This is a genomic window from Corynebacterium cystitidis, assembly GCF_900187295.1.
In the GTDB taxonomy this organism is placed as follows: Bacteria; Actinomycetota; Actinomycetes; order Mycobacteriales; family Mycobacteriaceae; genus Corynebacterium; species Corynebacterium cystitidis.
This window is the reverse complement of record NZ_LT906473.1, coordinates 173014-230684: the sequence shown is the minus strand read 5'-3', so window position 1 is coordinate 230684 and position 57671 is coordinate 173014. Positions and strand designations below refer to the sequence as shown.

Here is a 57671-nt window from a genome sequence, read left to right as displayed (position 1 = left end):
AAGTCAAGGGAACGCGGATACACCTGGCCCACCGAATCAAAGATATGGGAAAATCCTAGGTAGTCTGCAATCGTGGTCTCAAGTGAAGTCAGCCGACCTTTGTCCCCCTCAAACAGGTCCAACATGTCCTGGGCCGTCCCCATCGGCCCCTTGATACCACGCATCGGGTAGCGCGACAGCAGGTCTTCCACGCGGCGTACCGCAACCAGGGTTTCTTCCGCCGCCGAGGCAAAACGCTTCCCCAACGTGGTGGCCTGCGCGGCCACGTTATGAGAGCGGCCCGCCATCACCAGTGTTTTGTACTCGGCGGCACGGTTACCCATTGCCTTTAGCACGGCCACGGCTTTGTCGCGGACCAATTCTAGTGACTTGTACGCCTGCAGCTGTTCCACGTTCTCGGTCAGATCCCGGCTGGTCATGCCCTTGTGAATGTGCTCGTGGCCGGCCAGCGCGTTGAACTCCTCAATACGCGCCTTCACATCGTGGCGGGTAACGCGCTCTCGAGAAGCGATGGAATCAAGATCAACACGGTCGATGACCGCCTCGTAGGCCTGGATCGCGGACTCGGGAATATCAAGGCCCAAATCTTTTTGGGCACGCATGACAGCGATCCACAGCTGGCGTTCCAGGATGATTTTGTACTCGGCGCTCCACAGCTTCGCCATGGTAGGCGATGCGTAACGGTTCGACAGAACATTACCATTAAAAGGTTTCTCGGCCACAGTATTTTCCTTCGTCAGAGAGGGGAGAACAGGATGGGGACAACAGTTAGTTGAGGTAGTCGTCGAGACGCGCGCAGGCTTCCCGCGCCAACTCAGGGGTAGAACACAGGCTCAATCGTACCCACGTGTTTCCACTGGTCGGATCGAAATCAATTCCGGGGGCAAAAGCAACACCGATCTTGTCGACGAGTTCATGGCACCACGCCTCCGAATCGGCGGTGTACTTCGACACATCCACCCACAGGTACAGCCCGCCGTCAGGGTCTGCGAACGTGTCTAGGCCGATCTTCGGCAGTTCCTCAAGCAGGACTTCGCGCACTTTGCGGTAATCCTCCACATAACCGTCGAGGGTGGCCCGCGCCGCATCCGTAAACGCCCCCTTCGCCGCCACCTGTGACACAGCAGGCGCACACAGGGCCAGGGAGGCCTGCAGGTTTTCCACCGGTTCCAGCAGCGCATCCGGCAAAATCAGCCAGCCTACACGCCAGCCGGTCATGGAGTAATACTTCGAGAGCGTGCCGACGACCACAGCATTCTTACTGAACTGTCGCGCCGTGGCCTCCGGCCGGCCAAAACTCATGCCGTGGTAGTCTTCGTCGCTGATCAGCCACGCACCGTTTGCATCGCACCAGGTGGCGATGCGCTCCAGCTCCTCTGGGTCAATGATGGTGCCGGTGGGGTTGCCCGGGCTGGTCACCATCACGGCGTTCACCCTTTTTTCTTCGGCGCGCAAGCGCTGCTGCAAACCCTCAAGGATCTCCGCGGTGGGCTGGAACCGAGTCGAGGCGTCCGTCTCCATATTCACAATGTTTGCGCCCAACGATTCCAAAATGTTGCGGTACGCCGGGTACCCCGGGTTCGGCAGCGCCACCGTATCGCCCGCATCCAGGCAGGCCAGAAACGCGTTAACAAAACCACCCGACGACCCGGTAGTGATGATCACATGACGAGCATTCGTTTCCACGCCATAAGTCGTCGAGTGCCACTGAGCAATGATCTCGCGCAGCTGCGCATCACCAACCACCTCGGTATACCCCAGGGCGTCGTCGTTAAGCGCCTGCGCTACCGCATCACGCGCAGGCTGTGGCGCGCCAGTCGACGGCTGGCCAGCGCACAGCATAATTGTGTCTTTGCCCTCGCGCGCACGACGCTGAACTAAATCCAGCATCTGCATCACACGAAACGGTTGAACTTGACCGCGCTGTGAAATATTCATGCCCTCTAGCTTAAACGGTGATCTCACCATTCAAGGCACGCTGTCCGATATCGCGGCGATAAAAGGACCCCTCCAGGCCGATTTGCTCGATCTGCTCATACGCAGCAGCACGCGCAGCAGCCAGGTCAGCGCCCACACCCACCACGTTCAGCACACGCCCACCCGAAGAGATGAGGCGGCCTGCGCTGTCACGCGCGGTACCCGCATGCAAAATAATGCTGTCTGGCGCTTCTTCCCGCTGCGCGTCAAGCGCAGCCCCCGTTATCTCCCCGCCGAGAACGGGACTGGCCGGGTAGTCCTGTGCGGCCAACACCACCGTAATCGCCGCACCGTCGCGCCACTGCAGCGGCGCAAGCTGATCGAGTGTGCCATTCGCGGTAGCCAGCAGTGCCTCGGCCAGGTCAGACTCCAACAAGGCGAGTACGGCCTGCGTTTCCGGGTCGCCGAAACGCGCATTGAACTCCACCACGGCCGGGCCATCGGCACCCCACGCCAAACCTGCGTACAGCAGGCCCGAATATGGAATTCCACGAGCTACCATCTCACGGGCGACAGGTGCGACCACCTCGTCGACAATGCGCTGCACACCATCTTCCGGCAGCCACGGCAACGGACAATACGCGCCCATACCCCCGGTGTTCGGGCCCTCATCATTGTCGTAAGCGCGCTTATGATCCTGCGCCGGGACCAGCGGCACCACAGTCTCCCCATCAACCAGGCAAAATAGGCTCACCTCGGGCCCGTCCAGGAAACTCTCCACCAACACCGGGTTACCAGCAGCAACAACCGCCCGGGCATGCTCGGCTGCAGCGTCACGGTCGCGCGTGACGACGACCCCCTTGCCACCTGCCAAACCATCATCCTTCACCACAAAAATCGGGCCAAAATTATCCAGCACCGCGTCAATCTCACCCGCGTCGAGAATGCGCTGCGCATATGCCGTCTTCACACCCGCAGCAGCCATCACATCCTTCGCAAACGCCTTAGAACCCTCCAACTGGGCGGCTGCCTGGGTAGGGCCGAACGTCGAAAAGCCTGCCTCACGCAACGCATCGCCCACCCCGGCCACCAGTGGAATCTCCGGGCCAACCACCACAAGGTCAGCCTGTACCCGCCGAGCAACCTTGACCACCTCAAGTGGGTTTTGGATATCGCAGTCAACGTTCGTCGCGATCTCGTCGGTGCCCGCGTTACCCGGGGCGACAAAAAGTTCATGAGAGTCCATAGCCTTCGCGAGAGCATGCTCGCGGCCACCGGAACCAATAATTAGGATGCGCATGGCGCTCATAATAACCCGATCACCGGTAGACTTTGAAACACTATGAGTAGCGTATTTACAAAAATCATCAACGGCGAGCTGCCCGGGCGCTTCATCTACCGCGACGAGCGGGTAGCGGCCTTCCTGACCATCGAACCTGTCGCCTACGGCCACACCCTCATCGTCCCTGTTGAAGAAGTAGACAAATGGACTGACCTCGACCAAGAAGTCTGGCGCGACATGAACGACATCGCCCAGCAGATCGGCGACGGCATGATCGATTGCTTCGGTTCACAGCGCGCCGGTTACCTCATCGCAGGTTTCGAAGTTCCCCACGCCCACATCCACGTCTTCCCCGCCAACGACATGAGCGGATACAGCTTGTCGACGACCATGGCCGCCGACGAAACCGACGACGCGAAGATGGATGACGCAGCAGCGAAGCTACGTGCCTACCTCGGTACCCAAGCAGACGGTCGCATGCCCTAGCTCGGTTTTCGCCGCTCACCTTGCAGCCCGGGAAAAACAGGTCTGATCTTCGGCCTTCTACTCGGCCTGTTCTCTACCTTCAAGCCGACGTCAGCCGCATCAGATTCGGCCGAGTCGGCCGAGTCGGCCTGGTCGACCGGGTCGGCCGGTTCTGCGCGCGGAATCGCCACCGTGAATGTGGACCCCACGCCTTCTTCCGATTCCACGGTGATGGTGCCACCGTGCTGCTCCACCAGCGACTTCGTAATCGCCAGGCCCAGACCAGAACCACCACCACTATCGGCGCGGGTCCGCGACGAATCAGCCCGGTAAAAACGCTCAAAGATGTGAGCGGCCACATCCACACTCATTCCCACACCATTATCGCTGACGTCGAGATAAAAATTAGTCCTATCTTCACGCAGCACAAGCTTCACTGAAGCGTCCCTACCACCATGCTTCAGCCCGTTAGCCACAAGATTAAGCAAGATCTGATGCATGCGATCTGGGTCACCCATCACAACCGGGACACTATTGGCGTTGTTATCCACCGTCACCGTACGCTCTGGGAAAGCGGCACGCGCCGACCCCATCACTGCCAACGACAGCTCAAACAAGTCAATCTGCTTCTTATTTAGTCGGCTACCCTCCGCACGGGTTAAAGCCAATAAGTCTTCAACCAACAACTTCATCCGCTTGGACTCATCATCGATCTTGCCCAACACAAAATCCACATCATCGGTAGCTCCCTGGCGGTACAGTTCGGTGTACCCACGCAAACTCGTCAGCGGGGTGCGCAGCTCATGCGACGCATCCCCGACGAACCGGCGCATTTGCGACTCCTTCAGTTGCGCATCTTCAACCGAATCCTGCAGCTGGCCCAGCATCGTATTCAACGAGTAAGACAACTGACCCACCTCAGTATTGCGTGGCCATTCCGGAACCCGCAGGTCCAGTTCACCATCAGCAATCTCAAGAGCGGTGCTCTCCACCTCCCGCAGGGGCCGCAACGCACGGCGCACCAAATAGTAGGCGGCAACACCCATCAACGCCAACGTGAGTAACGAAATCACAAACTGAATCGCCATCAAATTTCGCAACAAATTCTGTTCCTGATCCAGTGATTTCGCCACCACAATGATGCTGCCGTTATCTCCTATCGTGGCCATCGCCCGCCAATCGCGCTCCTCTAGGGACCCCTCCACCGACGGAAGCGTAATCGGTTGATGCAGCTGCTCAATCTTCGAAATATCCGGCGGACTGCCCTTCCCATTGATCACACGCTGTGGGCCACCAACCGGCAACCGCACCTGCGCATAATCCGACGGCAAACGCTGCGTCGACATACCAGGAGGAAGGTCGAGAGACTTCGCCCACCCATCAATGCCCATGTACAAATCGTCGTCAATGCGCTGATACAACACCCCACGCAAAACCATGTAGACAGCCGTAGAACTACCAATCAGGCCCAGCCCTGAAATAATCACCATCAGCATGACAAGCCAGTTACGCAGCGGAAATGCAGGAGCTTTCGGATCGCGAGGACGCTTTCTGCGCTTCTTCCCGTTCTGCTTCTCGCCCTGCTGCTCACCCAGTACCGCAGTATCGACGACCATACAACAACGGCCTTACTGGCGTGGAGTACGCAAAACGTAGCCGACACCACGCACAGTATGAATCAGTGGCACGTCTCCAGTATCAACCTTGCGGCGCAGGTAAGAAATGTAGGACTCCACAACATTACCGTCGCCACCGAAATCATAATGCCACACGTTGTCCAGAATTTTCGCCTTCGACAGCACCACCTCAGCGTTAAGCATGAGATAGCGCAGCAAGTTGAACTCAGTAGGCGACAAGTCAATGATCTCGCCGGCCTTAGTCACCTCGTGAGTGTCGTCGTTAAGCGTCAAATCAGCGTAACGGATCGTGGCATCTTCCTTCTCACCGTCGGACACATTGCCGCGACGCAGAATCACACGCAAACGCGTGATCACCTCTTCCAAGCTGAACGGCTTAGTCACATAGTCATCAGCGCCGATAGTCAAGCCATGGATGCGGTCCTCCACACCGTCTTTCGCGGTGAGAAAAAGCACCGGCCCATCAAGACCTTCAGAGCGCAGCTTAGTCAGCAGCTCAAACCCATCCATGCCAGGCATCATGACATCCAAAATGTAGGCATCCGGCCGGTACTCGCGGGCAATCCGCAGCGCTTCCTGCCCAGACGCCGCCGACTCCACCTCGAAGCCCTGGAATTTCAGGGACACCGTGAGCAACTCGACGATATTCGGCTCGTCATCAACAACGAGCACCTTAATGCCCTGCGGGTTGTGAGTTTCAGTCATGTTTTCATGCCACCTTCTAATTCGAATCAGCCCCAGTCAACCCTGTGAACCTGAACGTTGACTGCATACTTACTGTATGTCGCGTCCGAGCTGAAATTCGCTACACACCTTGATCCTTGCGACGAATTGGTTACCGCGGCACCCGTGACCAGGGAGCTACCGCCCAATCCGCGCAGCACCCCCTCCCACCCCCGTAAAACGTTACCGACTAGATAGAGCCCACCAAGCGGAAAAATTACTCCTCGCCGAGAAATTCCCAGAGGCGGCACCTACAGTCAGGGGTATGAGTCAGCCTGCCAGCTCTCCAACTCCCAGCGACACCAACTCCGCGTCCGCCAACTCCGCGTCCGGCGCGCAACCAAGCGCGTCGCCTGCAATCCCAGGCCAGCGCACAGACCGACTCTCTGTCGCAGCGTGGGCATCGTGGGATGCCGGAAGTGCCGCTTTCCACGCGGTCTTAGTCACCTTCATTTTCTCGGTGGACCTGGTAGACGATGTGGGCACCACCGTTGATAGCGCCCTGAAACCATCGCAGTGGTACTCACTATCCATGGCTGCTGCCGGTATTGTGATCGCACTAGTCACGCCGGTAATGGGGCAGCGTGCCGACCAAAAAGGCACCCGCAAACAAGCCGTCATTGTGTGGACGCTATGGACAATCGCGGCGATGGCCGGGCTCTACTTTGTGAAAAACACGGCGCCGGAATACTTCTGGCTCGGGCTAGTCCTGATCGCATGTAGCTCAGTGACCATCCAATTTGCAGAAGTGTCGTATTTCGCCATGCTCAATCAGGTCTCCACGGAGCACACTGTGGGCCGAGTATCAGGCATCGGGTGGGCGGCCGGCTATGTGGGCGGCATCGCAGTGTTGTTGCTGTCCTATATTCTCTTCCAATCCGGAAGCGGCGACACTCGCGGCATCCTAAGAATTACTACCGACGAAGGACTCAACACTCGCACCGTCGCCATCTTCGCCGCTGCCTGGTTCTTAGTGTGCGCGCTGCCCCTCTTCATCCGCGTGCCTGAAGTCCCCACCCAAAACGACACATTTAACGACTCGTTTTTAGCTTCTTATCGGCGTCTTTTCCGCGACCTGAAAACACTCTGGCGCACGAACAAAAATGGTGTCTTCTTCCTGGCCGCGTCCGCCATTTTCCGCGACGGGCTGTCGGGAGTATTCGCTTTCGGCGCCATCCTTGCTGTCACAGTCTACGGCCTGTCCACCTCCGAGGTCTTGCTATTCGGGGTGGCTGCCAACGTAGTCGCCGCGCTCGGAGCCACAGTAGGTGGCTTCCTCGACGACAAGGTGGGCCCCAAAGCCGTCATCCTCACCTCGCTGGTGATCATGATCCTGGCCGGGTTTACACTGCTCTTCGCTTCCGGGGCCCTCGCGTTTTGGGTGCTCGGCCTAATCCTGTGTTTGTTCGTCGGCCCGGCACAGTCGTCGTCACGCTCGTTTGTCGCACGGGTTACCCCACCGGGACACGAAGGCCAAATGTTCGGCCTGTACACCACCGCAGGCCGTGCCGTCAGCTGGCTCACCCCACTGCTCTTTGCCACCTTCGTAGGCATTTCGGGCAGCGATGACCGCGCCGGCATCATTGGGATTGTCATGGTGTTGCTGATCGGCGTGATCTTGATCATCCGAGTCCGCGACCCGCACCGCAATCCGGGCCCAAAAAGTAAGCCAGGCCAAAGGAAATAAACCCTCTGGCCTGGCCTTTCAGAGCTGGAGACGAGACTTGAACTCGCAACCTACGCATTACAAGTGCGTTGCGCTACCGATTGCGCCACTCCAGCACTCGAAGAAATACTACACGTCGCGTGCGATAAGTTCATCAAGCGGGGTAGCCGAAATCAAATACGGGGGTACCTCCAACACCGAATACGCACCATAAGCCTCGTTTTGCGCAATGCGCGCCGCGGCCCGTGCATACGCAATCGCCACCGCACCCGTGAAATCAGGGTTACGGTCAAGCTTCAACGTGTACTCAATGAGGTGCTGCTGACCACCCGTATCACCAGTGGTGATCACATGCCCACCATGAGGCATCCCGGTGTGCTCAGCATCAAAGGTCGCATCATCGACGAAATGCACCTCCACCTCATATCCCACGAAATAGTCCGGCATGGTGCGAATGTCATCCTCGATGCGCTGCTTCAGCTCGTCGTCGTTAAGCTCCTCCGGCACTATGTAACACACGCGCTTATGCGCACTCTTGCCATCCAAGCCCTCCGTCTCCCCGGCGCGGGCACGCTCCAGCGCATCCTCTGCTGGGATAGTGTACTGCACACCCTTCTTCACTCCCGCGACGCGACGCACCGCATCCGAATGGCCCTGCGACAGGCCCGGACCCCAAAACGTGTTCTGCTTCGCGTTCGACAACAACGCCTCCGCCATCGTGCGGTTCAATGAAAACATGCCCGGATCCCAGCCGGTAGACACGATAGCAACAGTGTTGTGGGCCTCAGCAACCTCATGCATCGCCTGGCGGTGGCGTGGCACATCGCGATGGTTGTCATAAGTGTCCACGGTGTTGACATACTTCGCGAACTCTGGGGCCTGCTCCGGAATATCAGTCGCCGAACCCAAACACAAGATGGCCACGTCGATCTCGTCTTGATAGTCGGCGAAGTCCGCGACCGGCAGCACACGCGCCTGTGTGTCAAGTGCTTCACGACGAGAAAACACCGCCGCAACCTCCATATCGGGCTGCAAGGCGATGAGCTTTTCCACACTCTTGCCCAGATTTCCGTAACCAACAATGCCAACGCGCAAGGTCATAATCCGTGTGCTCCTTTTGTCTGAGTCTTCTTCTAGTCGTGAACAATTTTTACTGCGACTGTAAGCGTACCCCTAGGGCGGTGCTCGTCGTAAAGCCCACAATGCGATGGGCGGAAACTGGTGCGCTAGGGTGCTGTGTGTGCCCAATGCTTTCACAAAACTGTGGGACAAGATTCGTGGCGACCAAGTAGCCACCATCGACCAGGCGATCACCTCACCACCGCCGTCCCCACTTGCACCGGTTGACCTGACCGACCCTGCCCAGGTGACTGCCGTGATGAATATCGCGACACGGATCGGGGACTTGTTGTTGTCGTCGGGAACGTCTAATGCGGATACGCGTGCCCAGATGCACACAGTGGCATCGTCGTACGGCTTGCACTACTTGCATATCGACATCACGTTTAGCTCGATCAGGTTGCACACGACGATCGGTACCACGGAGAAAACCCCGCTGAGTGTGATGCGTGTGGTTGACGGCATGGACCCCAATTTTTCGAAACTGGCCAAGGTAGACAAACTAATCCGCTCCATCCGCGCCGGCGGTACCCGCCCGGAAATGGCGGAGAAAATCTTGGACGAGATCTACCTCTCCCCACCACCGTATGGGCCGGTGATGACTCTGGCGGGTTGGATCGTGTTCGGCGGCGCGGTGGCCATCCTGTTTGGCGGCGGCTTTGGGATGGCAACGCTCGGCGGAATCACCGGTGGAGTCATCATGGTCATCAACACGTGGCTGGGCAAGCACTCGCTGCCATATTTCTTCCAGTGCGTTGCCGGCGGCCTGCTTGCAACAATCCCGGCCGCCATCGCGTATGAAATCACGGCTTATGCAGGAATAGCGTTTCGCCCGAGCCTGGTCATCGCGTCCGGCATCGTGGTTCTTCTCGCAGGCCTGTCATTGGTGCAGTCGCTGCAAGACGGGATGACTGGGGCGCCGGTGACAGCCAGCGCCCGGTTTTTTCAAACCATGTTGAACACCGGGGGCATTGTGGCCGGTGTGGCTGCGGGCATTCAGTTCAGTGAGATTTTTGGGCGCGGTCTCCCACCCATGGAATCGATGGGGGCCACCGCAACCTTTGGCTCGGCTGGCGCGATCATTGTTGCCGGTACTGTCACGGCTGCTGCGTTTGCTGTGGCGTCCTACGGCGATTGGTCGGCGATCTGGGTGTCTGGGTTGGCCTCCTCGTTCGGGTCTGTCGCCTACTATCTCGTTTTGCTGCCCGCCGAAACCAGTCCGGTGTTGGCCGCGGCGATCTGTGCCGTGATGGTGGGCCTGGCCGGTGGTTTGCTGGCCCGCCGATTCGGGGTGCCACCACTGATCACCCAGATTGCCGGTGTGACTCCGTTTCTGCCCGGGTTGACCACCTACCGGGCGATGTACGGCATTCTCAACGACCAGCTGCTGATCGGCCTGGCTAACCTGGGCACCGCGATCGGCACGGCGCTTGCGTTGGCGGCAGGGGTGACGTTGGGTGAGTGGTTTGCTCGGCGGATCCGACGCCCGCAAGTGCTCCACCCCTACCGCGCGTTTCGCGCTGCAGGCCGCATCACGTTCCAGCAGATACGCCGCGCTGAGCGAATCGCCCGCTCGCAGAAGATTGTGCGTCCGGCGGTGCGGGTGCCTCGTCGTCACGCGCAGGCGAACACCGCACCGCAACCTCCCGCACACCCTTCCATAAATCCTGACCAACACGAGTCTGGCTCAACTAAGTAGCGTAGAATAGGTCCATCTAGCTTTTCTTTCGTTACCCAGGAGGATGTTCGTGCCGCCAAAGATCACCGATTCCCGCCCGTCTCCCGAGGAGATCCACGAGCTTGAGCAGGAAACTGCGCTCGGGGCTCGGCGCATCGTGGCGACCTACGCCGAGGATCTTCTCGACGGTGTCATGTTGATGAGCATGCTCGGCGTGGAGCCGCAAGGTCTGGTGTATAAGAAGTTCGAGGAAGAACTCGCACCGGAAGAAACCGCCGCGTCCGCTGGCGCGAAGAAGACCACCAAGAAGGCAACCAAAAAGAAAGCCACGAAGAAGACCACCAAGAAGGCGACCAAGAAGAAAGCCACGAAGAAGACCACCAAGAAGGCGACCAAGAAGAAGGCCACGAAAAAGGCTGCGAAGAAGTCCTCGGGTGCTGCCGATTAATTCGGGCTGACCTGTAAGTTGAACATGTACGGCGACAACGCCTTCGTGGTGGTGGCCAACAGGCTTCCTGTGGATCTGGTCGGCGGGCGTTGGGTGCCGTCGCCGGGCGGGCTCGTTGCTGCGCTTGAGCCTGTCTTGCAGTCCCACCAGGGGTGTTGGGTGGGTTGGCCGGGTATTCCTGACGCAGTGATGGAGCCATTCGAACACGCTGGTGTCCGGCTGCACCCGGTGCACTTAACGACGAGCGACTACGCCGAATTCTACGAAGGTTTCTCCAACGCAACCCTGTGGCCCCTATTTCACGACCTGATTGTTCACCCGGTATTTGAACAGTCGTGGTGGCAGCGCTACCAGCAGGTCAATGAGAAATTCGCGGCTGAGGTGGCGGCCGTGGCTGCACGCGGTGCAACGGTGTGGGTGCAGGATTACCAGCTCATGTTAGTGCCCGGCTTGCTCCACCAGTTACGGCCCGATGTGACCATCGGGTTTTTTATGCACATTCCGTTTCCGGCGCCGGATTTGTTCCGCCAGTTGCCGTGGCGTGACGAGCTGCTGGCGGGGCTCCGCGGTGCTAATTTGGTTGGTTTCCAACGCGACCGGGATGAGCAGAATTTTCAGGCGTTGGGGGATGCGTCGATAAGCACTGGCACTTTCCCGATCTCGATCGACCCGTCCGGCTTCGGCCCGGTAGACGCGTCGCGCGTGACGACGATCCGCCAGTCGCTGGGCGAACCGGACACCATGATTCTGGGCGTGGACCGCCTGGACTACACCAAGGGGATCTTGAAGCGGCTGGTTGCTGTGGAGGAACTCTTGGAGCAGGAGCTGATCGATGATGTGAGCTTTGTGCAGATTGCCACCCCATCGCGAGAACGCATCGACCATTACCGGCAAACACGTGCGGCCGTGGAGCAGGCGGTCGGCCGGATCAACGGGCGATTTGGGGACATTGGCCGGCCGGTGGTGCATTACTACCACCGCCAGGTGTCAAAGTCTCAGCTGCGCGACTATTATGCCGCAGCCGATGTGATGCTGGTGACCCCGTTCAAAGACGGTATGAACCTGGTAGCCAAGGAATATGTGGCCTGCCACCCACATGGTGATGGGGCGCTGGTGTTGTCCGAGTTTGCAGGTGCTGCCAGTGAACTATCGGCGGCGTATCTGTGTAACCCGTTCGATGGGGAGTCGATTAAGCGTGCCATTGTCGAGGCGATTGCCGGCCGTGGTTCACAGGCGGCACAAAGCGCAATGCTGGCGATGAACCGGCAGGTCAACGAGAATACGGTGGCGGTGTGGGCCGATGCGTTCCTGCGCCGGTTAAGCAAGGAGGGCTAGACATGGCTGGCGGACACGGTATGGCTGTGCTGCGCGGTGGGTTTGGTGCCGCGCTCGTCGGAATGCTCACTGTGGGGTTGACTGGCTGCGGGGCCGCTGACCACCTAGCCGGCGAAACATTCCAGGTGGTCAGCGTGTACGTGGAGCCGAACTCGCCCGATGAGCTGCCGGCGAGCGCGGCCGGTGCGGCACGCCTGGTCATCGGCGAGTCCACGATGACGGGCTCGACCGGTTGCGCTCCCCTGCAGGCGGCGGTTGTGTTCAGCGATTCCGCTTCCGGTAAGGAGGTCGCGCGTGACGACGCTGACCTGGTGCGGGTGACCAATGTTGAGTTCCGCGATCCCGGCGATTGCGATGGTGGGCGGCGCTTCGTGCACAACGCCTTGGAAGTAGTGCTCACTGCTGAGACTGATTTGCGTATCGACCGTCTCAGTGACACCGAGTTGATCCTCACGAAGCTGACTGGTGAGATTAACCAGCCAGCGATCCGGTTGATGGCGCAATGAGTAGCACCCAGTCTGCCCTTGACTCAGCCCTCGCCCGGCTGGCCCGCGCTGCATCCCTACTTGTCGTATCTGATTTCGACGGCACCCTGGCACAGCTAAACCCGGACCCGGCGGCAGTGGTAGCCCACCCTGAGTCGCTTGCGGCACTAAACCGTCTGTCGGCGATGCCTCAGACCGAGGTGGTGGTCCTATCCGGCCGGCACCTAGCGGGGTTGCGTGCGGTGTGCCCGTTGCGCACACCGGTGGTGCTGGTCGGCTCGCATGGGGCGGAACCGTCCGACGGGGCGCTTGTGCTTGACGACGAATCCCTGGCCTATCTCGCCCACATTGAAGCCCAGCTCGACGCCATCGCGGCGACCGAAGAACTAGCCTCAGTCGAGGTCAAACCGTATCAGCGGGTGTTACATGTCGCAGCTGTTGCCGAACATGACCCCGCGCGTGCCGACGAATTACTGTCCCAGGCGCTCGCCCTGAAGACCGGCGGGCGGCCCGTCACCCCGGGCAGTAATATCGTCGAATTTTCCGCAGTCGCACGAAGCAAGGGGGACTGGGTGGCGTTACGCGCCCAGGAATTTGCCGCCACTATGTTTATCGGCGACGATGTGACCGACGAATCAGTTTTCCCGGTGCTTGGGCCGAACGACGTTGGGGTGAAAGTTCTCCGCCAGCCAGCACCAGGAGGCGACGCACCGCGCAATGGTGCGGCAGCTCAGGCAATTCCGGCGTCGACTAGCGCAGAATTCAGCGTCGATTCTGTTGACGCAGTTGCCGACGTCTTTAACAGTCTGGCCGAGGAGCGTCAACGGTTCGTCCAGGACTAAACGTAGTGGGGATCACCACGTGTGGCGCTGGACCAGAAGTGGTGCGGTCGGCCACGTAGTCGTCGACAAGCGATTTTAAAATTTTGCCCACCGTCGACCCCTTCTTCCGGTTCGGCTGGTTCACGGTGGTCAGCCCGCGCACATGGGCCAAGTCGACGCCGTCGAAACCAGTCACACTCACATCACCTGGCACACTCATCCCGCGCGCCGCGCAAAAATCCAGCACACCAAACGCCATCGAATCTGTCGTGCACAGCACAGCCGTCAAATCCGGGTGGGTATCAAGCAGCTCACGGGCCGCATCAACCGCCGCATCATGATCGTTGAAGTGGCGCACCACCACCGGCACATCACACACACCGGCGGCAGCAAACGCATCCAAAGCGCCGCGCACCCGCTCGCGCTGCACATGCAGATCAGCCTGGCCCAACTGATCACAGTCGAGATGGCCGTTAAACTCAGCCCGGTGCATACGCTTGGCCAGAATGCCAATCCTCCGGTGGCCAGCATCCAGCAACGACTGGGCAGCCGGCTGGATCGCCGCATGATCATCAATACCCACAAACGGCAAATCATCGACATCATAGGGCTGGTCGACGACGACGATCGGTAAACCACGGTTGCGGGCAGCCTCCAAATGGGGATCATGCGCTGCAACCGAATACACCACAAACCCATCCACCACGGCGTTAGTAATAAGCTGGGTGGAATCGTCGGCAAGCGGACCGACGGGCACCAGCGTCATCGTATTATGCAAGCCATACGCCGAGGCAGCCAAACCCGCAAGGAAATCAATCGAGGCAAGATCCTCAAACGCAAACGACAACTGCTCCGTCAACAACACCCCAAACGAACCCACCCGGCGCGTACGCAACGAACGCGCCATCGGATCCGGCCCCGAATATCCGCGCGCCTTCGCAGCCGCCAAAATGCGCTCGCGCAACTCCGGCGACAACTGGTCCGGATGGTTATACGCATTAGACACAGTGGTGCGCGAAACGCCGAGGTCGGCTGCAATCGACGCGAGAGTGCCTCGCTTCACAGGGCGCGGTGCCATAGCTTCAATCTAGCACCCACATTGTCAACCCCTCTCACCCACGCGCTCTCACCCACGCGCTCTCACCCACGCGCTCTCACCCACGCGCAGGACGCCAGTTAAGGCCCCAACGGCCTGCCGAAGCAAAGTGCAACTACACGACTCACCCCGTCCCCTCTTGCCCGCTTTTTCATTACATTTTCATCTTGACATTGTTTTTCAACAGTGGATAATTGGGCCTATGAAAATGATGCGCACCGTTTTTGCAGCCTTCGCCGCCAGCACGCTGGCCTTCGCGGCCGGCTGCACCACTGAAGAAACCACTGGAACCGACACCACCGCAGCCTCCTCCGAAAACGGCACCGAGGACGGCTCCGAAGACGGCCTCTCCATCGTGGCTTCAACCAGCATTTGGGGTGACGTCGCCTCAGCCGTCGTCACCGACCAAGACGCCGAAATCACCGCCATTATCAGCGGCAACTCCGTCGACCCGCACCACTTTGAACCCGCCGCCGCAGACCTTGCCAAAGCAGCCGAAGCCGACATCGTCGTCGTCGGTGGCGGAGGCTACGACGCCTGGCTCTACGAAGTCGTCGACGAAGAGAAAATCGTCCACGCCCTACCGCTGATCGCGCACTCCCACGACCACGATCACGGCGATCACGACCATGACCATGCGCACGATCACGGCGACCACGACCATGCGCACGATCACGGCGACCACGACCATGCGCACGATCACGGCGATCACGACCATGCGCACGACCACGGCGATCACGACCACGACCATGCGCACGATCACGGCGATCACGAAGGCCCGATCAAGATGATCGACGGCAATGAGCACATCTGGTACGACACCGACGCCGTCGAGTACGTCGCCGAAGAAATCGAGGCAGCTGCGAAGGCTATCGACCCCGAGATCGAAGCAGACGCACAGCCAGTCATCGACCGCATGGGCGAGATGGACGAACTGATCGCGGATCTGCCTGCTGCGAACGTGACCCAGTCGGAGTCCGTCGGTGACTACATCATCCACGATTCCGAACTGACTGATATCACCCCCGAGTCCTACCGCAAGGCTATCCTGAGCCACTCAGAGCCAGCGGCTGCAGATCTCGCCGCGTTCCTTGACACCCTCGAAAATGAACCTGTCGATCTCCTCATTTTCAACCCTCAGACAGCGACCGATACTTCACAGCGTATCCATGACGCGGCCGAGGAAAAGGACATCCCCATCGTTGAGATCGCCGAGACCCCTGAGGAAGGCGTGAACTTCCTCGACTACTTTGAGGATCGCGTGAACGCCCTGGCAGAAGCCGCCAAGGCCTAGCACGTTTCTGAAGCTCATCGTTACCTGCTGACCTGCCTCCAGGGTTTCCTGGGGGCTTTCAGCTATTTATGAAGGAAGGCAGAGTCATGCTGGTGCAGTTTGACCAGGCCGCGGTTGATCCTCTGTGGTCAGGCCTCGACTTCACTATCGAGCCCGGCGAGTTCATCGCCGTCTTGGGCCCGAACGGTGTGGGGAAGTCTACGCTGTTGGGTACCATCATGGGCACCCGTAAGCTCACCGGCGGCCGTGTCGATGTGAACTGCCGGTACGGGTATATTCCGCAGCAGCGCATGTTTCCGGATAATCTGCCGCTGCGGGTGCGCGATTTGGTGTCGTTGTCGTTGGCCCACGGTGTGTTTCGTAAGCGTGCACCGTCGCGCGTGCGTGTCGACGAGCTGTTGGACCAAGTTGGTGCCACGGGGATCGCGGACCGGTCCGTGGGAACCTTGTCGGGTGGGCAGCAGCAGTTGGTGCGCCAGGCGCAGGCGATGGCGAATGATCCGCAGCTTGTGCTTGCCGACGAACCCCTGCTCAGCTTGGATTATGCGCGGCAGCAGGAGGTCGTTGAAAAGCTTGATCGGCGACGCAAGGAGAAAGACACTGCGGTGTTATTTGTTACTCACGGGATTAATCCGATCCTGCGGGTGACGGATCGGGTGTTGTATATCGCACCGCACGGGCACACGATTGGGTCGGTGCGTGATGTGATGCGTTCGGATGTGTTGAGCGCGCTGTACAATGCGCGCGTTGATGTTGTTGAGGTCGACGGTCGTTTGGTGGTGTTCTAGCCGTGGTCCAGTTGTGGGATGATACCCAATACTTACTCAGCGTCGATTTTGTGCAGGTGGCGCTTGTTGCGAGCGCTTTTCTTGGCTTGTTATCGGGTGTGATGACCAGTTTGATTGTGCTGCGCCACATGTCTTTTTCGGTGCATGCGACCAGTGAGCTAGCTTTGATGGGTGCGGCGGCCGCCTTGCTGTTCGGCCTGAATATTGGGTTCGGCGCCGTTGCAGGTTCGATCGTTGCTGCGATCGTGTTGGCGGTTTTGGGGATGAAGGGGCAGCAGGATTCGGCTGTCGGTGTGGTGATGAGTGCTGGGATGGGGGTGTCGGTGTTGTTTCTGCACTTGTACCCCGGCAACCCTACTACGGCGATGACGTTGTTGATGGGCCAGATTGTGGGCGTGTCGACGGCCTCATTGTGGCTGCTGGTTGCCACCACTTTTGTGGTTGTCGGCGCTGTCGTGCTTTTCTGGCGGCCGATTCTTTTTGCTTCGGCGGATCCCGTTATGGCGCGTGCTGCGGGTGTGCCCGTGCGTGCTGTTGCGATTGGTTTCGCCGTGCTGCTGGGTCTGGCTTCGGCCCAGTCAGTGCAGATCGTTGGTGCGCTTTTGGTGATGGCGTTGCTGATCACCCCTGGGGCGGCCGCAGTTCAGATTACGTCGAGCCCGATCCGGGCGGTGTTGTGGTCGGTCCTGTTCGCTGAGCTTTCCGCCGTGGGTGGGTTTATTCTTTCCTTGGCCCCGGGTGTGCCTGTCAGTGTGTTTGTCGCCGGGCTTTCTTTCCTGATTTATCTTGTGTGTCGCCTGATTGGCGCGTGGCGTAAACGTGGCGCTTCCCGCGACGAGGTCGCTGCTGCCCGCGCTTCCGAGCAGGCTTCCTCTGGTGCCGTACCCGACCTTTACCACCACGAGCACTAACCCTGGTGCACGTCAGATCGTGCACCCGCACACATTTACCCGCACGCATTTCTTCGCGACCATGATGTAGTCACGAGTTGCTGCCAGCCCACTATTGCGGCGGCGCCTGGTCACCCGCTTTAGCCGAAAAATGGCATGCCCATAGCACCGTCGCCCAACCCCGGTGACGCACTGGCGGTGGGTACGGTTACAGTGTGGGGCGCAGCGTTCCACCCTGGAATCAGCGGCTTGGACCGCGCGCCTTACTGGTATATGGGTAGTCCCGCAGCTTCTCGCACGGCTCTGATCGCGCCGCCGCGGGCCACCGGGTGCATGTTCACCTCCGGCTCACCACCGAAAGCAGGGACCCACCAGTCCAGCCCGAAGCGTTTTTCCATGTGCCCGTAGCGGGGTTGATCGCGGTCGTCGTCGTTACGCCCATTGTCAAAATCGCACAGTGCAGTGTAGTTGTCCATCTCCGAAGTCCCGCCGTGCTTGTAGGCGACGATATGGTGAATCTGGCACTCGTCGGCTGCTTTGCCGCAGCCCGGCCACGCACAGACCGGGGTTTTCAGCCGTTGGCGCAGCCGCTCTTTTAACGTGGCGAACCGGCGTGGGTCACCGTCGTCGGTGTTGGGGTCGCGCAGCCGGTACAGTTCTAGATCCTCGCCACTGATCTCGTCGACAAGCAATGCAAAACCTTGCTCGGCTAGCTTGGCACGGACGAAGTCCGCCCCGGTCATGGTCGTGCCGTTGGTCAGCGATAGGCGCTTTTCATCAGCACCCTCGGGCTCCCAGCTTAAGACTTCTCCGTTGAGCGGTACGATGACCGCCGGGGCGATTTCGGGACCGGTGCCGTCGCCGGAGGTCGCCAGCCGCAGCAGCGCTTCGGCAGGTTCGATGCCGTGTTCGCGGGCAAAGGCGGTGGCCCGGTCCAGCGCCGACTTCACCAGATGCGCCGGGCCGCGCACGCTCATGTCGCTTAACGACGAGCCCGGCACCGCCTTGGAGCGCAGCTTCATTTCGGGGTTCTGTTCTGCTGTGTCGTTATACTCCTCCAACAGTTGTCTCGCCCGCTTCCGGAGGGTGCGTAATACTGGGGCTTCCGACGCCAACTCCAACCGAAATTCCCACTTCTTTTTCTTATCCGCGAGCTTGCCGACGAAGCTTTCGATCTCTGCCATCGTGTTAAAGGTGTGTTCCATCGCGGCGAGCATCCCACATACTTCCCGCTGCTGGCGGGAGGCGTTGGTGGGGGTGCAGTATACGTCGGAAAGCTTGACTACGAGTTTGGCTATGGTGGCGTCGAGGCCTTCGCGGCACAGGTCGATGACGTTCATCCCGGTGGCGTCCCGCAGCACCTCCAACGGTGCTTTCCAGCCTGTGGCAAAAGCTTTCAGGGCTAATTTTTCGTTCATGGCCTTCACGCTAAACCACTTTCCTGGTGCCTGCTTTAGGGCAGAAGAAAACTGTGGATAGCGCGGAGTTATCCACAGAAATCGGTCACATTTCCGCGACAACCATGCAGGTGTGCCGCGCGTGGGTTAATCTGTGGGATTCGCCCGCGCTCGTCGGCACGCGTCGGCACGCGTCGGCACGCGTCCTGGCCCGCTTAGCCCACGCGGCGCTGGCGAGCGAACTCGCTCAATACCACACCGGCGGCCACCGACGCGTTCAGTGACTCAACCCACCCAACAGTCGGGATCGACATGATCACATCGCAGTTTTCGCGCACCAGCCGTGAAATACCTTTGCCTTCGGAACCGACAACGATGAGCACGTTGTCGCGCGCCCCATCGTACGTGTCCAGCGTGTGTTCCCCGCCGGCATCCAAACCAACAACCTGGTAGCCGTTTTTCTGAAACTGTTGCACCGTCCGCGTCATATTCGTCTCGCGTGCCACGGGTAGCCGCGCCGCCGTTCCCGCGGAGGTGCGCCACGCCACGCCGGTGACCTGGGCGCTGCGCCGCTCCGGGATGATCACCCCGTGGCCGCCGAACGCTGCGGTCGACCGGATTACCGCACCGAGGTTGCGCGGGTCGGTGATATTGTCCAGCAGCACGAACATGCCCTTCTCGCCGCTGTCGCGCACGCCAACCATCAGGTCGAAGGCGCTGGCGTATTTATAGGGCGCGATGTGCAGCCCAATGCCTTGGTGCATCGAGTTGCCCACCATGCGGTCGAGCTCGTGGCGGGGGATTTCGCGGGTGGGGATGTTGCGACTGTGTGCGATCTGGACGGCTTCTGCCAGCCGGTCGTCGGCACCTGTTCCGTGGGCGACAATGAGCGCTTCGGCAGGCACCTGCGCGTGCAGGCATTCGATCACTGGGTTACGGCCTACCACGAGGTCTGGCATTTCGCGTTCGTGGCGGCCGGAGTCGCTGCGTTCGCGGCGCTGCTTCGCCTTGTGTTTGGCGTGGTAGACGCGGTCTTCGGCTTTGGGGGTGGGGCCTTTACCGGCCAGGGAGCGACGGTTTTTTCCGCCGGTGCCTTTGGTGGCGCCTTTTTTGTTGGTGCGGCGCACATCGGGGCGCCTATAGGGTTTTGCCATGGTGAAAGTCCTCTAGTCTGCGAGTGCCCAGGTTGGGCCGTCGGCGGTGTCGGTGATGTTGATTCCTGCTGCGGCGAGCCGGTCGCGGACGGCATCGGCGGTGGCCCAGTCCTTGTTGTGGCGTGCCTCGGCGCGCCGGTCAAGTTCGGCGCGCACAAGAACGTCGAGTGCATGGTCGGCTTGATCGCTTGTCGACGCTTGACTGCCCCACGTGCCCGGGTCCACCCCCAGCACGCCGGTCATGGCGCGCACCTGGCCGACAAGGGTTTTGGCCGTGTTTTCTTCGCCGGCGGCAATGGCTTTATTTCCGTCGCGTACCGCGTTGTGGATTTCGGCTAGAGCACGGGGCACACCGAAGTCGTCGTGAAGCGCGTCGGCGAATGCGTCAGTCCACGTGCTCGGTTCTACCTCGTGATACTTGGCCACAAAGGCCTCGATCCTGCGGTAGCCTGCGGCCGCTTCCTGGAGTGCTTCGGGCGAGTACTCCAGCACACTGCGGTAGTGGGCGCTGCCTAAGTAATAGCGCAGTTCAACCGGCCGGACGGTCTCGAGCATGTTCGGCACCGAGAGTACGTTGCCTAAGGACTTCGACATTTTTTCGCCTGCCATGGTGACCCAGTGGTTATGCATCCAATAGTTGGCGAACGTGTCGCCGACGGCGTGGGACTGGGCTTGCTCGTTTTCGTGGTGCGGGAATTGCAGGTCGAGCCCGCCGCCGTGGATGTCGAACTGGCTGCCTAGGTACCAGGTGGACATGGCGGAGCATTCGAGGTGCCAGCCGGGCCGGCCGTCGCCCCAGGGGGTGGGCCAAAACGGTTCGCCTTCTTTGGCGGCTTTCCACAGGGCGAAGTCGAGGGGGTGGCGTTTGCCACGGGTGTCGGTTTCGCCTTGGGCTTTGTCGCCGAGTTCGCTGAGTTCTTCGACACGGTTACCGGACAGGGAACCGTAGTCGCCGCCGGCGGCCACCCAGGCGTTGACGTCGAAGTAGACGCAGCCTTCGGCGGCGTAGGCGTAACCGTTGTCGATCAGCCTCTGCATGTAGTCCACCATTTGGGTGACGTGCCCTGTTGCGCGTGGTTCCACGGATGGTGGGAGTACACCGAGGGTGTTGTAGGCCCAGGTGAATTCGCGTTCATAGTGGCTGACCCATTCCCACCAGGGTCGGCCTGCTTCGGCGGCTTTGGTCAGTATTTTGTCGTCGATGTCGGTGACGTTGCGCACAAACGCCACATCGTAGCCTTGGGCGATGAACCACCGCCGGACGATGTCGAAAGCAACGCCACTGCGCACGTGCCCGATGTGGGGTTGTGCTTGCGGGGTGGCGCCGCACAGGTAGATCGAGACGTGTCCTTCGCGGACTGGTTCGAAGTCGCGCAGGGTGCGTGTGGCGGTGTCGAAGATGCGTTGAGTCACACGGCCTAGTTTAGTCCACGCGAATGAGACCGAGATAAGACCCGGTTAAGGCCCGGTTCTTAGTGCTTGGGTTTCCCGTCAATTCCTCGCCAGGCGGGTCGCATTTCTTCGACGCGTCGATAGTACTGCTTGTCTTGGAGCATCATGGCGGCATCTTCGTCGACGACGATGGTGGCGTTGTTGTGCATTTGTAGCACGCTGGCTGGGCAGGATGCGGAGACAGGGCCTTCGACGAGGCTGGCGACGGCGCGTGCTTTGCCTTGGCCGGTGGCGATCAGGAGGGCGTGGCTGGAGCGCAGGATGGTGCCTAGGCCTTGTGTGATGGCGTATTTTGGCACTTCGTCGATGGTGTCGAAAAAGCGCGCGTTGTCTTTCACGGTTTGGGCGTGCAGGACTTCGACGCGAGTTAGTGACCGCAGGGAGGTCGCCGGTTCATTGAATCCGATGTGGCCGTTGGTGCCGATGCCCAGCAGCTGGCAGCTGATCCCGCCGGACATGACGATGGCGTCTTCGTATTCTTGCGCGGCGATCCATGGTTTCTCGCTCATGCCGTTGGGCGAGTGCACATCCGAGTCGTTGATGTCGATGTGGTTGGTAAATTCGTTGCGGATCACGTAGTGGTAGCTTTGCTCGTGTTCGGGTGGCACTCCGATGTATTCATCGAGGCAGAAGGCTTTGGTGCCTTTGAAGGAGATCTCGCCGGTTTGGTTGCGGCGGATTAGTTCTTGGTAGGTTTTTAGTGGTGTGGAGCCGGTGGCCAGTCCCAGCACTGCGCCGGGGCGCAGGTTGGCTGCGATGATGTCGGCGGCGGTTTGTGCGACATCGTCGGGGGTGCGACGTATCAGAATTTCCATAGCCGACATTTTAGTACTTGGCGGCGAAAAACGTCCTGACAACTGTGTCGTATTCGTCGGGGCGGTCGCGTCTGATGCAGTGCCCTGCCCCGGGAAATTCGTGGTAGGGCAGGTCAAGGGCACGCTTATCGACGATCACCCCCGCCTGTGTGCCCGTGGCCACAAGCGTGGGAAACGGCGCTTTGGCAAGCTCATCGTGGACTTGTTTCCATGGGCGCGATTGGCTGACTCTGCCGGTGGCCAAAAATTCTTCCTGGGTGAGGTAGTGTGCTGCCGCCCACGCATATGCTTCGGCTGGCGCCCACCCGTAGCCCAGTTTTTCAGCAATAGCTCGTCCCACCCCTCTGGGGTGACCATCCTTGCCTGTTTATTGCGCACGCGGGCTTCACCGTTGAGCGCGGTTTGTTCGTCGGTGCGGTCGACCCAGGCCGGGTCTTCCAGCACGAGTGCGCGCACCAGGTCGGGCCGACGCAGTGCAGCTTCGGCGGCCACAGCCCCTCCCATCGAGTGACCAATGAGAAAGCAGGGGCCTTCGTCGTTAAGCACCTGGGTGCAATCATCGACAAGCTGGCCAAACGGGTCCGAAAGATCGGTGAAACGCGGGGCTATGCCGTGCAACAACACGACGGTGGGGCCGGAACCCGCGACGATGTGGCTCACTTCAGCCTCTCCTCTTTCACCGCCACCGTGGGGCTTCACCCATGACAGATCGGGGTGGTGCTTCCGGTAGGCGCAACTCTCAGCGACGGACAACAACGTCGTCGTTTTTCCTCCGCGCTGCCTACAACTCGGCCCCTACAACTCCACCAGGGCGGTCGCGATCGCCGCGCGGCCTTCACCCCTGCCGGTAAAGCCCATGTGGTCGGTCGTGGTCGCAGCCACGCTAACTGGGGCGCCGAGCGCTTCCGACAACACTTGCTGTGCCTCTGCGCGGCGCGGCCCGAACTTGGGGGTCTGGGCGATCAGCTGGGCGCTCACGTTGAGCACCCGATAGTCGTGTTCTTCGAGTAGCTCGCTCAGCTCGGTGAGCAGCTGCACGCCGGTCACCCCGTCATATTCCGGCTGGCCCACGCCGACGAAACTGCCCAGGTCCCCCAGCCCGCAAGCCGACAGCACCGCATCAACCACAACGTGGGAGACGACATCGCCGTCGGAGTGGCCCTCGCAGCCGTGGTCGCCGTCGAACAGCACACCAGCAATCCAGCAATCTTTCCCGGCCTGGATCTGGTGGGCATCAAACGCGGTACCCACCCGCAGGTTGTTGATTTCGGCCATAGATGGGCTCCTTCTGATTCACTGACGAAAGGTTGGCTTCAGATTGACTGTCTAGTCGGCAACGTTTTCTGGGGGCCTACCAGGTGGCTGGTCGGCGCTGGCGGGGCGGTGGTTGCCAGGTACTTCGAACACGGTTGGTTCGGCTTCGTTAGTTATGGTGGTAGCCAGGGTGAGGTCGATTGGGGTGGTGATCTTAAACGCCATCGGGTCGCCGTTAACGCAGGTCACATCCACGCCGTACCATTCCATGAGGCTGGCATCGTCGGTGGCGACAAAGCCAGGGTCGGTCGTCGTAAAGTACTGCTCGTTGGCGCGGCGCAGCAACGCAAGGTCGAAGCCTTGCGGGGTTTGGACGGCGCGGAGGCTGGCGCGATCGGGCGTGCCGACGACCCTCTGGCCCGCTACCTGTTTGATGGTGTCTGCAACTGGCACAACGGGAATCACGGCATCGGCGCCGGCTAGCACGGTGCGGGCAACGCGCGCAATCATTCCGGGTGGGGTCAGCGCGCGGGCGGCATCGTGGATCAGTACCACAGCATTAGTGTCTTTGATGGCCTGCACACCTGCCCAGATCGAGTCGGCGCGCTCGCCCCCACCGTGCACGAAGCGGATGTTCGGGTGTGTTTCCAACGTGCGGCGGGCGTGGTCTTCCATGTCGGGGCTGACGAGCACGATGATTTCGTCGACAATTTCGGCGGTTTCCATCGCTGTCACTGAGCGTTCGACCAGCGTGCGGCCACGTAGGGGGACAAATGCCTTGGGGATCTCCGCCCCCAAGCGGGTACCGCGACCGGCAGCTGCGATCAGGGCGATGACGCGGCGTGGGGTGGCAGTGACAGGTGCGGGGGCGGGCATGACGGGCATGACGGGCACGGTGCGGTGGTGGTCAGGCTGGTGGCTTATTCGTCGTCTTCGTCATCGAAGCTCAAATCATCAATGTCGATGTCGTCGTCTTCGTCGAATTGGTCGCGGGTATCCGCCGGTTGCGCCGCCTTGGCGTGGCGCTGCATCATTTCCTCAATGGTTTTCTGCATGGATTCGGCCTTGTCTTCGTCGACAGGCTGCGCTAATGCTAGTTCACCAACGAGGATTTGGCGGGCTTTGGCCAGCATCCGTTTCTCACCGGCGGACAGGCCCCGGTCTTGATCGCGGCGCCACAGGTCGCGGACTACTTCGGCGACCTTGTTGATGTCACCGGAGGCGAGCCGCTCCTGGTTGGCCTTGTAGCGGCGGGACCAGTTGCCGGCTTCTTCCACATCGGTTTCACGCAGCACAGAAAACACTTTTTCCAGGCCCTCTTTACCCACAACGTCGCGCACACCCACCATTTCGGTGTTTTTCGTGGGAACTCGCACCTCGAGGTCGGACTGGAGGATCTTCAGCACGAGAAACTCAAGGTTTTCTCCCCCCATCTCACGCTGTTCGATGTCGGTGATGCGGGCGGCTCCGTGATGTGGGTAAACGACCACTTCTCCGACTTTGAATTCCATTGACGCTCCTTTGTCCAGCCACAATTTGTCTCACCCAGTCTAGCACCTTGTAAAAAGGTCACCCGATCTGGTGGCGGGGGTAAGCAAAATCAGAAAAGTTTACCCCCGGTTGACCCCAACGCGTTCACGCCGTTGAGCACACGGTTCACCCGCAATCGTCGGAAAGTGTGTATCTAGCAGGCATTAATACTAAGCTCACTGGTTGATACACGCCCTGTTTATGGTTGCGCGCGCGAGGTGAACTGTGGTTGCCACGAGGGATCGTCGGAAAGCGCGCACCGTGAACTCACAACGATGGAGGACACCCCTAGTGAAGTCCCAGAAGTCGGCACTGCGTCGCGGAGCAGCCGTTTCCGCCGCTGCCCTGTCCGCCCTGCTGCTCGCCTCGTGCTCCGCGGGTCAGATCACTCAGACAGCAAGCCAGGTCGCACCAATCGACGGCGCTACCGCATTTTCTGAAAACGATGAGATCTCCGTCCAGGATGTCACCATCGTGCTGGAGGATACCGGCGACGCATCGTTGAAGTTCACTGCCACCAACCAGGACGTCACCCACGCCGAGCACGTGCTGGAGTCCGTTACCGTTGCCGGCCAGCAGGTCGACATGGATCCGGTGAAGCCGCTGGGGTACAACTGCACGGTCGTTGCAGGTTCCGCCGATTTCATTGATTCCATCCCGCAGGGCGATGGCTGCGTGCAGTATGTGGAGACCGAGGTGGAAAATCAGGACTTCGCCTACGCGGGCACCGAGGAAGTTGTGTTTAATTTCAACACCGGCCAGATCACCGTGAACGCGGCCGTGTCCGCTCCTGCGCCCCCTGCTGGCCAGGTTGACCGCGGACCTGAGACCAACGTGTCCAACGAGATGCAGGAAAAGTTGGGCGGACACTAGGCCCGCGCTTAACGACGATCACTTCATCACTATTGCCGCAGTATCACCACTGGTGGTGCTGCGGTTTTTGTGTGCTGGTGAGCCCGTGTCGGGTGTGTGTTCTAGGCTGATATTTACTATGGCGAAGAAACAGAAAACCGTGCACACCTGCTCTGAGTGCGGGTATTCGTCCCCGAAGTGGTTGGGGCGCTGCCCCGATTGTGGTTCGTGGGGCACGTTACAGGAGTCGGTGGCCACTCGCGCAGGGGCCGGTGGCGCAGGCGGGGCGTCGGCGCGCAATGCGCAGATTCAAGCGCTCACGCCGACCGCGCCAGCGCAGCCGATAACGCAGGTGGATGCGTCCGCAACAGCCCGTCAAGCCTCCGGGATTGGGGAGCTTGACCGGGTCCTAGGTGGAGGCGTTGTCCCCGGCTCCGTGGTTTTAATGGCGGGCGAGCCCGGTGTAGGTAAATCCACCCTCCTGCTGGAGGTGGCTAGCAAATGGGCGGGAGTTAATCGTCGGCAAGCGTTGTATGTGACCGCGGAGGAATCCGCCGGGCAAGTCCGATCACGCGCCGAGCGTACAGGTGGGCTGAAAGACACCCTATTTTTAGCCGCGGAATCTAACCTAGACGTGGTGTTTGGCCACGTAGACCAGATCAAGCCGAGCCTGATCATTATCGATTCAGTGCAGACGATGATCGCGCCCGGTGTCGAGGGCGTGGCCGGAGGCGTGGCGCAGTCACGGGCGGTCACTGCGGCGCTGACCAGCCTGGCCAAAACCACCAATATCCCGATTTTGCTGGTCGGCCACGTCACCAAGGATGGCAACGTGGCCGGCCCGCGTGTGCTGGAACACCTGGTGGATGTGGTGTTGAACTTTGAGGGAGACAGGCAATCCAGCCTGCGCATGCTGCGGGGTATGAAAAATCGTTTCGGGGCGACAGATGAGGTGGGCTGCTTCGAGCAAACTTCCGACGGGATTCGCGAAGTGCCGGACCCCAGCGGGTTGTTTCTTTCACATCGGGGGCAAACCCCTGATGGCTCAGCGGTCACTGTTGCGATGGACGGGGTGCGCCCCATGCTGGCAGAAGTGCAAGCGCTCACCGTCGAGCCTGTCAACAAGTCGCCACGACGAGTAGTTACCGGCCTCGATTTCAACCGGGTGCCCATGGTGTTGGCTGTGTTACAGGCACGCTGTGGGCAGCGCACTAATGATAAAGACGCGTATGTGGCAACGGTCGGCGGAGTCAAAATTACGGAAACGGCCACTGACCTCGCCGTAGCATTAGCCACCTGGTCCAGCCTGCATGAAACGGCGCTACCGCCGAAAACCGTGGTGATTGGCGAGGTCGGGCTGGCCGGCGAGCTACGGCGCGTCCCAAACCTTGCCCGCCGGCTCCAGGAGGCAGCGCGTTTAGGCTATGAGCGCGCCATCGTCCCGGCGGGTGAGAAACTCTCGGTGGCCGGGATGCAGATTTCGCAGGTTAGCACCTTGGCCGCAGCCCTCAGTGTGTTGACACCACACAAGAACTAACGTCGTGTCATGTGAGTGATTCGTCGTCGGCAGCTCCCGCAACACTCACGCGAAGCCCTAGTTCAAATGGCACCCGGCACCGAGCTGCGCGATGGCCTCGACCTGGCAAACCAGCGCCTCTTTGTCGCGGAGATGAACAACTACGCCACCGTCTCTGATGTCCTGAGCGTCCTGCAGCGCGAACTGTTAACGAAGCGTGCCGGCTTTCCCTTCAGCTCACCGAGCTTCGGGGCAACAATGACGACCAGATTAACCTGCTGGTCCGCGACTACATTGTCTCCCCCGGTATACCTGCAGCAGAGGACGTCGCCGACATCACTGCAGCCCTGGACTGATTGCCCGACTCCGAGCTGCTCACCTCAACCGCCACTGCGCGCCCTGAACTTCCCGAGCACCGAAGAAATACTAGTTCGCGAGATTGTCCCGCGCTGCTAGCGAGCTTGCGGATCTTTCAGCTAGCGAGCTTGCGAGCCTTGCGGATCTTTCAGCTAGCGAGCTTGCGAGCTAGCTGGTCAGGTTGAAAGTGGCGGCATCAGAGTTATTGTTCTCGATCACGCCGTAGAAGAAATAGGCACCATCGTCGACGGGCAAACGGTTGGAACACTGCCCCGGCGCGGACCCGGTCCGCGACCACACCGCCTGGTAATTACGAGTATTCCCCGCCTCGAACGTCACCTCACCGGTGACCACCGAGGGGTAGCAGTCCGTGTCGGCCCAGACGCGTTCGTTGGTCTCCATGTCATAGACTTCAAACCGTAAGGAATCGTCGTCAAGCGTGATCTCACAGTCGGCGGCCGTCGGATTGGTCACCTCCATGAACAACTCAGGCTGTTCGCCTGCACCGTAGGTCGGCTTATTGGTCGACGCGACAATCTTAAGATCATCTACGTCACACGTCTTTTTGTCCGCTAAGTTTTCGGTGGTTTTTTCCGGCTCGGTGGTTTTTTCCGGTTCTGTTTCTCTCGCGGATTCGGTGGTGGTCTCGTCGTCAAGCTCGACGGTCGGGGTGGCCGGGGTTGGGGGTGCGGAGCTAACAGTCTCCGTGTCCGCCTCATTGTTTGCTGCGGAGCGCCCCCACGCAACCAGCCCCCACACAATAAGCGCAACGACGACAAGGATGATCAACACCGCGGCAACGCGGCGGCGGACGTAGTACTTCTCGGGGAGTCGATGCGGTTGTTGTGTCACACCATCAACTTTAAAACCCCATAAGGCTAACCTGCGACATTCACGTCGCGGCGTGTCTGAAGATCTGCTGCCCGCCCGCTAGCGCACGCCGTGCTTGGCCACCTCTTCGATTTGGCCGTCGGACAACCGGTAGCGCGCCGCCACTACGCCCAGCTCGCCAGCCCGCAGCGCCTCATCAATCGACGGAATTCGCATGATTAGCTGTTCTGCGGTAATGGCCGCGTGGGCCGCTTCGACGTTGTCGGATTCGATCTCACCGTCGCCCTTTGATTCGAGCACACTGGGCACAATCTTTTCGATGAACACGCGCTGCGAATCCACCGGTACTTCACCGGTTTTAGTCGCGTAGATCGCAGCGCCTACTGCCCCACAGTTTTCATGGCCAAGCACAATCACCAGCCCAATATTGAGGTTTTTTACAGCAAATTCCAGCGACCCCAGCACCGCAGCATCGGTGCACTCCCCTGCGGTGCGGACAACAAAAAGGTCACCGAAGCCAGTGTCGAAGATCAACTCAACCGGCGCACGCGAGTCCGAGCACGCCAACACGGCAGCGATCGGGTCCTGCCCGCTTTGGAGTTCCTGCAAGCGCTCGGAGGTGGAATGTGGGTGTTGGGCAGACTGCCCGGCAAAGCGACGGTTTCCTTCCTTGAGCATGTCCCAAATTTCCTGCGGTGTTTTGTTATGCGGCATATCGGTATTATCTCACCTAGGCTTGACCGAATGAGCACGAACGCCACCAATTTTCCCCGCGCAACCATTATCGCGTGGTTTCAGGAAAACGCCCGCGATCTGCCTTGGCGCAGCCCTAGCACCACTGCCTGGGCCATCCTGCTGTCTGAGGTGATGAGCCAGCAGACCCCTGTGGCGCGTGTCGCCCCGATCTGGCAGCAGTGGGTTGAGCGCTGGCCTGACCCTGCCACCTTTGCTGCAGCCCAGCCGGCCGAGGTGTTGCGCGCCTGGGGCAGCTTGGGGTATCCGCGGCGTGCGCTGCGCCTGTTGGAGTGCGCGCAGGTGATCGTCGATAAGCACGACGGGCAAGTCCCGGACGATGTGGACGAACTGTTGTCGCTGCCAGGGATTGGGCAGTACACGGCGCGCGCGGTGGCGTGTTTCGCGTTTGGCCAGAATGTGCCGGTGGTGGATACGAATGTGCGCCGCGTGTACGCCCGCATGGTGGATGGCCGCCCGCTCGCCCCACCCGCGTCGAAGCGCGAGTTGAGCGAGGTAGCCGCTTTGCTTCCCGACGACCACGGCCCCACATTTTCCGCGGGATTAATGGAGTTGGGTGCCCTGATTTGTACCGCCACGGCGCCACGGTGCGGCGAGTGTCCTGTCCCGTCGCACTGTCATTGGTTGCAGGCGGGCAAACCCGCACCGACTGAAGATGAGCTGCGCAAGAAGAAAGTCCAGAAATTCGCGGGCACTGACCGGCAGGTGCGCGGTTTAATCATGAAGGTGCTACGCGAGGCGGACGGGCCGGTGCCGCGCGCCAGCATCGACATTGTTTGGCCGGATGACGCCCAGCGCGACCGAGCTTTATTTTCGCTTATCGACGATGGCCTAGCCGAGCAGGATAACGCGGGTCTGTTCCACCTACCCCGCGCCTAACCCGCTGTCCCGGCCCGAGTGTGCGAGGCTCGAGTGTGCGAGGCCCTCTACTTCCAGCGGCCACGGAAATTCAGCCCACCGGGCAGGTTCACCCAGAAACCGCCTCGTGAATTCAGGGTCACCGGACCAATCTTCGTAGAGGTGGACACCCCAGATTTAGATACGTTGATCCAGGAATTCTTGCCGATCTTCTTCTTATCGCGGTAGTACAAGCCCATGGCTTCGCAGTATAGCGCGGCGGAGTTCGGGCCGCGTCTGCTCGGCTCGGCCCTGCCCGGACAGGCCCTTTCAATCGACGGTAGCTGCCCCCTATTCCTGGGGCACCGAAATGGTTGTCACCTGTAGAAACATCCACGCTTTTCGGGTGCGATGGCGGCCTGATCAACGATAATCTGACGCCATCATCACTTTCCCTTATTTCAGCTTTCGGCTTAAAACCAAAAGGACTAAAAGGACTGTATCGTAATGCGCACTTCCCTCAGAACAATGATCACTCTTGTGGCAAGTCTGGCCGTTTTGGCTGGGCTGAGCGCGCCCCAGGCAAACGCTGCCGTGCATAACCTGTGCAAGGAAGTCGGCTCCTACGGTTGCCTCGCGTTCAGTGGGTATAGGCCGTACACCAACACGTGGGCAGACACCCGTTACTACGGTGGTGTTCACAATTGCACCCGCTATGTTGCATATCGCCTGGCTAAAGGGGGCGTGCCGGATCAAGGCACGTGGGGCAACGCCTATGAGTGGTGGCACCGCGCCCCAGGTGCGAAGAACAACACGCCCGCAGTCGGTGCTATTGCGTACTGGAGTAGCGACTGGACATCCCGTCACTGGGGCCATTCCTACGGTCACGTCGGTGTCGTTGAAAAGGTCAATGCCGACGGCTCCATCGAAGTCACCTGGGACTCCTACGGCGACAATATCAATGTCCGCCAAGTTGTTTCTGGGAATCATCTGCCCACCGGCTATATCCACGCCGACAATGCTGCGATTAAGCGTTCCGGCGGAATCGTCGATACACCTCCCGCCCCGCAGCCGGTGAAAGACGGCGACACCATCGCATACAACCTGACTTACACAATTGGGTTTAGTCCCCCGGTTTGTGTTGGGTGAGGGTGTTGATTAGTTGTTGGTCTTTTGGTGTTATTGCGGGTGGGATGGTTATGCGGGTGTTGTTGATTTCGATTGTGCTGTGGCGGTAGGTGCTGAGGCGTTGGACTAGTTTCGGGGCGGTGGTGTTGGTGGTCAGGTAGATGTGTTTTGACAGGGCTAGGGCGGCGAAGACAACGGTGATGTGTGCGGTGATAGCGGTTTCGGTGTGGTGATACATTGGGCGCGCATCAAGGTCTGTTTTCGCCATTCGAAAGGCCTGCTCGATGTGGTAGAGCTGGTGATAAAACCCGATGATCTGACTGCCGTCTACCTGTTGGGCATCGATACTGGTGACGTAGCCTTTCCATCCTGCTAAACCCCGGGCTTGAGCAAAGGTTTGTTCGTTGATGACAAACTGCCCGTTTTTCTTGGCCACAAATCTCGGTAGGCGTGCTGAGCGTTTCTTGGTGGCTATCTCGTGTGCTTTCTGGCGTTGTTTATCTAGCGAGCTGATGTCGTAGCGGTAGCGTTTGGCACTAAACCCGATCACCGCACGTCGCTGTATAGCCTGTGTACCTGTTCCCATTGTTTTGGTGGTTTCAACGATGGCACCATCATGAGCATCGATACTGTCCTCGTCATCGGGATCAAGTGTGATGTCGTAGGGCGCTTTTTTCAGTCGGTCAGCAACAATGTAGTCAATACCCTCGGCATCAAGTGCATCTAGGTTTTTTGCTGATAGCATCGCCGCGTCAGCAACAACGACGACACCAACAAGATCATGGGCTTGGATATAGGCGTTGATCATCGGGATCAATGTTGTTGTTTCGGCTGTTTTACCGTGAAAAAATTCCACGTGAAGCGGGAACCCTTCCAGATCAGTAATCAGGCCGACCACGATCTGAGGATCAACACGGCGTTCTTTGCTCATCCCAACTTTGCGTAGCTCGTCTTCTTTCGGTGTCTCAAAATACAAGGTGGTCACGTCATATAACACCATTGTCACCTGATGACGTGAACGCACATAACGATGACATGCAGCACCAATACGAGCCCGATAATCATTTTTAACAGCACGTTTTAGTGTGTTGTACCAGGTATTAACATGCCGGGAAGGCTGACCAAGACCTGTCAGTACCCGCCCTACCTGGGCTTTTGAGGTTGGCTCAACAATCCGGGCAATAACCATCGCCTGAAACGAGGGATCATCAATCCCGAAATCCAACACATCCCACACCCGCGCAAGCACCTGCCACAACACTTTATTCGCAGTATCAACCACCCGAGCCTGCCCATCCCGACTACCCGATAACCGATCACCAGCACCCGAATCCTGGGCAGCATGCACCGACTCGGTGTGTGTCTGAACCGCACCAAGATCAAGTTCCTGCTGATCAACACTGTCATCACGGTGACGATAATCAGCAAAATCATCCATCACCGGGATATGCCGATCATCACCTACACCTTCAAGTGGCAACGATAACTGCTGGCCACGGCCTAAAAAAGACTCCGCAGCTAAATACAACACCGCCAACTGCCCATCATCATGAGCAGACCCAAAATGCTTAATCACCTCAGTACGCCCACCAACTTTTCGTACTACTTGCACACTCACCGCCCCCGAAGCAGTACGAGCACACTTAATAGACGCCACCCGCTAACCCTATCACCCCAATTAGTCCCCCAACACCCACCCAACAAAAAACAAACCCCAAGGTCAAACCAAAATCACACCCCTAGAACACATGTTCTTGTGGAAGTCAGGCGGACAGGCCCTTTCAATCGACGGTAGCTGCCCCCTATTCCTGGGGCACCGAAATGGTTGTCACCTGTAGAAACATCCACGCTTTTCGGGTGCGATGGCGGCCTGATCAACGATAATCTGACGCCATCATCACTTTCCCTTATTTCAGCTTTCGGCTTAAAACCAAAAGGACTAAAAGGACTGTATCGTAATGCGCACTTCCCTCAGAACAATGATCACTCTTGTGGCAAGTCTGGCCGTTTTGGCTGGGCTGAGCGCGCCCCAGGCAAACGCTGCCGTGCATAACCTGTGCAAGGAAGTCGGCTCCTACGGTTGCCTCGCGTTCAGTGGGTATAGGCCGTACACCAACACGTGGGCAGACACCCGTTACTACGGTGGTGTTCACAATTGCACCCGCTATGTTGCATATCGCCTGGCTAAAGGGGGCGTGCCGGATCAAGGCACGTGGGGCAACGCCTATGAGTGGTGGCACCGCGCCCCAGGTGCGAAGAACAACACGCCCGCAGTCGGTGCTATTGCGTACTGGAGTAGCGACTGGACATCCCGTCACTGGGGCCATTCCTACGGTCACGTCGGTGTCGTTGAAAAGGTCAATGCCGACGGCTCCATCGAAGTCACCTGGGACTCCTACGGCGACAATATCAATGTCCGCCAAGTTGTTTCTGGGAATCATCTGCCCACCGGCTATATCCACGCCGACAATGCTGCGATTAAGCGTTCCGGCGGAATCGTCGATACACCTCCCGCCCCGCAGCCGGTGAAAGACGGCGACACCATCGCATACAAGGGGCATGTCTACCGTGTCGCCGGTGGCGCACCGATCTACGTCACAAACTTCGACCACGTATCAGGATCGCGGAACGTGCGCGCGGTCAACGACGCAGAGTGGAACAAACTGCGCAAATACCCGAAGGACGGCACCATCATCCGTGGCACGCAACCTGGCCACAAGTTCACCAACTCGGTTTTCGTCATCGCAGGTGGCGCACCAATCTACGTCTCGAATTGGGACCACATCGGCGGAGGAAAGCCTTATATCGACGTTGATCTAGCCACCATTTTCCGAGCCGACCACGGGTACCCTTACGACCGGCTTCGCGCCCGCCCAGCTAACGACACGTTCCTCTTCGCAGGCGGTGACGGGGCTGTATCTTCCCGCACCGTCTACGTGGTCCAAGGTGGCGCCCCAATCCCGGTAGGCGACTGGAACCATATCGGCGGGCCTCGCCCGTTAGTCACGGTCGATTCCCGCGCAATTGATAACGCAGGTGGCGAGGGTGCTTGGCAGTTCCTCAACAAGTATCCATCGGATGGCACCATCATCCAAGGCCGCAAACCAGGCGATCCCCTCCATGGAACAACTTATGTGATGGCTGGTGGGGCCCCGATCTACATCAGTAATTGGGACAATATTGGTGGCGAGAAAACCGCGTACTGGGTTGATCTTGAAGCCATCAAACGTGCCGGTACCGCACCAGTATGGAATAACTTGCGGGTCAACCCGGCTGATGGAACGCAGCTCAAAGCCCACAAAACCGGAAAAGGTTATGTTGTAAAAGGTGGCGTGCCCGTAGCCCAGGATAAATCAGGCGATAAGGCAGTGACAGTGGACCACGTTGCCATTGACCGCGCAGGCCAAGCTGCACCGTACCACCATCTCAAGGCAGAGGTGAAGCCAGCACCTTCGCCTGCGCCAACACCAGCACCAGCACCAGAGCCTGGACCAAGTGGGGAAGACCCACAGCCAGCACCACAGTCAGACGCTCCATCCGGCGCCGCTTCTTCAGAAGGTGGCATCATCGCTGGAGTTATCGCGCTGATCACAGTTATTGCTGCACTTGTGGGGCTGCCCGCACTTGTGGGAGGAACCGGAGTAGCGCTTCCGTTCTAAGTTTACGGTACGGCTCGTTCCTACTTGCAGCAACGTTGGCGCTTCGTAGGCGTTGTTGCATCGACATAGTGCGGTTAAGATCCCTAGATATGCTCAAGAACCGTCGAAAAGCTCGCAACCAATGGCTTAGCTGCGCTGCTGCCTCAGTTGTTATTCTGGCGGGAGCACCAACCCCGGCAGGTGCTGAAATATCTCAGCCATTTCTAACCCAGTCCCACGATCCAGTGCTGCCTGCGCCGCAGGCGCAGTCCAGCTACGTCGATAGTGGCGTTGCGTGGCAAGACCCGTTCTACCTGCCGCCGGAGGAGATACCGGCACCGGGCACTTTAATCCGTACACAGCCGGCCCCGCAGCTGCTCAACATTCTGGGGCCTGATTTCCCGGGTTATGCCGAGAAGATCTTGTATTCCTCTACCACGATTCACGGCGATCCTGTTGCCGTGTCAGGTTTTATCATCGAGCCTGCCAACCCGTGGCAGGGCAATGGGCCGCAGCCAACTGTCGTGTTCGCTCCTGGTACGCGCGGGGCGGGCGATGCGTGCGCGCCGTCGAAAGGCCCCGGCTTGCAGGGCCAGTATGATCCAGTACACCAAGCACTCGGGATCAACTACGAGCTGGCCTTCTACCAGGCGGCCAGTCTTCTGGGCATGCGCGTGGTGGTCACGGACTATATCGGGCTGGGCACCCCAGGCCAGCACACCTATGTGCTACACACCGAAGAGGCGCACGCGGTGCTTGACGCTGCGCGCGCCACCACGCAACCGGGCCAGCCTGTGGGCTTCTATGGCTACTCGCAAGGCGGTGGTGCCGTCGCTGCTGCGGCTGAGCAGCACGCCACCTACGCTCCGGGCATCAACCTGGTGGGTACGTACTCGGGTGCGGCACCCGCCGACATGATCGAGGTGATGAACGGTGTGGATAACTCCATGATTGTCTCGGTGCTTGGCTTTGCTTACCACGGCTGGGGTGAGCGTTTTCCGTTCTTCTCCGAGGCCTTTGATGCCATCGCTAACGATCGTGGCAGGCAGTTCATCGCCTCAACAAAGGACGCGTGCATCGTGGATTCTGCCCTGCAATGGGCGATGACAGACACCTCTACGCTTACCACCACGGGCGAATCATTCACACAGGCAGCGTTTCGCGACCCACGCGTGATCGAACTACTCGAGTCGCAGAAGTTGGGCCAGCGCCCGCTTGCTACCCCGATCATGGTGGCCACCGGCGGCAACGATGATCTGGTGCCCAGTCCGCAGACCACCCAGATGGCCCGCGACTACTGCGCCCAGGGTGCCACCGTGACTTACCTCGACGAAGGTGTTGCTGCGCTCACCCCCGGCGCGAAGCTCGGCTTGAACCACGCCGGCGGCATGTTCACCCAGGCTTTGCCTGCTGCGTCGTGGCTGCGCGACCGCTTCAACGGGGTTGCAGCCCCCAACCACTGTGGCGCCTTCTAAAAAGGCGCGGTCTTAGAGCACCTTCTCAAGGCCTCGGCTACCATCACAGCACATGATGCAAAGACTGTTTGCGGTGGGGTTGGTGGCCAGTATGACGACGATCGCCCAGCCGATGCCCCAGCGAGTTGATCGCGCGGGAACCGATTGCAGGCAGTCGGAATTCCACCGGTTCTAGCTTTATCGAGTTGCAGTTCTGCGGGGTAATTCAGCCCTGCCTATCATGAAACTGGTATCTCGGTAACCACCGGAATGTTCAGCTCGGTCACAATCGGTGTGTACAGGTCAACATTCTGTTCTTCAGTTTTTAGGGACAGGATGAGGGCGTATCGGACTGGCAGGTCACGTCTATCCTTCCTCTTGTTCTTTTTCCACCAACCGCTTGTTGGCCACACGGCTAAGTTTTGGCAATGAGCTAGTTCAGCCCCACTACCAACCCATTCATCTTGATGGAGAGAACCACGAGATCTAGCATTTTGCCCGACAAGCCATCGGTCAGAATCGCTTCCTTTGGAATCTCCTTTAGGCTTATCAGCGTCTTGCCCCATCCTGCTTATAAAGTCCTGTTCACTCTCCAGTCTTCCTTGAAGATCAAAACGCAGTCCATGGGACGCGTAGGTGTACTTGTCTCGCCACCCCCTCCGGCTTGCAGAAGGCTCAATAAAATAAGACAACGTGACACGCAACCTCACCTCGCTATCTCCTAAGCTTTCCAACACATCCGTCGGCCACGGAAGAGGATGCAACCGGAACTGGCGCATAGCGTGGTCATCACCTGTAAATGGTTCGAAGCTGTCCTGCGTAACCAGCGTTACCGCATTCTGGAAAGAATTAAGCACAGCATCTTCTGTAGGGGTTCCCCAACCGAATTCACGTAGTAACGCTTGGCGTTCATTCTTCTTGTTAGCCTGATCCAGTCGATCTTTCATAACTTCCGTCCACTCAGCTGAATGGGTCAACAATCCTCGAATTGTTTCTGGCCAATATTCTGGATAGCGGTTCATCGCTATCGCAGCAAGTCGGGCAGCCTGCGCTGCTGCCGCGCTGGTAGCATTCGCTGATGTCAGGTCGAGATCGTTTTTTCTTCCCGTAGATCTGAGAGATAAGTTAGCGTGCCTGTCCTCGAAGAGGCCGGCCCCATCGGTGAGAACGTTGCCACCTTCCATACAAATATCAGGTTTGATCGGCCATAGGCTTTGGTCAAAGCACAGCGATGTTGTCGTATGCGGCGAGATGTCGCCTGCTTCTGCAACTGTTTTCCAACCCGTGTATTGAGGATCCTTAGGTCGCTGAGTTAAGTCAGTGTAGGCCCCAACCGTCAGGGCGTTCCAAGCCTGCGCTGGGTCGTGAATGGGTTCATTTAAACAGTTCTTTCTGTATTCTTCGCGATAACGAGAAACATTGCCAGCTGCAACTACAAATAGCCGACTTCGGCTTTGATCCGGTTCTGACAACAATTTGATCTGTTTGCCGTCACGCACGACGTCTGTGCCGACAGCCAGGGCATCCACTGCTGAAGACCACAAGGTGGGTTCTCCGAGCGGTTGCTCGCCCCCAGAAGTAGACAAGGTAAGGCAAAATGCCCGTCGCCGGTCTCTCGAGGCTACTTCTGGTAAAGAAACAGCCTCTGCGGTCGCGCTGCCATAGTCCAGAGGGTCAATCTTGGGTTCACCTGCTTTGGGAGTCATGCGCACCGATTCAAGTCGGTGTGTGAGATAAGCAGGGTGTGTACTCCGAAGAAGCGGTTCGAGATCGGCATACAGAACTATACCTGCCATCGAGGTTCCATGCCCTTTATCATGCACGTCAACCCCTGAAATACCGACAATGGTGTGATGGTCTGCTGGGCTCAAGGACTGGACTAATAAACGATGTGTTCGCATCACTCCGGTGTCGAGGAGACATACGGCAGAGGCGTCTTGACCAGTAGCTGGAACAGTCCCATGTCCAATTGCTTGCACCCTTTCTGCAAGTTCTTCCACGTACTCAGCCTGTTCCTCGAGCGGCAAATCTTCGACTGTGTCAATAAAATTTGGGGGCCTAATCTCAACTAGCGGAAGTGCGGTGTAAAGCAGGAGTTCGAGTTGTTCACGTGTCGTTTCTACCCATATCACCACCCTGTCACTTATCTCAAAGCCTCGTTGCTGATATCTAATCTCCACCCCATCCAATATGGTCTGCCATTGAGCAGCCCGGGCGCTCTGTGCGTCAAGCCATAGCTCCCACCAGTGCTTTCCCTTTCCAGGAAGGTCCGTATCGGATGTCCATAAGTCCTCGATAAAAGCCTCACGGATTTCTGACATATTAGCGATTAGAGCTTGATTCTTTGGCTTCCCACTCTTCGTATCTTCTTCTATAAATTTTTCAAAAAGCCTAAGAAACTCATTGCGGTTAGCATCGGACACCCATATCGTGGCTTGCTCGAGATCATTGTTCCTCGAACCGCGCACTGACAGTAGTAGCCATTTTGGCTGGGAGTTCTTACCGCCCATTCGAGAAAGCGATTCCAGTTTAAGTGGATACTCAGCACTTGCTCCCCGCACTACAATCGTTGTACCCGTGGCCTGCAGTTCAAGACTGTGCAGGACTGCTGCATCCTTTCGTTCATCGAAGGCTTGAAAACTTTCCTCAGCCGCGCTTCTAAGTCTTTCCCCATGAGCGCGGCGGTCTACGTCCTTAATCTGGGGGTTTCCGCCTCCTCTAGCGCGGAAGTCTTTGGATTCCGCCCGTCCGTGCACATAGATATGGTCAAGATTGCTGTTCTGCTCTGCCAAAGCTTGCCTGCTTACGGGATGCTAACGCCACGATTATGTCATCTCTTGTTACTTGTGATTCACCACGCATAATAACCGCTTTTGCCGCCGTTTCAGCGGCTTTAACTAGTTCCGCGTGGCTCAGACCCTCGGTGTATTCTCCGAGTTTGTCCATCCGCGTGCCGGTGGCCAGGCTGCCAAGGCGTCCTTTGATCACTGCGATGGCCTGTCTAGAATCTGGCAACGAATAGGTTAAAACTACGTCGAACCGCCTAAAGAGAGCTTGATCTAGAATCCCACGATGATTTGTGGCAGCAAGAACAAGAGATTCGTCACTAGCTTCTTCAAGAAACACCAGAAATGAGTTCAGAATTCTCCGCGCTTCACCTACGTCGTTACCGCTGCGGTCTGCCCCAAGCGCATCGAACTCGTCGAATAGGTAAACGGCTCTACGCTGGGCTACTTCATCAAAGACTAGCCTTAATTTGCTGGCGGTCTCCCCCATGTATTTGCTCAATATGCTGTCGAGACGCACGGTGATGAGCGGAATTTGTAGTTCTGTTGCAAGCACTGCTGCCGTCATCGTTTTGCCGGTTCCTGGAGGCCCTTCCAACAAGAGGCGATGTGCCGGGGAGAAACCATAGTCGAGGAGGTTTTTACGCTGCCTTTGTTCCGCTAAAAGCTGCTTTATCTGATTCCTCAAATCGGTAGGCACGACAAGCTGTTTTAGTTTGATTTCTGGATAGGTAGCTTCTACCAGCTCACCGAGCTCTCCACGTGGCTGGGCCAGCTTTGTCACTGAACCCAATTGCTGCCGTTCTCTTGAAGCGAGAACGGCTTTCTTTATGTCGTTAGCTATTGCGGTATGACCTGCTTTGGCCTCGCGCGCGGCAACCTGCATTGCTACAGAGTGGAATCCGGCTTCGTCTCCATCGGTGTAGCTGCGTACCATTGCAGCCACGTGCTTTCCATTTCCCGACATACGTCACCGCCTCCTTAGCTGATTACCGGAACTAGCCAACTCGGCCGAACTATACAGGGAGAAATCGCTTGGTGTCAGGCTCGACCAGACATTCGCGAATGTATTCATAACTCATCGGGGGCGTTGCTATTCCCGCTATTGAACACAATTTATCCTAGCGAACTTTGTAAAAAGAGCTGAGTGATTAGAACGGAAAAGTAGTGTCTTCACATCTGCGCGTACTCGCCAGGTTCATCGGCTACCATCACAGCACATGATGCAAAGACTGCTTGCGGTGGGGTTGGTGGCCAGTTTGTCGTCGTTAAGCCCTGTGCTGAGCTCGGTGGGATCGTCCACCCTTGATGTGCTATCCAGCGCGACGAGTTCGGGATCGTCGGTAAGCGAGTTGTCCTCGCAGGTGCTTGACGACGATCGCCTGGCCAGCTCGTTCCGGCCACCGGGGCGGTGTATGAAGCGCGCGATCCGCAGGGCCCGCAAAGCTCGCAACGCTCACATAACCCTAAAGGCACGGTGGTGGTGGCTCCGGGCACGCGTGGGGTAGCGCCGCACTGCGCGCCGAGTGCGAGTTCGTCGATGCTGTCGAGCCTGTCCGGCAGTTCAGTGAATGTGAACTATGAGGCGCCGTTTGTGGACATGCTCACCGATGCCGGTTACCGGGTGGTGGTGACCGACTATATCGGCCCGGCGCAGGGCACGGTGCATTCGTACCTGAACCGGACGGAGCAGGCCCACGCGGTGTTGGACGCAGCGCGGGCAGTGCTTGACGACGACACCCCTGTCGCTATTTTCGGCTATTCCCAAGGTGGGGGTGCTGCCGCCGCAGCGGCCGAACTGCATGATGATTACGCCCCGGAACTGAACCTGGTGGGTACTTTCGCGGGTGCACCACCGGCTGACTTGGTGGCGGTGTTAGAACAAGGCAACCCGTATTCGCTTACTGCTGTTGCTGGTTTCGCCGCCCTCGGTTTTGCTGGAGGCAACGACGAATTCGCTGCTGCGTTGCAGGACCATCTGACCCCGGCTGGGCTCACGGCGCTGACTAACCTTGCCGAAAGCTGCGTCATCGACGCCTCACTTTCGGCACGTGATACCAAGTTTGAAGACTATACGGTGGGGAACAAGTCGCTTGGGCATTTCGCTGCGGAAGACCCGCGTATCCGGCGTGCGCTCGGAGCGAACCGGCTGGGTAATGAGCCGGTTGAATCGCCCATCCTGATTGTGACCACTGATGGCGATAACCTCGTGCCCGCCGAACAAGTCCGCCAACTCGCCCGCGACTACTGCGCACTCGGTGGGCCCGACGCACCGGTAGAGCTGCGCGAAGTCACTGGGAATTGGAAGCTGTCCTCACAGTCGGGCCTGATCCACGCTGTGCCCCTGGTGATGGAGTCCGCGGGTGTGATCGAGTGGTTGGATGCGCGGTTTGCTGGCGAGGAGCTCAACGGCACGTGCGGAATCGTGCCTACTCCCGCGCCGACGAAGGCGGCGCGCTAGATCAAATCGCGCAGGACGGGGTCAGCGATCCGCAGCACTGCTGCCTTGGCTTCTTCCGCGGTCCACGAGTCAAGGGCGTAGGCCGCCATCTGCTGGCAGGTCGAACGATCATGCAGGCGCAACGCCGCACGCACCGCGTTAACTTTGCTCGGTGCCATCGACAGCGACGACACACCCAGCCCCACCAGCACGAGCGCCAGCAGCGGATCACCGCCGGCCTCGCCGCACACGCCGATGTGCTTACCGGTGGCGGTGCCACCGTCGCACGTGGCCTTAATCATGCTCAGCACCGCCGGCTGCCACGGGTCGAGCAGGTCTGAGAGCTCTCCTTGCATGCGGTCGGCGGCCATGGTGTACTGCGACAAGTCATTGGTGCCAATCGACGCGAAGTCTGCCTCCGACAGCACGTTTTTAGAGCGGATCGCCGCGGCCGGAGTTTCCACCATCACACCCACCTTCGGCAGGCCAGCCGCACGCGCCTTAGCGACGAACCACCTCGTCTCCTCCACGGTAGACACCATTGGTGCCATCACCCACAGGTCTGCACTCGTGTTCTTATGGGCAGCTGCCAGGGCTGCCAGTTGGTCGTCGAGAAGCTCCTCGCGCGCCTGGCTTAAACGCAGGCCGCGACGACCCAGCGCCGGATTCTCCTCTTCGCCTAAGTTAGCGAAGCTTAAAGGTTTGTCAGCGCCAGCATCAAGGGTGCGCACGACGACGCGCCTATCCCCAAACGCCTGGAGCACCTCAGTGTAGGTGGCGGTTTGTTCCTCCACTGTAGGCGCCGTTTCGCGCGACAAGAACAGAAACTCGGTGCGGAACAGGCCCGAACCTTCCAGGTCGAAGCTGGCGGCTTTGTGAGCGTCCTCGGCAGTACCAATATTGGCCAAAAGTTTGACGCGGTGGCCGTCCCGGGTCGCGCCCTCACCGGAGGAGCCCGCCAGGGCGCTGGCGCGGCGGCGGGAACGCTCCGCCAACTGATCAGTATCGTCGTCGGTCGGTGCGATAATCACCTCGCCCACCCCACCGTCAAGTGCGACTAATTCGCCAGCACTGAGCTGATCCAGGATGCCCGTCGCTTTAACCACGGCCGGAATCCCCAGCTGGGCCGCCAGGATCGCAGTGTGGGAGGTGGGGCCACCCTCCGCGGTGATGATGCCGCGCACCAGCTCCGGGTTCAGTGTGGCCGTCTCCGCGGGTGCCAGGTCAACGGCAACAATCACGCTGGGCTGGTGCAGCGTCGGCACGCCCGGCTCTTCCAACCCACGCAAACGGGCAATGGCACGGTCACGCACGTCATACAAGTCAGTCACGCGCTCGGCCATGTAGCCGCCCAGCTTGCGCAGCTTCGCGGCAAAGTTCTCCACCGCGTCATGCACCGCCCGGGTAACACCAGAGCCCTTCTTCAACTCCTTGGTCACAGTACGTAACAAACCCCGGTCAGTTGCCAGGCCAGCGGTGGCCTGCACAATAGCTTTCGAAGTCTCGGGGGCGTCGTCGGCACGCGCGCTCAAACCGTCAGCAACCTGCTGCAATACGTCCTTGATTCGGGCGGTATCCGCCTCCGGGTCGGTACATGCAGGCTCATTACTATCGACGCCTGCCGCCGGGCTGATGATCACAGCCGGGCCAAACGTGGTGCCGGCCGAAACACCAACCCCGTGGATGATGGTGCGAGTACTCATGATTTACGCTTCCTTTCGTTGAGCGCCAAGACGCTCGATATGGAGGGTGAGATAGGCAATCTCTTCGTCGTTAAGATCCGCATCAAAGCGCAACTCGACGATGGTGGCCACCTGCTGGGCGCACTGCAACGCGCGCGGATAGGTCGCCATGATTTGATCTGTCAGAGGATTCGCCAGCCCGGCCAACTGTTCGCCACTGGCCAACCTGGTGAATAAGTAACGCATGTGGGTAATAAAACGGGCCGCAGCTATCGACGACTGCTCCAGCTCAACGCCATAAAAGGCACCAATCACGCTCAAGATTTGCTGGATCACACCCGTCATCGCATACGTATGGGACAAATCGCCAGCGGTAAAACCAGCGTTGACGAAATGCAACGCAAACGCGATCGCCTCAGAATCCGGCAAAGGGCGCTGCAAGTTCAAAGCAGAATTCAGGCTCTGGTTCTGATTAATATGGGCCAGCAGCCGCTGGGCCAAATCAAGCTCCACCGGGTACAAGTGGCGCACCTCCGCTTCCAGCGGGTAGGTGAAATCATGCTCGAAACGCTGGCGCTCAATCGCACCATGCAAGTGGTCCGCCAAAGCTGTGACCAGGGTGACCTTCTCGCGCAGCTCGACGGGCGCATCGATGGCGGCAAGCGCCTCAATGATCGCGGAGATCGCCACCTCCGGAACCATCGCGAGCATCTCGCCCAAATGGTCCGGATCGCGGCCGTCGGCAGGCACAAATACTTTCTGCACGCGCGCGAGATCAACCACATCACCAGTGCGCGCACCGAACCCGATGCCACGCCCAGTAAGGATGACCTCCCCATCGGCGCTAGCCACACGGTGCTGTGCCACGTCTTTCGCCAGCACCACATTGTTGTTGAACACGCGCAGAATATGCATCCCGTTCTCCTTGCAGTTCGCCCTATTTATCCACGCTGATCACGGGATCACCGGCAACAACCGTGCCGGAACCTGTGGCTTCCACCGCCGTCAAACTCTTCGAGTTAACCACGGTCATGACCACAGTAGTGTCAAAACCAGCGGTTTCTACTGCGTTGAAATCAACGGTTGCAAGTGGATCGCCAGCGGTGACGTACTGTTTCTTCTCCACCGCCGGAGTGAAACCTTCACCCTTCATCTTCACGGTGTCGATGCCGATATGCACCAGAATCTCCACGCCATCATCCGTTTTGAGGCCGTAGGCGTGCTTCGTCTTCACCACCGAGATCACTGTGCCGGACACCGGGGCGACGACAGTCATCCTCGCAAGCTCGGATGACTGACCATGCCCATCCGCAAGCTCGGATGACTGACCACCACCATCCGCAGCCTCGGATGACTGACCACCACCATCCGGAACAATACCGATCGCCTCGCCAAGCGCTCCCGACGCGAATGCAGCATCCTCCAAGTCCGCCATAGCGACGAACTCGCCCGAAATCGGTGCTGCAATCGTAGTGGTTGCAGTAGGCGCTGCAGGCGCTGCAGACTGCGCTGCAGGTTCGGCAGGGGTTTCGTCGTTAAGCACTGGCGATTCCTCAACCTCGGTCTCACGGGCAGCACGGGCCCGCGCGAGTGCTTCTTCCTTCTCCTCGGGGGTGCGGTAGTCGGTGGCGACGATGATCAGCAGCGGCACGAAGAAAGCCACAGCGATCGCGATGAGATACGGCACTATCGGGCTGAACACAACCGTGGTCAGCAGCGAGGTGAACACGAACGCCTTGGTGGTCACACCGCCTGCGCCGGCGGACAATACGGCGATAGTCACACCACCCAGGAAGCAACCGACCAGCATGCGTGGGTAAATCTTCTTATAACGCAGGTGGATACCGTAGAGCGAAGGCTCCGAAATACTGCCAAACAGGCCTGCGGCCAGCGCGCCACCGGCGGTCTGGCGCATCGCGGGGTCGCGGTCACGCATAGACAGGATGAGCACACCAGCGGTGGCGCCGAAGCAAGCGAAATTCCACACACCCATGGGGCCTTGAATGAAGTCATAGCCCAGCGTGTTGATGTTTACTAGCATCAGGGCGTTGAGTGGCCAGTGCAAGCCCAGTGGGACCAGGAATGGGTAGAGCATTGGGATCAGGATGGCAAAAACGAAAGGTGCGTTACCATTCAACCAGGCCAAGCCCACACCAATGATATTGCCCAGCCAAATGCCAAACGGGCCGATCACAAACGCGGTCAGCGGGATCACAATCACCAGCGTGAGAAATGGCACGAACACCATGTGGACCGAACTTGGAATCACCTTCTGCAGGCCTTTGTACACCAGGGCGGCCACAGGTGCCATGATCAGCGGGACGAACACGTTGCCGCCATAGTCATTGAGCAGCAGTGGCAGACCGAAGATGTCGACGGAGTACACCTCAGTACCTAGTGCTTCATTGACGGTGGCGACGGCGTCCGGATGGTCTTTCAGGTCGATGAAATTCGGTGTCATCAGCGCAAAGATCACCGTGGCCGGTACCCACGCGTCAATGTTGAGTTTCTTGCCCGCGTTGTACGCCACGAATACTGGCAGGAAGTAGAACACGGAGCGCCACATTGCATCAATGAACACCCAGCCGGCGGCTTTGTCGTCGGCACGCGTATCGACGACACCGAACGCCTCCATCACGGCTGTAAACGCAATGATCAGCGAAGCACCAAGCAATACGCCTAACAGTGGGCGGAAGGAATCCGAGAGGTACTCGAAGAAACTGTCCAGCCACGAGTATTTGCCGCGGGTCTTTGAGCGCGCCTCTGCTTTGATGTCGGCGTCGGATTTGTTTCCGCCTCCTGCGGTGCAGTTGCGCATTTCAGGCAGTCTTTGTATTTCGTTGTACACGGTGGCCACGTCGCCGCCGATGATGACTTGATAATTGTTGGTGCCTTGGGGCACAGCGCCCATGACCTTCGGGTTGGCTTCCAGCCGATCCTTATCCACGAGGGATTGATCGCGCAGTTCGAAACGCAGCCGGGTGGCGCAGTGGGTAAACGATGCGATATTGTCGGCACCGCCGATACCTTCCAGGATGTCGGTTGCCTGGTCGGTGAGTGTGATCTTCGACATCGTCGCTCCTTTCTTCACATGTGGGCTGTGGCCCTGAAAAGCGAAATGACCTGGGTGCACGGCTTTGTGCCGTACCCCAGGTCTTGCCTCATTCGCCGAGCTTGCGCGCAGTGTCGCTTTTCGACGATCAGAGTAACAACCCTATTGGTCAACGTGTTGTTAACCTTAACACCGACCTAGTGACATTTCTAGACCTTGCCCGCGAATGTAATCTGCACCACTTTCACTGTGCTGGCAGGCGTTGACACCTTCGCACTGCCAGCTGGACCACGGCTTTAGAGTGCCAGTTTTAGAGTGGTTGGCCCGCGCCGGCAGGGCCAGCTGCCGGGCCGCCACCGGGCTCGTCGTCACGCAGTACTGGATCAGACTCCGGTACGTCCGGGGTGACATTGTCTGCCTCCGGCTCTACCGGGTTTTCCACTTCGCGAACCTCCTCGGCTTCTTCCTCGGTGAAGGTGTCCTCCGGAAGTGGCTTCGGGCGTGGGGTGAAGGTGAATGCGGCTTCCTCCGTGTTTTTGGACTCGCCGTCCCAGTTCTCCACGTCAACCGTGATGATCTCGCCGGCACCGATCTCGCCGAAGAGGATCTTCTCGCTCATCACGTCTTCGATCTCCCGCTGGATGGTGCGGCGCAGCGGGCGCGCCCCCAATACTGGGTCAAAACCGCGTTGTGCAAGCAGGTTCTTGGCCTTATCGGTCAGCTCAATTCCCATGTCTTGGGCTTCCAGAGCCTTTTCGACGCGCGCGATGAGCAGCTCGACCATTTCAACGATCTGCTCCTGGGTGAGCTGGTGGAACACCACGATCTCGTCGATACGGTTCAAGAATTCTGGCCGGAAGTGCTTCTTCAGCTCATCATGCACCTTATTCTTCATGCGCTCGTACTGCGCGTCCGAGTCGGTGGCGGAATTGCCGCTGAAGCCCAGGCCCACAGCCTTGGAGATGTCGGAGGTACCCAGGTTCGAGGTGAAGATGAGCACGGTGTTCTTGAAGTCCACCACGCGGCCTTGGCCGTCGGTGAGGTGGCCTTCTTCGAGCACCTGCAGCAAGGTGTTGTAAATCTCCTTGTGCGCCTTCTCTATCTCGTCGAAAAGCACCACGCTAAACGGCTTGCGGCGCACCTTTTCAGTGAGCTGGCCGCCCTCTTCGTAGCCGACGTATCCCGGAGGGGCACCGAACAGGCGCGAGGCGGTGAAGCGGTCATGGAACTCGCCCATGTCAATCTGGATCAGGGAGTCTTCGTCGCCGAACAGGAACTCTGCCAGCGCTTTCGACAGCTCGGTTTTACCCACACCGGACGGCCCGGCGAAGATGAACGAACCAGATGGACGCTTCGGGTCCTTCAAACCCGCACGGGTACGACGGATCGCGCGCGAGACAGCCTTGACGGCGTCGTCCTGGCCGATAATGCGCTTGTGCAGCTCCTCTTCCATGTTGAGCAGGCGTGCGGATTCCTTCTCGGTGAGCTTGAACACCGGGATACCGGTCCAGGCAGCGAGCACTTCTGCGATCTGGTCCTCGCCTACCTCGGCGATTTCTTCCAGGTCGCCAGCACGCCACTGCTTTTCCTTCTCCGCGCGTTCCTCACTCAGTTTGCGCTCAGTGTCGCGCAGGCCAGCGGCTTTTTCGAAGTCCTGGGCGTCAATCGCCGCTTCCTTCTCGCGGCGCACATCAGCGATCCGTTCGTCTACCTCGCGCAGGCCCTCAGGAGCCGTCATGCGTTTGATGCGCATGCGGGCACCGGCCTCATCGAGGAGGTCTACTGCCTTGTCTGGCAGGAAGCGGTCATTGATATAGCGGTCTGAGAGGTTCGCCGCAGCGTTCAGGGCATCATCGGTGTAGGACACGCGGTGGTGTGCTTCGTACTTGTCGCGCAGCCCCTTCAGGATCAACACCGTGTCTTCCACAGAGGGCTCATCGACCTGCACTGGTTGGAAACGACGCTCTAAAGCGGCGTCCTTCTCAATGTGCTTGCGGTATTCCTCCAAGGTGGTGGCACCAATGGTTTGCAGCTCACCACGGGCAAGCTTCGGCTTTAGCAAGCTGGCAGCGTCAATCGCGCCTTCTGCTGCTCCTGCGCCAACCAAGGTGTGAATCTCATCAATGAATAAGATGATGTCGCCACGCTGGTTAATCTCCTTAAGCACCTTCTTCAGGCGTTCCTCGAAGTCACCGCGGTAGCGCGAACCCGCCACCAATGATCCCAGGTCAAGCGAGTACACCTGCTTGTCCTTCAGGGTTTCAGGCACCTTGCCGTTGACAATGTCAAGGGCCAAGCCTTCAACCACAGCGGTCTTACCAACGCCAGGCTCACCAATGAGCACAGGGTTGTTCTTGGTGCGACGCGAAAGCACCTGCATGATGCGTTCGATTTCCTTCTCGCGGCCCACCACTGGGTCCAGCTTGCCTTCCTTGGCAGCCTGGGTGAGGTTACGGCCAAACTGGTCCAGCACCAGCGAGTTCGAACGCTCGCCGGTGCGCCCACCGGCACCCGGCGCGCCAGCACCAGGCCCAGCGCCGGCACCAACAGGGCCTGCGCCCGGGCCGCCCTTGCCCTGCTCCGGGCTCTCTGGATTTTGGCCCTGGCCGCCCTCGTAACCGGAAAGCAGCTGAATCACCTGCTGGCGCACGCGCGGCAGGTCTGCACCAAGCTTGGTCAGCACCTGTGCAGCAACACCTTCACCTTCACGGATGAGGCCGAGCAGCAAGAATTCCGTGCCGATGTATTTGTGGCCCATTTGCAGGCCTTCCCGCAGCGACAGCTCCAGAACCTTCTTGGCCCGTGGAGTAAACGGGATGTGTCCCGTGTGTGGCTGCGTGCCGTGGCCGATAATTTCCTCGACCTCGCGGCGTACGTCTTCTAAGTTGATACCCATCGATTCGAGGGCTTTTGCTGCCACGCCCTCGCCTTCATGGATCAGGCCGAGCAGGGTGTGCTCGGTGCCGATGTAATTATGATTCAGCATTCTCGCCTCTTCTTGGGCAAGAACGATGACGCGGCGTGCCCGGTCAGTAAACCGCTCAAACATGTGGCAACCCCTCACTCAAATGGATTTTTGTTTTAATGTGTCACCTACCTTAACGCGGCTCAGCCCTTGGGTATTCACCGTTGCCAGCCGGAAACACTCAACTTTGCATTTTTGTGCAGGTCAGCGACCTGTACGCCGGTAGCGAACACGGGTTATGACGTTGCCTACCGCGCTACCGTTTCTGAAGCAATGGTGGTTACACGCAAAGGTTTCAACAGCGGCAGATAGGTGACGAGGGGTTACGTGAGGAGAGGATACTCCGAGCCGTTTGCTTTTCGTCAACGCCACTGGGACTGGACGTTGACCGACTTTACTGTCGGCACCAGCAAGGCTAATAGTTCCGTACTTGGGGCAGTAACGCCCAGCAGCTGTAGCGCCAAGATTCTTCGGCACGTCGTTACCTGTGCCCTGGACCCACCTTTGCAGTTTTGTGGCATAAAGAAATGGTTTTTCCGTGAGGCAGGATGGAAGTAAAAAAGTGCTGCGATGCTGAATTTTGTTTCATTCAGCATCGCAGCACTGTGCGCTGGGCCAGTCAGATTCTTTTAATCTATCGCTGTGTCCACCGCACTTCGCCCTACTGGGCGCCTAGGCTCGTTTCCTCGCCAGGGTTCCTCCCAGCGCCATGAGCATGAGCGCGGCAAGAAGCCATGGGGCCACACCCAGGCCACCGGTTTTCGGAAGGTTGCCGACACGTACGTTAGCTACCTTGAACTCAAGCAATTGAGACTGATCAGCTTGCTGAGCAGTCAGGTCAAACCCGACGACCGGGAAGGTCAGGTTCTGGTCATTAAGTTCTTTACCCGTTTTATCCTGCGCGTTTTCCAGCAGTTTCACCTTGTAGCTACCACCGTCAGCGGTGACACTGAAGTAGATCGGCTGTGGAAGCAGCGAGTAGGCGGGACCATTCTGTGCTTGTGGTGCCTTAGTCTCGATCAGGACAAAGCGGCCAGGATCCAAGTTAGTCCACTTTAGCATACTTGAATTTGGAGCCGCGCCGTCTTGATTCTTCTCTTTTGGTTCACCAATGGTGCCATCATCGTTCAACGGACGAAGCTCAAATTCGGCACTATCCAACGAAACCGTATTGTCTTCTGCGTCTACCTTTTTGATAAGGAAGTCAAAACCAGAGGGTTGCGTTGGCTTCCGATAATACACGACACAGTGAATACCACCTACCGCCGGGACGTTATCCAGTTGGAAATCGTTGGTTGGTGGAACACCTAATTGATCACCTAATTGATCCAGGTTGTTTACGGTCACAGGATTTTTATTTGCGTCAAAGCACTGCGCGTTTTTGCCATCCTTGGTTGGCATCGGCTGCCATCCCTGTGGAACCTTTTTTTGCTCACGTATTTGAACATTGTCGTAAGGGGTCTCGCCGTTGAGTTTGAAGGTGGCTTCATAGCGGTCAGGTCCGGCTACAAACTTATCAGGGTATTCAGTCTTCCTCTCCTCATTGCGGCCTTGGGGACGCAAGACACCCTCGTAGCCCCACTCGTTGTTTTCCTCCTTGGTGGTTGCGCGGGTATTGCTGATCGTTGGGCCTTCGGTCGGCTCGCCATCACCCTCGTAGAAGCGACGCTCAACCGTGATGGCACAGGTGTTCAAGGTGTTGATCAGTGCTTGGCGGAAAACGTCACTATCTTTGTAGGTGACAAAGTTAGAGTAGCGAAGGCTTGCGTTTGAACCATCAGGATTCTTTCCTGAGATTGCCATCAAGTTGTGCTCCGAAATTTGAAGCTCACGATCTGGGTTTTGCCCCCATGGCCAGTTGGATGGGATGCCAACCGGAACAACACGGGTTCCTTGCTCTTTCAAGGTATTGGCCACACCCATGGCAGCTTCTACGTACCTGAATTCGGTATCGAAGCCGTTCTGGGGTTTACGCTCGAACGCTGGATTCGGATTCGGGTAGCGCGTCGTTACGTTTCGGGTCGGGTTACCGTCAGTAATCATGTAAACGACGTCATACTTTGCTCCTGGATTCTGACGGTTGTAGTCTGCAAACTGCTTCAGGCCAGCCTCCCAGTTGGTGTCTCCTGTGGCGTAAAGCCGGTCGACCCACTCCTGGGCAGTCTTTCTATCGCTTTCATTATTCATTTTGAGGGGTTCCAAGATATTTGGTTTATTCCTAGTAAGACGGCCGGTTACTCCAGGTGTATCACTAGCGAAGGTAACTAAACCAATTTCGGTCGAGGTGTTAGCCAATTCAGGTAGAACGCCTTTAACCGCTTCCTGCTTTTTTGTCTTTTCGCGACCATTCAAGATTGCTTGCATCGTCCCAATACCGTTACCCATACTGGTCGAAACGTCGATGATGAACCCAACTCGCAGACCACAACGGTTAGGTAATGGCGGATTCACACGACGCTGCTGAAAGACACCCAAAGGCGTACGATATTCCAGTTCTTCCAATGCTACACGGTCCGCACGGGACTTCACTTCCCACATGAACGAAGAAGGTTCCCAGCCAGTGTTTCTATATTCGTAGTCGGATCCCCACCCATCCTCTTTTGGACCGACGTTTTTGTAGTAAGCACCGGAGTAAAAGGTCTTCCCTCCACTAGTGCTCATGTTGGGGGTCGCGAAAGCATAACGCAGGGTTTCTGACCCTTCCTCCCATGCGCCGGAGCCACCAGCGCGAATATATTCCTGCACTTCAAACCCTGGCGACGCTTTGGTCATCGCAACCCAGTAGTATGGTTGCGTACCAGGGCCGGAAACTGGAATATCGAATGTGCATTCACCGTTGACATCAGACGTACACGTTGCCCACTCCTCGTCGATCGGCCGCATGCGATCTCGGTCCGTGTTCGAGCGGCCGGCCTGAAGGTTTGTAAACTCCCCGCGATACAGCGGCTCGTACAGTTGGAGCACTGCACCGGGCTCACCGGAATAACGGAACACATTGGAGGCACGCCCAGACTCTTGGGTAGCGTTATTGCTGTCACTATCGGCCAGCCTGTCGCCACCCACCTGGACGACCACTCGGACACGATCGCCACGAACCGGGTCACCGGCCCGCGGGGTTGGTTTAGCTTGGCCTAACTTTTCTTTAAGGTCGCCAGCTGTTTCCTCACCCTCATAAAGGGTCCAGGCAGTCTCGTCCTCGCCATCACCCTCAAGGGTAAAGGTCACACTAAAATGTGTCTCTTCGCTAAGATCGATCTTTTTCGTGTTAAACGTGATCATGTCCCCGTTAACCTCGGCAGGCCAAGGATGAGGAAGGAAAACACCGCTACCTGGCCGGGGGAAGGAGAACAGCTCCACATCTTCATTAATATCAGCTTGACGGCCGTCAATTTCGGCCGATTCGATAACGCCAAGCTCCGCGTCGGTCTCCCCACGCAGGAAGGAAACGTAGGGCACCTCCTGCGCTTCGTCTGTCTCTGCGTTATGAAGTTTTACCACGTAGCCATCTAGGCGGTAAAGTTTATCACCTTCGTCGGATTTGCCAGCTGGGCGGATGCTGATCTCTCTTGCCGTTAGCTGGTCGCCGCCCTGCTGGAGCATTCCATCAAGAGTAGGGGCCAGTTCACCGTCAACCGTAGGCGATGAATTCCGGGTAGGGCTGGTGAGCCCTGCACCACCCAGTTCCGTGTATGCGGGCTCACCAGATGCGGTATCAGGGGCTCCTTCCGCCCCAGGTACGACGCTGGTCTCACCAGTTGGATCGACACCGGTCCACAGTGAGTCATGTGGAGCTAGCCCTGTCTCCTCGGCGGAAGCACTTTCTGTCTCCGTGGCTTTGTCAGGCTCCGCGTCTACTGCGGGAACCACTGTAAAAGCGATAGCAAAAGCGGCGCCTAAGGCCCCTGCCTTTGCCGCTAAGGCGCGGTACGATCCAACACCTTTCCTTCGTCGCATTGATCTTGGCGTATGCACAGATGTATACCCTCTCATGATGAAAGCTTTTGTGTTCGGCTAAAAAATTTGTCGCCCATCGCCACCCTCTTCCAGGTCAGCTGCGCAAAGTCATGGCCGGAATTTTTCTTCCGCTTTAACTTCCCGTCAGCTTTGCTGGCCCGCAAAACGGTAGCTTCTGACAAATTCTTCAATTTTTCAAGCCATAAAGCTTGCCGGTTAAACAGTTTACACCGAAACCCATAGCGGACCAACAGGTCCGCCCCATAATGGGAAAAATAGGATACTTTCCGCAGTTCATGAGCGTATAGGCTGCTCATCCGAGATCTTGAGGCAGCTGACCCCTCAGGGCCACGATGCTCCGCATTTCTCGAAGATTCCAAAACCCACATACTTCAGGCTAATTCTTCTGCCAGATGTGAAAAGCACAGTATAAACGCGGGTCCGTCTCCCTTCACGGTTACTGGCAAAACACAGCGAAGACAAACCGCGCCGACACGTTATCCACCCGGACAATAGCGGTTGCCACGCAGAGCCAGGGACATGCCGCCCAGGCTGTAGGCGTATTAGCTTTCTTTAATCAAGAACATCCCTTGACAAAAGCGCACAGCTAAGATTCAGGTTTTACTAGCGGGAACAGCACCGTCTCCCTGATACCCAGCCCGGTCAGGGCCATCAGGAGGCGGTCAATACCCATGCCGCAGCCAGCCGTTGGTGGCATGGCCTGTTCCATGGCCTGCAGAAAGTCCTCATCGAGTACCATGGCCTCGTCGTCACCATCAGCAGCCAGACGGGCCTGGTCGACGAAGCGCTCGCGCTGAATCACTGGGTCAACTAGCTCGGAGTAGCCGGTTGCTAGCTCGAAGCCACGCACGTAGAGATCCCACTTCTCAGTCACCCCTGGTTTGTCGCGGTGTTGGCGCGTCAGCGGGGAGGTCTCAACCGGGAAATCCTTCACAAAAACCGGGCCATACAGCTGATCTTCACACAGCAACTCCCACAATTCTTCGACGAGCTTACCGTGGCCCCAGCCCTGACCTTTTGGCACCTCGAGACCAACAACCTTGGCGATCTCCAATAGCTCGTCGACACGCGTATCGACGGTCACCTCAGGCTGGCCGGGATGCTTGCGTTGCAGGGCTTCATTGAGCGATGGGTACATCTCGATGACCTTCCACTCGCCACCCAAGTCATACTCGGTGCCGTCGGCAAGCGTGACTGTGGTGGAACCGAAGACCTCCTGCGCCACGAACTGCACCAACTCGCGCATCGTGCGCGCACCATCCTCGTAGGTGCCCCACGCCTGGTAGGTCTCCAGCATGGTGAACTCCGGCGAATGCGATGAGTCCACACCCTCATTGCGGAAGTTGCGGTTGACTTCGAAGACACGCTCAATACCGCCAACGACGGCGCGCTTCAAAAACAGTTCGGGGGCAATACGCAGGTACAGGTCAATGTCCAACGAATTGGAATGCGTGATGAAAGGACGTGCCGCTGCACCCCCGTGCAAGGTCTGCAGCATCGGGGTTTCAATCTCTACGAAGTCCTGGCTAGTCAGATACTTGCGCAGCGCAGCCAGCACCTTGATCCGCGTCAGGGCGTTCTTGCGGGCATCCTCACGCATAATCAAATCCGTGTAGCGGTGGCGGATGCGCTGCTCTTCATTCATCTCCGCAAAAGCCACAGGCAGTGGGCGCAACGCCTTCGACGCCATGTGCCACGATTGTGCTTGGACGGACAGCTCGCCTCGTCGTGAAGCGATCACACGCCCACGCACCGAAACGATATCCCCTAAGTCCGTTAACGCCTTCCAGTCCGCCAGCGCCTGCTCACCGACCTCTGCCAGCGACAGCATCACCTGCAGCTGGGTGCCATTGCCCTCTTGCAGGGTTGCGAAGCACAGCTTACCGGTATTGCGCTGGAACATGATACGGCCGGCGACCGCCACCACATCCTCTGTTTCCTGGCCCGCCTCCAGTTTGTACTGGCCGTCGCCCTGGCCTTCGTCCACGGTCTGGTATTTCTCGCGGATCTCGGTCAAGGAGTGGGTCCGGTCCACAAAGACCGGGTAGGGGTCATGGCCGGCGTCAATCAGCGCGTCGCGCTTGCCTCGGCGAATCTTCTGCTGCTCTGAAAGGTCCTGAGTAGTCACAAGTCAACAGGGTAGCCCATCAATCCGTCCCACCGCGATTGACACTACGTTATGTCACAAACCCCCGTTTTCGGGCTCTGTTATCCACAAATTTTTGAGGCCACGTCGACGGAAATAGGGGTTATCCACATGCTCGGAACAAACCGGTTGCGGATCACCGGTTTTTCCCGAGTATAAGCATCATGACTATTCCAACACCTCAAAACGGCCAGGACCACCACAAACAGCAAATTCTTGACGCGATCTCTCACATGAATTACCGCACCGCCACCCGTTTTATCGCAGGACAGTTCCACGGCATCATTTCCACCAGGCAAGCAGCCGAGTGGGACATTCCCGCCGATGTGTTACGCACCCTGTGTAATCGCGGTGCTTTACGACGATTAGCCCATGGCGTCTACCGCCATTTAGAGGTTCCGCGCACCCGACTTACCGCCTATGCTGCCGCCGTGGAATGCGTGGGGCCTGACGCTTGGATTGCTAGGCGCTCTGTTCTTCCCCTTGTCGGCCTAGATACGCCTTCGCGGGTGATTTCTGTCGGTGTGCCGCGACGCATCCAACGTAAGCTTCCCGCTTTTATTGATGTGATCGAAGAGGCAGTGGGCCACATTGACACGATTGGGGAGTTTAAAGGAATCAGGACCTTTCGCCCAGAGGTGGTGCTCGTTGAGAATGAGATGTGCTCGATCACAGCGTCGCAGATCGCCGTTGGTATTCGCATTGGTGTCATCGACGCGACCGTATTGAGTAAAGTACCTCATCGGTTCAGGCCTCTGCGACAACCTCCCGAGGTTGGCTAGCCTACCGTCTCCTTATGCGATCGCGTTCAGGTCCCCTAGCCCGGATTTTTCATGGGGGTTTGGGTGTGGTGTTGGTGTGGTTGTTGGCCTATTTCGACGTCATGGAGGGTGCACAATTACTATGCCTGATGGATCAATTTTGAAGAAATAGGCCTCCAGAAAGAAATTACCTTAATCCTGCATGGGATCTAGACTCAGAATTCGGCCTTCCTTCACGAAGATTCTGACAGCTTCGGGTAGTTGTCCTACTCATCCCCCAAGTTCCTAAAACCAATGCCTACCGGCACACCGACATTGTCGATCAGGCGCACGGTGCCGGTAGCGCCACCAGCACCGCCACCGCCACCGGCGGCACCGCTGCGGGCCAGATCAACACCCACGAGCAGGCGCGCATCCCCCTTAACGGGCGCAGGACCAAACCCAAGATCACGCAGTTCCAGATAGGCGGGCTCAACGCCCCCGGCCTCAAGAACACCACGCGCAGTCGCTACAACAACATCAGCACCTTGCTCCGCCACATGCGCACCAGCAGTCAACGCTGCAGCAACAACCACCGCTTTATCCCGATCCTGCTCGGCCACATCCGCATTACGCAAAGAAATCGCCAAACCATCAGGCATCCGCACCGTCGGCACCGAATGCAGCTGCACCTCCAGCTGCAACGCCGACACAGCACGCTGCACAGCCACTAACACCTCAAAATCTTTCTCCCCCAGCACCACATCGGTAGCACTAGCCGCAATGGTGGCAGCAAGAATGTCGGTGGCCGCCTCGTCGATAAGCGCAGGCTCTTCCAAATGATCCAAACCCGAGGTCACACGCACACCGTGGGTGGGAAAAACACCGTGAAACACCACATCAACCTTCTCACGCGTAAACTCCTCCGGCACCTCATCCCCGCTGAAAGTGACCATCACCACCGCACCAGTAATAGAGCGCGCAGCACGAATCAACGAAATCTGGCCGGCGTGCACCCCAACACCCAGCGGCACAAGCACCACGCGCCGCCCCGTCTTACGAAACGCCCGCCCATAAGTTTTAAACAGCGCCAGATCCTCAACAACGGTTGCTTCCCCAGGGGTAAAACTCATCTCACTCCTTATAGTCCAACTGCGAAATCGCCCACAGCTCCAAGTCCTGGTTATTGCGCAACTCCGCATGCCTGCGCACCAGGGAGGCAAACATGTGCGCCCGCCCAGAATCCCCAATGGTGCGATGCATCCGGTCATAC

At 58.5% G+C, this 57671-nt stretch carries 50 protein-coding genes and 1 tRNA gene (2 of these 51 only partly in view); 20 read left to right on the top strand and 31 right to left on the bottom strand.

The annotated features are described in order from the left end of the window. The 3 genes in view from purB to purD are tightly spaced (at most 52 nt apart) and all read right to left on the bottom strand, a layout consistent with a single transcriptional unit that may run on beyond the window. On the bottom strand, positions 1–722 hold the 5' portion of the coding sequence (gene purB / locus CKV99_RS01075) for an adenylosuccinate lyase (RefSeq protein ID WP_092260823.1). It extends 709 nt beyond the left edge of the window; only the first 722 of its 1431 coding nucleotides appear in the window; the start codon lies at positions 720–722; the stop codon falls past the left edge of the window. Between the two features lie 46 nt (positions 723–768). Next, entirely contained in the window at positions 769–1896 is a 1128-nt protein-coding gene (locus CKV99_RS01070) for a pyridoxal phosphate-dependent aminotransferase (protein ID WP_092260840.1), read from the bottom strand. 52 nt (positions 1897–1948) lie between these two features. Continuing rightward, positions 1949–3217, bottom strand: a complete 1269-nt coding sequence (gene purD, locus CKV99_RS01065; protein ID WP_092260838.1) for a phosphoribosylamine--glycine ligase — start codon at positions 3215–3217, stop codon at positions 1949–1951. A 42-nt stretch (positions 3218–3259) separates the two neighbouring features. Here purD and CKV99_RS01060 point away from each other — a divergent pair, with 42 nt between their 5' ends. Beyond that, positions 3260–3685, top strand: a complete 426-nt coding sequence (locus CKV99_RS01060) for an HIT family protein (RefSeq protein WP_092260821.1) — start codon at positions 3260–3262, stop codon at positions 3683–3685. Here CKV99_RS01060 and CKV99_RS01055 read toward each other — a convergent pair. Together CKV99_RS01055 and CKV99_RS01050 are read right to left on the bottom strand one after the other, a co-directional pair. Beyond that, positions 3682–5280, bottom strand: a complete 1599-nt coding sequence (locus CKV99_RS01055; RefSeq protein WP_092260819.1) for a sensor histidine kinase — start codon at positions 5278–5280, stop codon at positions 3682–3684. The genes CKV99_RS01060 and CKV99_RS01055 overlap by 4 nt on opposite strands. A gap of 12 nt (positions 5281–5292) precedes the next feature. After that, the gene (locus tag CKV99_RS01050) at positions 5293–6006 is read right to left on the bottom strand and encodes a response regulator transcription factor (protein ID WP_092260817.1); all 714 of its coding nucleotides are present in this window, start codon (positions 6004–6006) and stop codon (positions 5293–5295) included. A gap of 283 nt (positions 6007–6289) precedes the next feature. Here CKV99_RS01050 and CKV99_RS01045 point away from each other — a divergent pair, with 283 nt between their 5' ends. Further along, positions 6290–7711 carry an MFS transporter gene (locus CKV99_RS01045; RefSeq protein WP_092260815.1) on the top strand — a complete coding sequence of 474 codons (1422 nt, stop codon included), beginning with the start codon at positions 6290–6292 and terminating at the stop codon, positions 7709–7711. 22 nt (positions 7712–7733) lie between these two features. On the opposite strand, the gene CKV99_RS01040 is transcribed toward CKV99_RS01045, so the two are convergent. Together CKV99_RS01040 and CKV99_RS01035 are read right to left on the bottom strand one after the other, a co-directional pair. Next, a tRNA-Thr gene (locus CKV99_RS01040) sits at positions 7734–7806 on the bottom strand. Positions 7807–7819: 13 nt separating this feature from the next. Then, the gene (locus CKV99_RS01035; RefSeq protein WP_169872667.1) at positions 7820–8794 is read right to left on the bottom strand and encodes a diaminopimelate dehydrogenase; all 975 of its coding nucleotides are present in this window, start codon (positions 8792–8794) and stop codon (positions 7820–7822) included. 136 nt (positions 8795–8930) lie between these two features. On the opposite strand from CKV99_RS01035, the gene thrE reads away from it, so the two are divergent. The 5 genes from thrE to otsB are packed head-to-tail and all read left to right on the top strand — an operon-like array spanning position 8931 to position 13597. Further along, positions 8931–10508, top strand: coding sequence for a threonine/serine exporter ThrE (gene thrE, locus CKV99_RS01030; RefSeq protein WP_408607547.1), 1578 nt, complete (start codon positions 8931–8933; stop codon positions 10506–10508). A gap of 43 nt (positions 10509–10551) precedes the next feature. Next, the gene (locus CKV99_RS01025) at positions 10552–10935 is read left to right on the top strand and encodes a hypothetical protein (protein ID WP_092260809.1); all 384 of its coding nucleotides are present in this window, start codon (positions 10552–10554) and stop codon (positions 10933–10935) included. A 24-nt stretch (positions 10936–10959) separates the two neighbouring features. Beyond that, a complete protein-coding gene (locus CKV99_RS01020; protein WP_092260807.1) occupies positions 10960–12270 on the top strand; it encodes an alpha,alpha-trehalose-phosphate synthase (UDP-forming) in 1311 nt (436 codons plus the stop codon). A 2-nt stretch (positions 12271–12272) separates the two neighbouring features. Then, a complete protein-coding gene (locus tag CKV99_RS01015; RefSeq protein ID WP_092260805.1) occupies positions 12273–12776 on the top strand; it encodes a hypothetical protein in 504 nt (167 codons plus the stop codon). After that, positions 12773–13597 carry a trehalose-phosphatase gene (gene otsB / locus CKV99_RS01010; protein ID WP_092260803.1) on the top strand — a complete coding sequence of 275 codons (825 nt, stop codon included), beginning with the start codon at positions 12773–12775 and terminating at the stop codon, positions 13595–13597. The genes CKV99_RS01015 and otsB overlap by 4 nt, the downstream gene beginning before the upstream one ends. Here otsB and CKV99_RS01005 read toward each other — a convergent pair. After that, entirely contained in the window at positions 13554–14654 is a 1101-nt protein-coding gene (locus CKV99_RS01005) for a LacI family DNA-binding transcriptional regulator (RefSeq protein ID WP_092260801.1), read from the bottom strand. The genes otsB and CKV99_RS01005 overlap by 44 nt on opposite strands. Positions 14655–14874: 220 nt before the next feature. Here CKV99_RS01005 and CKV99_RS01000 point away from each other — a divergent pair, with 220 nt between their 5' ends. The 3 genes from CKV99_RS01000 to CKV99_RS00990 all read left to right on the top strand — a co-directional run bounded on the left by CKV99_RS01000 (position 14875) and on the right by CKV99_RS00990 (position 17665). Beyond that, positions 14875–15966 (top strand): metal ABC transporter solute-binding protein, Zn/Mn family, encoded by a 1092-nt coding sequence (locus CKV99_RS01000; protein ID WP_092260799.1) that lies wholly within the window; start codon positions 14875–14877, stop codon positions 15964–15966. 86 nt (positions 15967–16052) lie between these two features. Further along, the gene (locus CKV99_RS00995; protein ID WP_092260797.1) at positions 16053–16754 is read left to right on the top strand and encodes a metal ABC transporter ATP-binding protein; all 702 of its coding nucleotides are present in this window, start codon (positions 16053–16055) and stop codon (positions 16752–16754) included. Between the two features lie 2 nt (positions 16755–16756). Continuing rightward, entirely contained in the window at positions 16757–17665 is a 909-nt protein-coding gene (locus CKV99_RS00990; RefSeq protein WP_092260795.1) for a metal ABC transporter permease, read from the top strand. 242 nt (positions 17666–17907) lie between these two features. Here the strand turns inward: CKV99_RS00990 and CKV99_RS00985 are convergent, their stop codons facing one another. The 9 genes from CKV99_RS00985 to CKV99_RS00950 form a co-directional block, all read right to left on the bottom strand. After that, complete coding sequence (locus CKV99_RS00985; protein WP_092260837.1) at positions 17908–19062, bottom strand: HNH endonuclease signature motif containing protein; 1155 nt, start codon at positions 19060–19062, stop codon at positions 17908–17910. Between the two features lie 194 nt (positions 19063–19256). Further along, the gene (rlmB, locus tag CKV99_RS00980) at positions 19257–20195 is read right to left on the bottom strand and encodes a 23S rRNA (guanosine(2251)-2'-O)-methyltransferase RlmB (RefSeq protein ID WP_092260793.1); all 939 of its coding nucleotides are present in this window, start codon (positions 20193–20195) and stop codon (positions 19257–19259) included. A 12-nt stretch (positions 20196–20207) separates the two neighbouring features. Further along, complete coding sequence (cysS, locus tag CKV99_RS00975; RefSeq protein ID WP_092260791.1) at positions 20208–21608, bottom strand: cysteine--tRNA ligase; 1401 nt, start codon at positions 21606–21608, stop codon at positions 20208–20210. A gap of 59 nt (positions 21609–21667) precedes the next feature. Further along, complete coding sequence (nagB, locus tag CKV99_RS00970) at positions 21668–22462, bottom strand: glucosamine-6-phosphate deaminase (RefSeq protein WP_092260836.1); 795 nt, start codon at positions 22460–22462, stop codon at positions 21668–21670. 10 nt (positions 22463–22472) lie between these two features. Beyond that, a complete protein-coding gene (locus tag CKV99_RS14930; RefSeq protein ID WP_256232281.1) occupies positions 22473–22601 on the bottom strand; it encodes a hypothetical protein in 129 nt (42 codons plus the stop codon). Continuing rightward, complete coding sequence (locus CKV99_RS00965; RefSeq protein WP_269457278.1) at positions 22598–23122, bottom strand: alpha/beta fold hydrolase; 525 nt, start codon at positions 23120–23122, stop codon at positions 22598–22600. The genes CKV99_RS14930 and CKV99_RS00965 overlap by 4 nt, the downstream gene beginning before the upstream one ends. Before the next feature lie 135 nt (positions 23123–23257). Further along, a complete protein-coding gene (gene ispF / locus CKV99_RS00960) occupies positions 23258–23737 on the bottom strand; it encodes a 2-C-methyl-D-erythritol 2,4-cyclodiphosphate synthase (RefSeq protein ID WP_092260787.1) in 480 nt (159 codons plus the stop codon). A gap of 51 nt (positions 23738–23788) precedes the next feature. Beyond that, a complete protein-coding gene (gene ispD, locus CKV99_RS00955) occupies positions 23789–24592 on the bottom strand; it encodes a 2-C-methyl-D-erythritol 4-phosphate cytidylyltransferase (protein ID WP_092260835.1) in 804 nt (267 codons plus the stop codon). A 44-nt stretch (positions 24593–24636) separates the two neighbouring features. Then, positions 24637–25227, bottom strand: a complete 591-nt coding sequence (locus tag CKV99_RS00950) for a CarD family transcriptional regulator (protein ID WP_092260785.1) — start codon at positions 25225–25227, stop codon at positions 24637–24639. Between the two features lie 310 nt (positions 25228–25537). On the opposite strand from CKV99_RS00950, the gene CKV99_RS00945 reads away from it, so the two are divergent. Then, on the top strand, positions 25538–26119 hold the full coding sequence (locus tag CKV99_RS00945) for a hypothetical protein (protein ID WP_092260783.1): 582 nt from the start codon (positions 25538–25540) through the stop codon (positions 26117–26119). 118 nt (positions 26120–26237) lie between these two features. Then, entirely contained in the window at positions 26238–27635 is a 1398-nt protein-coding gene (gene radA, locus CKV99_RS00940) for a DNA repair protein RadA (protein WP_092260781.1), read from the top strand. A 504-nt stretch (positions 27636–28139) separates the two neighbouring features. Here radA and CKV99_RS00930 read toward each other — a convergent pair. Next, positions 28140–28823 carry a hypothetical protein gene (locus tag CKV99_RS00930; RefSeq protein ID WP_092260779.1) on the bottom strand — a complete coding sequence of 228 codons (684 nt, stop codon included), beginning with the start codon at positions 28821–28823 and terminating at the stop codon, positions 28140–28142. A 78-nt stretch (positions 28824–28901) separates the two neighbouring features. After that, entirely contained in the window at positions 28902–29516 is a 615-nt protein-coding gene (locus CKV99_RS00925) for a carbonic anhydrase (RefSeq protein WP_092260777.1), read from the bottom strand. Positions 29517–29546: 30 nt separating this feature from the next. On the opposite strand from CKV99_RS00925, the gene CKV99_RS00920 reads away from it, so the two are divergent. Continuing rightward, positions 29547–30434 carry an HhH-GPD family protein gene (locus CKV99_RS00920; protein ID WP_092260775.1) on the top strand — a complete coding sequence of 296 codons (888 nt, stop codon included), beginning with the start codon at positions 29547–29549 and terminating at the stop codon, positions 30432–30434. A gap of 47 nt (positions 30435–30481) precedes the next feature. Here CKV99_RS00920 and CKV99_RS00915 read toward each other — a convergent pair whose 3' ends face one another. Continuing rightward, positions 30482–30652 (bottom strand): DUF4236 domain-containing protein, encoded by a 171-nt coding sequence (locus CKV99_RS00915; RefSeq protein ID WP_092260773.1) that lies wholly within the window; start codon positions 30650–30652, stop codon positions 30482–30484. A gap of 247 nt (positions 30653–30899) precedes the next feature. Here CKV99_RS00915 and CKV99_RS00910 point away from each other — a divergent pair, with 247 nt between their 5' ends. After that, the gene (locus CKV99_RS00910) at positions 30900–31541 is read left to right on the top strand and encodes a CHAP domain-containing protein (RefSeq protein ID WP_095114642.1); all 642 of its coding nucleotides are present in this window, start codon (positions 30900–30902) and stop codon (positions 31539–31541) included. Here CKV99_RS00910 and CKV99_RS00905 read toward each other — a convergent pair. Further along, entirely contained in the window at positions 31516–33177 is a 1662-nt protein-coding gene (locus tag CKV99_RS00905) for an IS1634 family transposase (RefSeq protein ID WP_157728321.1), read from the bottom strand. The two genes, CKV99_RS00910 and CKV99_RS00905, sit on opposite strands and share 26 nt — an antisense overlap. Before the next feature lie 301 nt (positions 33178–33478). Here CKV99_RS00905 and CKV99_RS14925 point away from each other — a divergent pair, with 301 nt between their 5' ends. The 3 genes from CKV99_RS14925 to CKV99_RS14920 all read left to right on the top strand — a co-directional run bounded on the left by CKV99_RS14925 (position 33479) and on the right by CKV99_RS14920 (position 36808). Beyond that, positions 33479–35179 carry a CHAP domain-containing protein gene (locus CKV99_RS14925; protein ID WP_269457277.1) on the top strand — a complete coding sequence of 567 codons (1701 nt, stop codon included), beginning with the start codon at positions 33479–33481 and terminating at the stop codon, positions 35177–35179. 89 nt (positions 35180–35268) lie between these two features. Then, positions 35269–36633, top strand: coding sequence for a lipase family protein (locus tag CKV99_RS00895; protein ID WP_231910123.1), 1365 nt, complete (start codon positions 35269–35271; stop codon positions 36631–36633). A gap of 52 nt (positions 36634–36685) precedes the next feature. Beyond that, positions 36686–36808: a hypothetical protein gene (locus CKV99_RS14920; protein WP_256232258.1), complete on the top strand. Its 123-nt coding sequence runs from the start codon at positions 36686–36688 to the stop codon at positions 36806–36808. A gap of 43 nt (positions 36809–36851) precedes the next feature. On the opposite strand, the gene CKV99_RS00890 is transcribed toward CKV99_RS14920, so the two are convergent. Beyond that, positions 36852–39404: a S8 family peptidase gene (locus tag CKV99_RS00890; RefSeq protein WP_092259974.1), complete on the bottom strand. Its 2553-nt coding sequence runs from the start codon at positions 39402–39404 to the stop codon at positions 36852–36854. Continuing rightward, on the bottom strand, positions 39379–40365 hold the full coding sequence (locus tag CKV99_RS00885; RefSeq protein ID WP_092259972.1) for an AAA family ATPase: 987 nt from the start codon (positions 40363–40365) through the stop codon (positions 39379–39381). The genes CKV99_RS00890 and CKV99_RS00885 overlap by 26 nt, the downstream gene beginning before the upstream one ends. Before the next feature lie 253 nt (positions 40366–40618). Between CKV99_RS00885 and CKV99_RS14170 the strand changes: the two genes are divergently transcribed. Together CKV99_RS14170 and CKV99_RS00880 are read left to right on the top strand one after the other, a co-directional pair. Next, positions 40619–40906, top strand: coding sequence for a hypothetical protein (locus tag CKV99_RS14170; protein ID WP_143063459.1), 288 nt, complete (start codon positions 40619–40621; stop codon positions 40904–40906). Further along, positions 40876–41859, top strand: coding sequence for an alpha/beta fold hydrolase (locus tag CKV99_RS00880; RefSeq protein WP_092259970.1), 984 nt, complete (start codon positions 40876–40878; stop codon positions 41857–41859). The genes CKV99_RS14170 and CKV99_RS00880 overlap by 31 nt, the downstream gene beginning before the upstream one ends. Here CKV99_RS00880 and ptsP read toward each other — a convergent pair. From ptsP to lysS, 6 genes are all read right to left on the bottom strand, one after another. After that, positions 41856–43541, bottom strand: a complete 1686-nt coding sequence (gene ptsP / locus CKV99_RS00875) for a phosphoenolpyruvate--protein phosphotransferase (RefSeq protein WP_092259968.1) — start codon at positions 43539–43541, stop codon at positions 41856–41858. The two genes, CKV99_RS00880 and ptsP, sit on opposite strands and share 4 nt — an antisense overlap. 3 nt (positions 43542–43544) lie before the next feature. After that, entirely contained in the window at positions 43545–44435 is an 891-nt protein-coding gene (locus CKV99_RS00870; protein WP_092259966.1) for a PRD domain-containing protein, read from the bottom strand. A gap of 22 nt (positions 44436–44457) precedes the next feature. Further along, positions 44458–46593: a PTS glucose transporter subunit IIA gene (locus CKV99_RS00865; RefSeq protein WP_092259964.1), complete on the bottom strand. Its 2136-nt coding sequence runs from the start codon at positions 46591–46593 to the stop codon at positions 44458–44460. Positions 46594–46882: 289 nt separating this feature from the next. After that, positions 46883–49621 carry an ATP-dependent Clp protease ATP-binding subunit gene (locus CKV99_RS00860; RefSeq protein ID WP_092259962.1) on the bottom strand — a complete coding sequence of 913 codons (2739 nt, stop codon included), beginning with the start codon at positions 49619–49621 and terminating at the stop codon, positions 46883–46885. A 588-nt stretch (positions 49622–50209) separates the two neighbouring features. Beyond that, entirely contained in the window at positions 50210–53491 is a 3282-nt protein-coding gene (locus CKV99_RS00855; RefSeq protein ID WP_157728317.1) for a SpaA isopeptide-forming pilin-related protein, read from the bottom strand. A 607-nt stretch (positions 53492–54098) separates the two neighbouring features. Further along, positions 54099–55640 (bottom strand): lysine--tRNA ligase, encoded by a 1542-nt coding sequence (gene lysS / locus CKV99_RS00845; protein WP_092259956.1) that lies wholly within the window; start codon positions 55638–55640, stop codon positions 54099–54101. Positions 55641–55822: 182 nt separating this feature from the next. Here lysS and CKV99_RS00840 point away from each other — a divergent pair, with 182 nt between their 5' ends. Next, positions 55823–56440 carry a hypothetical protein gene (locus CKV99_RS00840; RefSeq protein ID WP_092259954.1) on the top strand — a complete coding sequence of 206 codons (618 nt, stop codon included), beginning with the start codon at positions 55823–55825 and terminating at the stop codon, positions 56438–56440. 245 nt (positions 56441–56685) lie between these two features. Here the strand turns inward: CKV99_RS00840 and CKV99_RS00835 are convergent, their stop codons facing one another. Further along, complete coding sequence (locus tag CKV99_RS00835; RefSeq protein ID WP_092259952.1) at positions 56686–57531, bottom strand: pantoate--beta-alanine ligase; 846 nt, start codon at positions 57529–57531, stop codon at positions 56686–56688. A 1-nt stretch (position 57532) separates the two neighbouring features. Further along, a protein-coding gene (locus tag CKV99_RS00830; protein WP_092259950.1) for a 6PGD fold domain-containing protein crosses the window boundary here: on the bottom strand, positions 57533–57671 show its final stretch. The gene runs 554 nt beyond the window's last position; 139 of the gene's 693 nt are visible here — the last part of the coding sequence; the start codon falls outside the window, past its right edge; it ends in the stop codon at positions 57533–57535.

Bases quoted from the DNA above. Each gene is read 5' to 3' on its own strand.
- CKV99_RS01070 (WP_092260840.1), bottom strand. From the start codon at position 1,896: ATGCAGATGCTGGATTTAGTTCAGCGTCGTGCGCGCGAGGGCAAAGAC.
- ispF (WP_092260787.1), bottom strand. From the start codon at position 23,737: ATGGCCGAAATCAACAACCTGCGGGTGGGTACCGCGTTTGATGCCCAC.
- CKV99_RS14170 (WP_143063459.1), top strand. From the start codon at position 40,619: ATGATGCAAAGACTGCTTGCGGTGGGGTTGGTGGCCAGTTTGTCGTCG.
- CKV99_RS00870 (WP_092259966.1), bottom strand. From the start codon at position 44,435: ATGCATATTCTGCGCGTGTTCAACAACAATGTGGTGCTGGCGAAAGAC.
- otsB (WP_092260803.1), top strand. From the start codon at position 12,773: ATGAGTAGCACCCAGTCTGCCCTTGACTCAGCCCTCGCCCGGCTGGCC.
- CKV99_RS01055 (WP_092260819.1), bottom strand. From the start codon at position 5,280: ATGGTCGTCGATACTGCGGTACTGGGTGAGCAGCAGGGCGAGAAGCAG.
- CKV99_RS00840 (WP_092259954.1), top strand. From the start codon at position 55,823: ATGACTATTCCAACACCTCAAAACGGCCAGGACCACCACAAACAGCAA.
- CKV99_RS00920 (WP_092260775.1), top strand. From the start codon at position 29,547: ATGAGCACGAACGCCACCAATTTTCCCCGCGCAACCATTATCGCGTGG.
- CKV99_RS01000 (WP_092260799.1), top strand. From the start codon at position 14,875: ATGAAAATGATGCGCACCGTTTTTGCAGCCTTCGCCGCCAGCACGCTG.
- CKV99_RS00855 (WP_157728317.1), bottom strand. From the start codon at position 53,491: ATGCGACGAAGGAAAGGTGTTGGATCGTACCGCGCCTTAGCGGCAAAG.
- CKV99_RS01045 (WP_092260815.1), top strand. From the start codon at position 6,290: ATGAGTCAGCCTGCCAGCTCTCCAACTCCCAGCGACACCAACTCCGCG.
- nagB (WP_092260836.1), bottom strand. From the start codon at position 22,462: ATGGAAATTCTGATACGTCGCACCCCCGACGATGTCGCACAAACCGCC.
- CKV99_RS00895 (WP_231910123.1), top strand. From the start codon at position 35,269: ATGCTCAAGAACCGTCGAAAAGCTCGCAACCAATGGCTTAGCTGCGCT.
- CKV99_RS14920 (WP_256232258.1), top strand. From the start codon at position 36,686: ATGATGCAAAGACTGTTTGCGGTGGGGTTGGTGGCCAGTATGACGACG.
- CKV99_RS00860 (WP_092259962.1), bottom strand. From the start codon at position 49,621: ATGTTTGAGCGGTTTACTGACCGGGCACGCCGCGTCATCGTTCTTGCC.
- CKV99_RS01060 (WP_092260821.1), top strand. From the start codon at position 3,260: ATGAGTAGCGTATTTACAAAAATCATCAACGGCGAGCTGCCCGGGCGC.
- CKV99_RS01020 (WP_092260807.1), top strand. From the start codon at position 10,960: ATGTACGGCGACAACGCCTTCGTGGTGGTGGCCAACAGGCTTCCTGTG.
- CKV99_RS00925 (WP_092260777.1), bottom strand. From the start codon at position 29,516: ATGCCGCATAACAAAACACCGCAGGAAATTTGGGACATGCTCAAGGAA.
- CKV99_RS01005 (WP_092260801.1), bottom strand. From the start codon at position 14,654: ATGGCACCGCGCCCTGTGAAGCGAGGCACTCTCGCGTCGATTGCAGCC.
- CKV99_RS01025 (WP_092260809.1), top strand. From the start codon at position 10,552: ATGTTCGTGCCGCCAAAGATCACCGATTCCCGCCCGTCTCCCGAGGAG.
- CKV99_RS00995 (WP_092260797.1), top strand. From the start codon at position 16,053: ATGCTGGTGCAGTTTGACCAGGCCGCGGTTGATCCTCTGTGGTCAGGC.
- CKV99_RS14925 (WP_269457277.1), top strand. From the start codon at position 33,479: ATGCGCACTTCCCTCAGAACAATGATCACTCTTGTGGCAAGTCTGGCC.
- CKV99_RS01015 (WP_092260805.1), top strand. From the start codon at position 12,273: ATGGCTGGCGGACACGGTATGGCTGTGCTGCGCGGTGGGTTTGGTGCC.
- ispD (WP_092260835.1), bottom strand. From the start codon at position 24,592: ATGCCCGCCCCCGCACCTGTCACTGCCACCCCACGCCGCGTCATCGCC.
- CKV99_RS00885 (WP_092259972.1), bottom strand. From the start codon at position 40,365: ATGTCGGGAAATGGAAAGCACGTGGCTGCAATGGTACGCAGCTACACC.
- CKV99_RS00865 (WP_092259964.1), bottom strand. From the start codon at position 46,593: ATGTCGAAGATCACACTCACCGACCAGGCAACCGACATCCTGGAAGGT.
- CKV99_RS01050 (WP_092260817.1), bottom strand. From the start codon at position 6,006: ATGACTGAAACTCACAACCCGCAGGGCATTAAGGTGCTCGTTGTTGAT.
- CKV99_RS00835 (WP_092259952.1), bottom strand. From the start codon at position 57,531: ATGAGTTTTACCCCTGGGGAAGCAACCGTTGTTGAGGATCTGGCGCTG.
- CKV99_RS00915 (WP_092260773.1), bottom strand. From the start codon at position 30,652: ATGGGCTTGTACTACCGCGATAAGAAGAAGATCGGCAAGAATTCCTGG.
- CKV99_RS00985 (WP_092260837.1), bottom strand. From the start codon at position 19,062: ATGAACGAAAAATTAGCCCTGAAAGCTTTTGCCACAGGCTGGAAAGCA.
- ptsP (WP_092259968.1), bottom strand. From the start codon at position 43,541: ATGAGTACTCGCACCATCATCCACGGGGTTGGTGTTTCGGCCGGCACC.
- rlmB (WP_092260793.1), bottom strand. From the start codon at position 20,195: ATGGCAAAACCCTATAGGCGCCCCGATGTGCGCCGCACCAACAAAAAA.
- radA (WP_092260781.1), top strand. From the start codon at position 26,238: ATGGCGAAGAAACAGAAAACCGTGCACACCTGCTCTGAGTGCGGGTAT.
- purD (WP_092260838.1), bottom strand. From the start codon at position 3,217: ATGCGCATCCTAATTATTGGTTCCGGTGGCCGCGAGCATGCTCTCGCG.
- CKV99_RS00910 (WP_095114642.1), top strand. From the start codon at position 30,900: ATGCGCACTTCCCTCAGAACAATGATCACTCTTGTGGCAAGTCTGGCC.
- CKV99_RS00950 (WP_092260785.1), bottom strand. From the start codon at position 25,227: ATGGAATTCAAAGTCGGAGAAGTGGTCGTTTACCCACATCACGGAGCC.